The sequence below is a fragment of the Parasphingomonas zepuensis genome (assembly GCF_036663735.1).
Classification (GTDB): Bacteria; Pseudomonadota; Alphaproteobacteria; order Sphingomonadales; family Sphingomonadaceae; genus Sphingomonas.
Map to the genome: position 1 here is coordinate 230,686 of NZ_JAXOJO010000006.1, position 57,662 is coordinate 288,347.

41 protein-coding genes and 1 tRNA gene (1 of these 42 running past the window's edge) are annotated in these 57,662 nt (G+C 65.4%); 14 read left to right on the top strand and 28 right to left on the bottom strand.

The window, feature by feature from the left end; translation table 11 throughout:
- The 3 genes from U1769_RS21530 to U1769_RS21540 all read right to left on the bottom strand — a co-directional run.
- Nucleotides 1-2,110, bottom strand: the 5' portion of a protein-coding gene (locus tag U1769_RS21530; RefSeq protein WP_332720094.1) for a TonB-dependent receptor. 482 nt of this gene lie to the left of the window's left edge; only the first 2,110 of its 2,592 coding nucleotides appear in the window; its start codon is at nucleotides 2,108-2,110; the stop codon falls past the left edge of the window.
- Between the two features lie 119 nt (nucleotides 2,111-2,229).
- On the bottom strand, nucleotides 2,230-3,375 hold the full coding sequence (locus tag U1769_RS21535; protein WP_332720095.1) for a sialidase family protein: 1,146 nt from the start codon (nucleotides 3,373-3,375) through the stop codon (nucleotides 2,230-2,232).
- On the bottom strand, nucleotides 3,372-4,523 hold the full coding sequence (locus U1769_RS21540; RefSeq protein ID WP_332720097.1) for a sialidase family protein: 1,152 nt from the start codon (nucleotides 4,521-4,523) through the stop codon (nucleotides 3,372-3,374). Before U1769_RS21540 ends, U1769_RS21535 begins: the two co-directional genes overlap by 4 nt.
- Before the next feature lie 268 nt (nucleotides 4,524-4,791).
- On the opposite strand from U1769_RS21540, the gene U1769_RS21545 reads away from it, so the two are divergent.
- The gene (locus tag U1769_RS21545; RefSeq protein ID WP_332720099.1) at nucleotides 4,792-6,117 is read left to right on the top strand and encodes an MFS transporter; all 1,326 of its coding nucleotides are present in this window, start codon (nucleotides 4,792-4,794) and stop codon (nucleotides 6,115-6,117) included.
- A gap of 52 nt (nucleotides 6,118-6,169) precedes the next feature.
- Complete coding sequence (locus U1769_RS21550; protein WP_332720100.1) at nucleotides 6,170-6,919, top strand: SDR family oxidoreductase; 750 nt, start codon at nucleotides 6,170-6,172, stop codon at nucleotides 6,917-6,919.
- 39 nt (nucleotides 6,920-6,958) lie between these two features.
- On the opposite strand, the gene U1769_RS21555 is transcribed toward U1769_RS21550, so the two are convergent.
- Entirely contained in the window at nucleotides 6,959-8,857 is a 1,899-nt protein-coding gene (locus U1769_RS21555; RefSeq protein ID WP_332720101.1) for an NPCBM/NEW2 domain-containing protein, read from the bottom strand.
- A gap of 158 nt (nucleotides 8,858-9,015) precedes the next feature.
- Between U1769_RS21555 and U1769_RS21560 the strand changes: the two genes are divergently transcribed.
- The 3 genes from U1769_RS21560 to fucP are packed head-to-tail and all read left to right on the top strand — an operon-like array spanning nucleotide 9,016 to nucleotide 12,372.
- Nucleotides 9,016-10,026 carry a zinc-binding alcohol dehydrogenase family protein gene (locus U1769_RS21560; protein WP_332720102.1) on the top strand — a complete coding sequence of 337 codons (1,011 nt, stop codon included), beginning with the start codon at nucleotides 9,016-9,018 and terminating at the stop codon, nucleotides 10,024-10,026.
- On the top strand, nucleotides 10,013-11,035 hold the full coding sequence (locus tag U1769_RS21565; RefSeq protein ID WP_332720103.1) for an aldo/keto reductase: 1,023 nt from the start codon (nucleotides 10,013-10,015) through the stop codon (nucleotides 11,033-11,035). Before U1769_RS21560 ends, U1769_RS21565 begins: the two co-directional genes overlap by 14 nt.
- 38 nt (nucleotides 11,036-11,073) lie before the next feature.
- Nucleotides 11,074-12,372: an L-fucose:H+ symporter permease gene (gene fucP, locus U1769_RS21570; RefSeq protein ID WP_332720104.1), complete on the top strand. Its 1,299-nt coding sequence runs from the start codon at nucleotides 11,074-11,076 to the stop codon at nucleotides 12,370-12,372.
- Here the strand turns inward: fucP and U1769_RS21575 are convergent.
- The gene (locus tag U1769_RS21575; protein WP_332720105.1) at nucleotides 12,369-13,172 is read right to left on the bottom strand and encodes an IclR family transcriptional regulator; all 804 of its coding nucleotides are present in this window, start codon (nucleotides 13,170-13,172) and stop codon (nucleotides 12,369-12,371) included. The two genes, fucP and U1769_RS21575, sit on opposite strands and share 4 nt — an antisense overlap.
- 74 nt (nucleotides 13,173-13,246) lie before the next feature.
- On the opposite strand from U1769_RS21575, the gene U1769_RS21580 reads away from it, so the two are divergent.
- Complete coding sequence (locus U1769_RS21580) at nucleotides 13,247-14,074, top strand: amidohydrolase family protein (protein WP_332720106.1); 828 nt, start codon at nucleotides 13,247-13,249, stop codon at nucleotides 14,072-14,074.
- A 22-nt stretch (nucleotides 14,075-14,096) separates the two neighbouring features.
- Nucleotides 14,097-16,766 (top strand): glycoside hydrolase family 3 C-terminal domain-containing protein, encoded by a 2,670-nt coding sequence (locus U1769_RS21585; RefSeq protein ID WP_332720107.1) that lies wholly within the window; start codon nucleotides 14,097-14,099, stop codon nucleotides 16,764-16,766.
- A 185-nt stretch (nucleotides 16,767-16,951) separates the two neighbouring features.
- Here the strand turns inward: U1769_RS21585 and U1769_RS21590 are convergent, their stop codons facing one another.
- The 6 genes from U1769_RS21590 to U1769_RS21615 all read right to left on the bottom strand — a co-directional run bounded on the left by U1769_RS21590 (nucleotide 16,952) and on the right by U1769_RS21615 (nucleotide 27,027).
- Nucleotides 16,952-19,315, bottom strand: coding sequence for a glycoside hydrolase family 95 protein (locus tag U1769_RS21590; protein WP_332720108.1), 2,364 nt, complete (start codon nucleotides 19,313-19,315; stop codon nucleotides 16,952-16,954).
- A 329-nt stretch (nucleotides 19,316-19,644) separates the two neighbouring features.
- On the bottom strand, nucleotides 19,645-20,910 hold the full coding sequence (locus tag U1769_RS21595; RefSeq protein ID WP_332720109.1) for a multidrug effflux MFS transporter: 1,266 nt from the start codon (nucleotides 20,908-20,910) through the stop codon (nucleotides 19,645-19,647).
- A 5-nt stretch (nucleotides 20,911-20,915) separates the two neighbouring features.
- Nucleotides 20,916-21,680: an OmpA family protein gene (locus U1769_RS21600; protein ID WP_332720110.1), complete on the bottom strand. Its 765-nt coding sequence runs from the start codon at nucleotides 21,678-21,680 to the stop codon at nucleotides 20,916-20,918.
- The gene (locus U1769_RS21605) at nucleotides 21,677-23,143 is read right to left on the bottom strand and encodes a hypothetical protein (RefSeq protein ID WP_332720111.1); all 1,467 of its coding nucleotides are present in this window, start codon (nucleotides 23,141-23,143) and stop codon (nucleotides 21,677-21,679) included. Before U1769_RS21605 ends, U1769_RS21600 begins: the two co-directional genes overlap by 4 nt.
- A gap of 166 nt (nucleotides 23,144-23,309) precedes the next feature.
- Nucleotides 23,310-25,538, bottom strand: a complete 2,229-nt coding sequence (locus U1769_RS21610; protein ID WP_332720112.1) for a TonB-dependent receptor — start codon at nucleotides 25,536-25,538, stop codon at nucleotides 23,310-23,312.
- 91 nt (nucleotides 25,539-25,629) lie between these two features.
- The gene (locus tag U1769_RS21615; RefSeq protein WP_332720113.1) at nucleotides 25,630-27,027 is read right to left on the bottom strand and encodes an MmgE/PrpD family protein; all 1,398 of its coding nucleotides are present in this window, start codon (nucleotides 27,025-27,027) and stop codon (nucleotides 25,630-25,632) included.
- Between the two features lie 98 nt (nucleotides 27,028-27,125).
- Between U1769_RS21615 and U1769_RS21620 the strand changes: the two genes are divergently transcribed.
- Nucleotides 27,126-28,397, top strand: a complete 1,272-nt coding sequence (locus tag U1769_RS21620) for an MFS transporter (RefSeq protein WP_332720114.1) — start codon at nucleotides 27,126-27,128, stop codon at nucleotides 28,395-28,397.
- Nucleotides 28,397-29,524 (top strand): CapA family protein, encoded by a 1,128-nt coding sequence (locus U1769_RS21625; RefSeq protein WP_332720115.1) that lies wholly within the window; start codon nucleotides 28,397-28,399, stop codon nucleotides 29,522-29,524. Before U1769_RS21620 ends, U1769_RS21625 begins: the two co-directional genes overlap by 1 nt.
- A gap of 138 nt (nucleotides 29,525-29,662) precedes the next feature.
- On the opposite strand, the gene U1769_RS21630 is transcribed toward U1769_RS21625, so the two are convergent.
- A complete protein-coding gene (locus tag U1769_RS21630) occupies nucleotides 29,663-30,829 on the bottom strand; it encodes a cytochrome P450 (RefSeq protein WP_332720116.1) in 1,167 nt (388 codons plus the stop codon).
- 74 nt (nucleotides 30,830-30,903) lie between these two features.
- On the opposite strand from U1769_RS21630, the gene U1769_RS21635 reads away from it, so the two are divergent.
- A complete protein-coding gene (locus U1769_RS21635; RefSeq protein ID WP_332720117.1) occupies nucleotides 30,904-31,905 on the top strand; it encodes a LacI family DNA-binding transcriptional regulator in 1,002 nt (333 codons plus the stop codon).
- A 37-nt stretch (nucleotides 31,906-31,942) separates the two neighbouring features.
- Here the strand turns inward: U1769_RS21635 and U1769_RS21640 are convergent, their stop codons facing one another.
- Both U1769_RS21640 and U1769_RS21645 read right to left on the bottom strand, forming a co-directional pair.
- On the bottom strand, nucleotides 31,943-32,962 hold the full coding sequence (locus tag U1769_RS21640) for a hypothetical protein (RefSeq protein WP_332720118.1): 1,020 nt from the start codon (nucleotides 32,960-32,962) through the stop codon (nucleotides 31,943-31,945).
- Nucleotides 32,959-34,080, bottom strand: coding sequence for a CapA family protein (locus tag U1769_RS21645; RefSeq protein WP_332720119.1), 1,122 nt, complete (start codon nucleotides 34,078-34,080; stop codon nucleotides 32,959-32,961). The genes U1769_RS21640 and U1769_RS21645 overlap by 4 nt, the downstream gene beginning before the upstream one ends.
- A gap of 185 nt (nucleotides 34,081-34,265) precedes the next feature.
- Between U1769_RS21645 and U1769_RS21650 the strand changes: the two genes are divergently transcribed.
- Nucleotides 34,266-36,038 carry a CocE/NonD family hydrolase gene (locus U1769_RS21650; protein ID WP_332720120.1) on the top strand — a complete coding sequence of 591 codons (1,773 nt, stop codon included), beginning with the start codon at nucleotides 34,266-34,268 and terminating at the stop codon, nucleotides 36,036-36,038.
- Between the two features lie 32 nt (nucleotides 36,039-36,070).
- A complete protein-coding gene (locus U1769_RS21655) occupies nucleotides 36,071-38,776 on the top strand; it encodes a TonB-dependent receptor domain-containing protein (RefSeq protein ID WP_332720121.1) in 2,706 nt (901 codons plus the stop codon).
- A gap of 68 nt (nucleotides 38,777-38,844) precedes the next feature.
- Here U1769_RS21655 and U1769_RS21660 read toward each other — a convergent pair whose 3' ends face one another.
- Genes U1769_RS21660 through U1769_RS21695 form a run of 8 tightly spaced genes read right to left on the bottom strand, consistent with a single transcriptional unit; the run spans nucleotide 38,845 to nucleotide 48,679 of the window.
- Entirely contained in the window at nucleotides 38,845-41,256 is a 2,412-nt protein-coding gene (locus tag U1769_RS21660; protein WP_332720122.1) for a 2-hydroxyacyl-CoA dehydratase, read from the bottom strand.
- A complete protein-coding gene (locus tag U1769_RS21665; protein WP_332720123.1) occupies nucleotides 41,253-42,503 on the bottom strand; it encodes a CaiB/BaiF CoA transferase family protein in 1,251 nt (416 codons plus the stop codon). The genes U1769_RS21660 and U1769_RS21665 overlap by 4 nt, the downstream gene beginning before the upstream one ends.
- The gene (locus U1769_RS21670; protein ID WP_332720125.1) at nucleotides 42,500-43,651 is read right to left on the bottom strand and encodes a CaiB/BaiF CoA transferase family protein; all 1,152 of its coding nucleotides are present in this window, start codon (nucleotides 43,649-43,651) and stop codon (nucleotides 42,500-42,502) included. The genes U1769_RS21665 and U1769_RS21670 overlap by 4 nt, the downstream gene beginning before the upstream one ends.
- Entirely contained in the window at nucleotides 43,648-44,661 is a 1,014-nt protein-coding gene (locus tag U1769_RS21675) for a CoA transferase (RefSeq protein WP_332720144.1), read from the bottom strand. The genes U1769_RS21670 and U1769_RS21675 overlap by 4 nt, the downstream gene beginning before the upstream one ends.
- Nucleotides 44,662-44,663: 2 nt before the next feature.
- Nucleotides 44,664-45,848, bottom strand: a complete 1,185-nt coding sequence (locus U1769_RS21680) for a CaiB/BaiF CoA transferase family protein (RefSeq protein ID WP_332720126.1) — start codon at nucleotides 45,846-45,848, stop codon at nucleotides 44,664-44,666.
- On the bottom strand, nucleotides 45,845-46,894 hold the full coding sequence (gene dctP / locus U1769_RS21685; RefSeq protein WP_332720127.1) for a TRAP transporter substrate-binding protein DctP: 1,050 nt from the start codon (nucleotides 46,892-46,894) through the stop codon (nucleotides 45,845-45,847). Before dctP ends, U1769_RS21680 begins: the two co-directional genes overlap by 4 nt.
- A 1-nt stretch (nucleotide 46,895) precedes the next feature.
- Nucleotides 46,896-48,200: a TRAP transporter large permease gene (locus tag U1769_RS21690; RefSeq protein WP_332720128.1), complete on the bottom strand. Its 1,305-nt coding sequence runs from the start codon at nucleotides 48,198-48,200 to the stop codon at nucleotides 46,896-46,898.
- Entirely contained in the window at nucleotides 48,197-48,679 is a 483-nt protein-coding gene (locus U1769_RS21695; protein ID WP_332720129.1) for a TRAP transporter small permease subunit, read from the bottom strand. Before U1769_RS21695 ends, U1769_RS21690 begins: the two co-directional genes overlap by 4 nt.
- A 207-nt stretch (nucleotides 48,680-48,886) precedes the next feature.
- Between U1769_RS21695 and U1769_RS21700 the strand changes: the two genes are divergently transcribed.
- A complete protein-coding gene (locus U1769_RS21700; protein WP_332720131.1) occupies nucleotides 48,887-49,330 on the top strand; it encodes a MarR family winged helix-turn-helix transcriptional regulator in 444 nt (147 codons plus the stop codon).
- A gap of 126 nt (nucleotides 49,331-49,456) precedes the next feature.
- On the opposite strand, the gene U1769_RS21705 is transcribed toward U1769_RS21700, so the two are convergent.
- Genes U1769_RS21705 through U1769_RS21720 form a run of 4 tightly spaced genes read right to left on the bottom strand, consistent with a single transcriptional unit; the run spans nucleotide 49,457 to nucleotide 54,760 of the window.
- Entirely contained in the window at nucleotides 49,457-50,293 is an 837-nt protein-coding gene (locus tag U1769_RS21705) for a p-hydroxycinnamoyl CoA hydratase/lyase (RefSeq protein ID WP_332720133.1), read from the bottom strand.
- A gap of 28 nt (nucleotides 50,294-50,321) precedes the next feature.
- Complete coding sequence (locus tag U1769_RS21710) at nucleotides 50,322-50,474, bottom strand: hypothetical protein (protein WP_332720134.1); 153 nt, start codon at nucleotides 50,472-50,474, stop codon at nucleotides 50,322-50,324.
- Nucleotides 50,475-50,534: 60 nt separating this feature from the next.
- Nucleotides 50,535-52,115 (bottom strand): tannase/feruloyl esterase family alpha/beta hydrolase, encoded by a 1,581-nt coding sequence (locus tag U1769_RS21715; RefSeq protein WP_332720135.1) that lies wholly within the window; start codon nucleotides 52,113-52,115, stop codon nucleotides 50,535-50,537.
- A gap of 5 nt (nucleotides 52,116-52,120) precedes the next feature.
- Complete coding sequence (locus U1769_RS21720; protein ID WP_332720136.1) at nucleotides 52,121-54,760, bottom strand: TonB-dependent receptor; 2,640 nt, start codon at nucleotides 54,758-54,760, stop codon at nucleotides 52,121-52,123.
- Between the two features lie 232 nt (nucleotides 54,761-54,992).
- On the opposite strand from U1769_RS21720, the gene U1769_RS21725 reads away from it, so the two are divergent.
- Entirely contained in the window at nucleotides 54,993-55,979 is a 987-nt protein-coding gene (locus U1769_RS21725) for an alpha/beta hydrolase (protein ID WP_332720138.1), read from the top strand.
- Nucleotides 55,980-56,049: 70 nt separating this feature from the next.
- Here U1769_RS21725 and U1769_RS21730 read toward each other — a convergent pair whose 3' ends face one another.
- Both U1769_RS21730 and U1769_RS21735 read right to left on the bottom strand, forming a co-directional pair.
- Nucleotides 56,050-57,324: an alpha/beta hydrolase gene (locus U1769_RS21730; protein WP_332720140.1), complete on the bottom strand. Its 1,275-nt coding sequence runs from the start codon at nucleotides 57,322-57,324 to the stop codon at nucleotides 56,050-56,052.
- Between the two features lie 226 nt (nucleotides 57,325-57,550).
- Nucleotides 57,551-57,627 (bottom strand) — tRNA-Met (locus U1769_RS21735).
- Between the last annotated feature and the right edge of the window lie 35 nt (nucleotides 57,628-57,662).

A 57,662-nucleotide genomic window follows, 5' to 3' on the forward strand; every position in this document is an offset into this window, starting at 1 on the left:
GCGAGTTCAGGAAAAAGGTCCGGCCGATGCAGGTTACCCCAATGCCGGCGGCAGGATTCCGCGCACCGTCCGTTGCAGTATAGGCGCGGCAAGTGGTCGCGCCGTCCTGCGCGAACGGGATCACGGTCGAGTTGCCTGCCACCGGCGCACCCGTATCCGTCAGCCGGGTTTCCTGCCCGGTGACGCTCAGAACACGCTTCTTATAGTCGATGTAGAATGCCGCGACGTTCAGCCGGACCAGTCGGCCGAACAGATCCATCTTCCCGCCGATCTCGTAGCTGACGAGTTCCTCGCCCGGCGTCGGGCCGGCCTGACTGGGCTGCGAGGGGCGCACGTTGAAGCCCGGCAGACGATAGCCGGTCGCGGCAGACGCATAGGCCATGATGTCGTTGCCGAAATCATAGTTGACGCCCAGCTTCCAGTCGAAGCGGCTCTCGCCCGGCGTGGTCTTGAACCGCGTGCTGCCGGCCTCGTTCGGCACGAATACGGTCGAGCCGGGAGGCGTGCCGTCCAGGACGTTGTTGAAGTCCACTGCCTTCTTGTCGTCGGAATAGCGACCGCCGAGCACCAGCGACAGGCCATCGAAGGGACGGACGTTGACGTTGACGTAACCGGCCTTTGAATCGGGACGATAGACCGTGTTCTGGTAACGCTGCGTGCCGTTCTGCGTGCCCTGCGGCTGCGCCCCGTTAAAGGCATAGCCGTTGTAGTAGAAAAAGCCCGCGACCCAATCGAGCCAGTCCATCCGTCCCGTCAGGCGTGCTTCGCCGGTGAAATGGTGCTCGTTGATCGTGTGATAGATCAGCGTTTCGGAAAGCGGCGCCCCGTCATTGTCGAACGAGAAGCTGAGGTTCATTTTGCGATAGCCGCCAACCAGCGTCAGATCGACATTGTCGCTGACGCCGTAGACGATCTTGCCCGAAACGCCCCAGGTCTTGACCGGCGAATTGCGGCCATGGTCCAGCCCTCCGCGGAACGGCGAACCGTTGTAATAGGTGTTGCCTGGGATCAGCGTGCCGGCCGGGATCGGATCCCGGAACGTCGTATACGTCGTGAAGGGATTGCCCGTCAGGAAGCGCTGATCGTAGACGAATGGAGCCTGGCCCGGAACCGAGTAGCGGGCATACATCGAATCGATGTTCGCCAGGCCGGCCGCCGTGACCTTCGAACGATCGAGCGCATAGGCCGAGTCCGCAGCCAGATCGTCATTGCTGTCGATATAGTCGCCGATGATCGACACTGACAGGTTGCTGGTCGGTTTCCAGTACAGGTTCCCGCGCACAGCCTGCTGGTCCTGGCCTCCCAGATGGTCGATCGTGCAATTGTCGACCGCGCCGTTCGCGGCGACCGTGGTTTTCGCGCTGGCGAACGGGAAGCTGCCCGCCAGTTCCGGCGTGCCGCGGCGGAACATCTCGCACCGGAAGTCGAGGACGCGCTGATAGCCCGTGCGCTTCTTCGACATCGCGGTCAGCCCGACCGCCAGATTGCTCGTCAGCGGCACCGAAAAGCTGGTACGGAAATCGCGCCGGTTATAGCTGCCGACGGTAACCTCGGCGCGCGCACTGGTCTCGGTCAGGCTCGGAGTCTTGCTGACCATGTTGACGGCGCCGGCCAGCGCGTTGCGGCCGAACAGCGTGCCCTGCGGACCGCGCAGCACCTCGACATGGTCGAGATCGAGCAGATCGAAGGACGAGCCAAACAGGAGCGGATAATAGACGTCGTCGATGTAGAAGGCGACGGCCGGTTCGCTCGCCAGCGCCGAGTCATGCTGGCCGATCCCGCGCAGGAAAGCGGTAACCGCCGGACCATAGGCGCCCTGAGCCTGCCGGAACGATGCGTTGGGAACGATTGCCCCGAGATCAGCAGTATTGGTCAGGCCGCGCGTCTCGAGCGTATCTGCCGTGACCGCAGTGATCGCGATCGGTGTGTCCTGAACGAAAGTTGCCCGTCGCGTTGCGGTTACGACGATGTCGCCTGCCTCCCTCGCGGCCGCGCCATCGTTCGCTTCTTGCGACGAGGCCTCCGCCGGTGGCGCCTGCTGAGCCCAGGCATTTTGTGCAACGAGCAGGCCAACCGTCGATACGGTGGCCAGCATGAATGGCTTCAACATCCCTCTCCCCTTTTTCAACTATCTGTGGGTTCTTGGGAGCCACCATGGTTCGCGGCCGGTGGCGGCGCTTGACTGGCGCGGCTCAGGCTATTTGCTGATCGAACGCAGGCAGGGTCGCATCAGGGCTCGAATATTGTCCTGGCGATGTGGCGCACGCCGCCGTTCATCCGGACGGCATCCTCGGCCAGATTGATGTAATAAGTGGCCAGCAGGCGGTTGGGCGCGATCTCGACCACGCGAGGATAACCGACATCCCAGCTGCCGCCATCGTCGCGCAGGATCCACTCGCTGCTCCAGGTCCGCCCGCCGTCTTCGCTGACGCGGTAGCGCACGCCCGACGGCGCAATGCGATAACCGTAGACGCAAACAATCCGCCCGTCCGTCATCTCGACCAGATCGCCCGGCGCCCCCCAGTCATTGACGCGCGACAGGAAGTTCCACGTCCGCCCGCCGTCCAGGCTCTGGTGCACATCGGTCCAGATGACGCTGCGGGCATCCCGCTGGTAGCGCAGCGTCGCAAGCACCCGCCCGTCGCGCAGTACCAGAATGCGGGGATAGAAATGCGGCAACGGGGAGAACGGCGTTTCCAGCACGTAATAGGGTGAAGGCGCCCGCTCCGGCGTGATGAACGAAAGGAAGTACCACTGGCGCCCATCGGTAGTGGCGTAGACCAGTGGCCGCGGTGACAGTGCATCCGGCGTGTTGGCCTGAAGGCCCAGCAGGTGCGTGCGGTCGCTGCGTGTCGCACGGTGCGAGGACCCGAAATGGGTCAGCGAAGTCAGGTCGAATTGCGGCAGCAGGATCGGCGCACGCCAGCTGACGCCACCGTCAGTCGAGATCCGCGTCCACGCCTGCGCGTCGCGCGCGAAAAGCGTCGGGATGCCCCCGCCCATCACAAGCGTGTCGGGGCTGGCAAAGTCGATTGGCGCCTGGTCGGCACCATCCAGCCCACCGGGCATCTGCGCAGGCGTGGTGACAGCCATGTCCCACACCTCGTCGATACTGTCCTTGTCCCAGCTCAAGCCACCGTCCCGGGAGCGGATCGTCACCAGATGAGCCGTCTTTCGGCTCATCTGTCCGTGGTCCACCGCGGCATATTCCGAATAGTCGGTCTGCACCCGCTTGAACGCAGCGACGACGCTGCCGTCCCCGGTGATCCACAGGCCGCAATAAAAGGGCCAGGCGCAGAATTCGCGGTCGTTGCGATAGACGATGCCGTGCTCGGCATGGGCGGCCCGTCGCGGCGGAGAGAACGCGCTGCTCATGGGCGGAAGCGGGTACAGGCGATGTGCCGCACCCCGCCATTGACCTGCACCGGATCGTCGATCGTGTTCATGTAATAGGTAGCGAACAGGAAACCCGGCTCGATCTCGATCACGCGCGGATAGCCCAGATCCCAGCTGCCGCCGTCCGACCGCAGGATGATCTCCCCGCCCCAGTTGCGGCCGCCGTCCTCGCTGATCCGATAGCGGATGCCCGTCGGCGCAATACGATAGCCATAGACGCAGGCGATCCGCCCATCGCTCATTTCGACGATGTCGCCCGGCGCCCCCCAGTCATTCACTCGCGACAGGAAACGCCATGTGCGGCCGCCGTCGAGGCTTTCATGGATGTCAGTCCAGATAACGTTCCGCGGATCGCGCTGATAGCGCATCGAACAGATCACCCGCCCATCGCGCAGCACGATCACGCGCGGATAGAAATGCGGCGCCGGCGCGAAGGGGGACCCCCCCGGATAATAAGGCGAACGGGGCGCTTCGGGTGTCACGAAGGACAGGAAGAACCAGTTGTTGCCGTCCGCCGATGCATAGATCAGCGGACGCGGCGATCGGCCGTCCGGCGTCACGGTGTTCATGCCCAGCAGATGAAGGCCATCCGCTCGGGTCGAGTACATCGACGATCCAAAGCCGGACAGGCCCGGCAGGCCAAAACGCGGCAACACGGTCGGCTGCCGCCAGGTCCGCCCGCCATCCGTCGATGCCCGCATCCACGCATCGCCTTCCGGTGCGAACAGTCGGGGCATTCCGCCCGACATGATCAGCGTATCACGGCTGAACAGGTCCAGCGGCGGCAGGCCTGACCAGTCGGCCGGCGCGCCGCCGGGCATGCCCGCCTTGTCCTTCGTCGCCATGTCGAAGATCGGGACGAAGCTGTCCGGATCCCAGGTGCGGCCGCCATCGATGGAGCGGATCACATAGAGCTGCCCCATGTTCCTGGTCAGTCGATTATGATCGACGTCGGCGGCGCCGCCATAATCGCAGGGAATGCGTTTGAAGCCCGCAACGATGCTGCCATCCGCGGTCAACCACAGCCCGCAATAGAATGGCCACGCACAAAATTCGTCCTCGGCCCGATACACGATCCCGTGTTCGGTCCCGGCATCGCACCACGATGGCAGGCCTTGCTCTGTCATCACCCTCTCTCGCCAGTTTGTCGCTCATAGCGCCCTGACCGCATTCCTAGGCGACGCCCCGCCCCGCGACTTTATCGACCGGGCCGGAATCCTTGCCCCAAATGCAAATCCATGTCGGCACGGTCAAAAGCGAGAGCCGCCTTGCAATCGCTCGACATCGGCTGCGCGGCTAAGGGTCGACGCCATAACAAGATCGGGATGGCGAGGACTCATGCACGTCAGCAGCGACGATAAATCCACCTCCGAAACTGCATTTCAGCCCCCGCCGATGACCTGGCGCACCTGGTACGCGGTGGTCATGCTCGGCCTGATCCTCATGCTGTCGCACATCGATCGGGGCGTGATCGCGCTGCTGGTGCAACCGATCAAGGCGGACCTGAAGCTGACCGATACCGAGATGAGCGTCATCATCGGCATCGCCTTTTCCTCGGCCTATGTCATCGCCGGACTGCCGCTGTCGCGACTGGCGGATCGCACCAGTCGCAAGCTGATCCTGGTCGGCGGCCTCGCATTCTGGAGCCTGGCGACGGCGACCGCGGCCCTGGCCAACAGTTTCGCAGCCCTGTTCGCCGCCCGCGCTGCCATCGGTGCCGGAGAATCGGTGCAGGCGCCGGCATCGCTGTCGATGATCTCCAACATGGTCCCGCGCAAGCGCCTGCCCCGCGCCTTCTCGATCTACTCAACCGGCGGATTTGCCGGCATGGCTGCATCGATGATCATCGGGGGCGTGCTGATCGGGCATCTCGCCAAGACGCCGGATATCACCTTGCCGGTGATCGGCACGCTGCGCGACTGGCAGATGGTTTTCCTGATCTGCGGCATTCCGGGTTTGCTGATCGCCCTCCTGTTCCTGCTGACCGTGCCGGAGCCTAAGCGCCCGCCCGAGACGGTGGCAGCACCCAAGCACCAGGTGCCCGGCCGCGACGTGATCGACTTTCTCTGGGCCGAACGCCGGCTCTATTTCCCGATGTTTGCCGGTGCTGCGCTCTGGTCGATCGAGGCGCTGGGCATGACTGCGTGGCGCGTCGCCTTTTTCGAACGCACCTATGGCTGGGGCCCGGAACAGGCTGGCCCGCTGCTGGGCATCATCAGCCTGATAACGATTCCGGTCGGCCTCGCTGCGGGCGCGGTGCTCAGCGAGAAGCTGGACAAGAAAGGCTATTCCGATGCGATGCTGCGGGCCTATTGCTGGGCCCATGCGATCATGTTGCCATTGTCGATCGCGGCATTGTTGGTCGGCAGCCCCTGGGTCGCGGCAATCCTCTGGGCAATGTCCAATTTCTTCACGGGCATGGGCCATCCCGGTATGAACAGCGCGATCCAGATTGCCACGCCCAACCATTTGCGCGGCCAGATCAGCTGGCTGTATCTGTTCTTCGTGAGCATCATAGGATCCGGTCTCGGCCCAATGCTCGTTGCGCTCACGACCGACTATGTCCTTCAGAACGAAGCGCAGTTGCGCTGGGCAATGGTGATCGTGGCCGGTACGCTTGGGCCGCTCGGCCTCTTCCTCAGCTTTCGCGCGCTCAAGCCCTATGGCGATCGGGTCGACCGGGTCCTGCAGGCAGAGCGCGCCGCAGAGCTGAGCCGGTAGGACGTCACTCGATGCTCGCACCCCGGCGCCGGCATCAGCAGGAGAGAAATACGTGATCGACGCACTGTTCACTATCGAAGGCAAAGTTGCGCTCGTCACGGGCGGGACCACAGGCATCGGCCGGATGATCGCCGCCGGCTTCGCACGTCGCGGCGCCAAGACCTACATTACCGGCCGTGACGCGGCGCGCACTGCCGAGGCCGCAGCTGAAATCGACTGCATCGGCCTTGCCGCCGACCTGGAGACAGAAGACGGCGCACACGCACTGGCCAGGGCGTTCGCCGCGGTGGAACCCCGGCTCGATATCCTGGTCAACAATGCCGGCGTCGGCGAGGTGCCGTCCATCGCGGACGCCACCATCGCTGGCTGGGACCGCGTCATGGATGTCAACCTGCGCTCGGCCTTTTTCCTGGTGCAACAGCTTCTGCCCCAGCTTCGTGCCAGCGATGGCGCGCGGATCATCAATATCGGCTCGATCGGCGGCCTGCACATTCCCAATTGGGAGGCCTATTCCTACGGCGTGTCCAAGGCCGCGCTGCATCACCTGACCCGCGCGCTGGCCAAGCGCCTGGGCAAGGAAGGCATCGGCGTCAACGCGATCGCCCCCGGCCCCTTCCCGTCCAAAATGCACGACACGAGTTCTGAGGCGACCCAAAGGAGCATCGCCACTTATATCCCGTTGGGCCGCGCCGGAACGGCTGAGGACATGGAGGGTCTGGCCGTTTTTCTCGCTTCGCGCGCCGGCGCCTATGTCAACGGCACCACCATCCCGCTCGACGGTGGTTACATCGCGGCGCTGTAAAGGCCGGCAACGGCCGCGGACCTCCCATATCCTGTTGCTTCAGCGCTCCATCAGCGCTGCGTCGCCCCAGGTAACGGGCAAATTTGCGTTGTCGGTGCCGCCACTGCGCGCGACCAGTTCGATCAGCTTCACGCCGGCGACCGGAACCGAGAGCGGCTTCGCGGCCATGCCCCATTTGAGAGTCGGGCTGGTGCCGAGAAGCTTGCCGTCCCCATAGACGAAGAACGTCACGGTGCGTGCCTTGTCCGTGGCACTGTCATCCACGCCCACCATGGCGGTGAAGCGCCGCGCCCGGCTGTTTCGTACCTCCAGGCGCGAGTTTGCGAGGATTCCGATGCCCGCCGCGAACGGCTTGCCCGCGACGTGGAGCACCTGTCCATAGGGGGCGCTGTCGGCTCGCGCGCCGCCCCAACCGGCATAGGTCGGCCTGTCGCCCGCCCCGCTGGTTCCCGCCCAGCCTGCCGCGGTGCGAAAGATGGTCGGATCGACGGTCGGGCGGACGACGCCGTCGACCGCCGGGTTCACGCTTCCAGGCTGTTCCGACAGATAATAACCGCCCTGCAGCGTTCGGGTCCCTTGTGCTCGGAAAATCAATGTCTCGCGTGGCTCGACGTGCAGTTTTACCTGCCTGGTAAAGCTGGTCCGCCGCTTGCTCCACAAATCCGTCAGCTCGATCGGCGCGGCATCGCTGAACTTCAGATGGGCCGCACGCAGATCGACATCGTAGCCGCCCGAGCCTCGGTTGAAGATCGCCAGCGCCTTTTCGCCCGACGCCAATGTCTTCACCAGGATCTGCAGGTCGCTGGAATCATAGGCAAGCGTTGCCTGATTGCCGGCGGGATCCTGATCGAGCGCGATGATGTCGGCATTGCCGAAGATGTCGAGCAATGCCTTGGGGGTCTTGCGCAGATCCGTCCCGATCATCAGCGGCGCGTTGAGCATCGCCCAAAGCGCGAAATGGGATCGCGCTTCGGTCAGGTGATCGGCATCGAAATCTCCCGCGCCGATATGCAGCATGTCCGGATCGTTCCACGATCCGGGATGCGCGTAGAGCGACCGGGTAACGGTGGTGTCGTAATTGACCAGCAGGCGTCCCCAGGCCGGCGAAATGTCGTCGCTGGTGCGGGAGATACCGCCATAATCCTTGCCCCATGTCCGCACGTTCGCGGCGCCCCAGACACAAAGAGAGAGCAGATAATCGCCATCCGGATTCTCGCGCGCAAGGGCCAGATTGATCTGCCGGAAGAATGCCTGGATTGCTGGAATATCGGTCCGCGTAACCGCGCCTGAATCAAGGATCGGCCCAAGCGCCCTGAACTTGCCTGACTGGACCCGCGCGCTTTGCGGCCCATAATCGCGCAAGCCGCAGCTATCCACCTTGATGAAGTCGAAACCCCATTTCGCGAAGTAGAGCGCGATGTCCTGGTCGATGCGCCCGTACAACCCGACTTCGCGTTCCAGGACGTTTCCCTTGGGCAAATCGTCTTCAGTCGGCGAATAGGCTTCCGAGCAGGTGTTCCGGCCCAGGTCCGAATAGATGCCTGCCTTCAATCCCATCGCGTGAAGCCGATCGGTGAATGGCTTGAAGGTGGGAGTGTCGCCTCCCGCGCGCGCCGAGGGAAACTTGTCGGCGCGGATAATCATGTGCCCATCGGGCATCCGGCGCTTCAGAGCCCAGCCATCGTCGATATTGATGTACCTATAGCCCTTGGCCGCTAGGCCGCTGTCGACGATCTGCTGCGCCGACCCGATGATCTTGTCCTCATCGATGTCGGTCGCGAAGGCGTTCCAGGTGCTCCATCCCATCGGCGGCGTGGCTGCGCGGCCGGCGGTATAGGCGGACCAGCGCCCGGTCGGCGCCAGTGGATCGGCCAGGGCCGCGGAAAGGGAGGATCCCGAGAGCGCGGCAACCAGCCCCGCGGTCAGCAGCTTCTTCATCGCTCTCCTCTCCCCCTCGGTCCCGGCATCGACATTTTCCGTGCGCGGCGTGTGGTAACGCTACCAACTTCGCCAAACCGCATCAATGCGGAAACGCGAAATTATCTCATATGCGCTATCTGGCTTGCATATATGCAATCCACTGATACGCTCATGCGATGAGGGTTTTGATATGTCAGGCACCATTCGACGTGGCGATTGCCGAACGCCCTGAGCCGCAGCCGGGCGAGGGCGAAGTAGTGGTGCGCATTCGACGGGTGGGGCTCTGCGGTACGGATTATCACATCTTTGCGGGGCGCCATCCGTTCCTGGCATATCCACGCGTGATGGGTCACGAACTGGCTGGAGAGGTCGAAAGCGTCCCCGACGGCTCGGCTTTCCATGTCGGTCAGGTGGTGGCGATCAATCCGTATCTCGATTGCGGGAAATGCGTTGCCTGCCGCCGCGGCAAGCCGAATGCCTGTGCCAACATCAGAGTTTTGGGTGTCCATATCGACGGCGGCATGTGCGAGGTGCTTGCGGTGCCGGAGCGTGCGGTGATCGACGCGAGCGGACTGACGCTCGACGAGGCCGCGATGCTCGAATTCCTGGCGATCGGCGCTCACGCGGTGGCGCGGGCCCGATTGACTGGCGGCGACGAAGTGCTCGTGGTCGGGGCCGGGCCGATCGGCATTGCCACCGCGATTTTCGCCGGATTGGACGGCGCTTCGGTCACCTTGGTCGATACGCGCCAGCCGCGGCTCGATTATGCGCGCACGCATCTCGGCCTGGATCGGACCGTCGCGGCAGGCCCGCAACTTGCGGCGACGCTGGACCGACAGACTGACGGTGAGATGTTCGACACCGTGTTCGACGCGACCGGCACCCTCTCTGCGATGACCCAGAGCCTGGCCTTTGTCTCCAACGGCGGCACGCTGGTCCTCGTCGGGGTGGCGCCGGGCGATCTCGTCTTTGCCGATCCCGAATTCCATAAACGCGAGACGACGTTGCTCGCCAGCCGCAATGCCTTGGCAGAGGATTTCAAACGCGTCATCGCTGCGATGCGCGCAGGAAAGATTCCGACCCAGGCGCTCCAGACCCATAGCGTTCGGGCGGAAGACCTTCCGGAGCGGATCCCGATGCTGATTGCCGAGGCTGACAATGTCCTTAAGGCTATTGCCCACTTCTGAAGCCCGAGCAGGCCGCGCTGCGCTGCTCGCGCGGCTGGCGGCATGCGGCCCCTTCGGGTTCGGGGCATCGGCGCTGGGGAATTTGTACCGCGAGGTCGGCGATGCCGAAGCCCGTGCGGCCGTCGATTCGGCCTGGTACGCCGGAATACGTCATTTCGACACAGCACCTTTTTACGGTGCCGGGCTGAGCGAGCGGCGGCTCGGTGATTCACTGCGCGAACGGGATCCGAACGACTATCTGTTGTCGACCAAGGCCGGCCGGCTGCTTTTCCCCGCCGAGCCTGGCGATCGGGACGGATTCCGTTCTCCGATGCCGTTCAGCCCGGTCTTCGATTACAGCTATGACGGCGTGATGCGATCGTTCGAGGCAAGCCTGAACCGGTTGGGGCTGGCGCGGATCGACATCCTCTATCTGCACGATCTCGGCAGTGCCACTCACGGCGCCAATCATCGATATATGTTGCAGCAAGCAGTGGATGGCGGCTTTCGCGCGCTGACCGCGTTGCGGGAACAGGGCGCCGTCTCGGCGATCGGCCTCGGCGTCAACGAGATCGAGATCTGCGCCGAGAGCATGGCATATACCGATTTCGACCTGTTCCTGATCGCCGGCCGCTTCACGCTGCTCGACCAGAGCGCTGCTCCCTTTTTCGAGACCTGTCACCAGCGGGGTATCGGTGTGGTCGCGGCGGGCGTGTTCAGCTCAGGCATCCTCGCCGCGGGTGCGGGAGGCCCGGACGCGTTCCACGACTATGGACCGGCATCCGAGGCTATACGGACACGAGTCGCGGCACTCGATCGGCTATGTCGCGAGTTCGAGGTACCGCTGCCTGCGGCTGCGCTTCGCTTCGCGGCCAGTCACCCCGCGGTCACCCTGCCCATCGTCGGTGTCCGCGATGCAACCCAGGTCGAGGCGGCCATCGGCTTCAGCCGGGTTCCCATACCGGCGGAGCTTTGGGAGGCCCTGCGGCGGGAGGGGCTTATCGCGCCGGGCGACAGCACGAATAGCTAACCGGAACGACGAACGACAAAACAAGAAATTGGAGCGGGATGTTGGGTACGATCGCGAACGCCACACTGCCGGACACTGCCGCCGAAGACCGGCGCGCATTTGTCACGCCGGGCTATCGCTGGGGCTTCATCCTGGTGGTCAGCCTGTTTTTCCTGTGGGCGCTCGCCAATAATTTCAACGACATCCTCATCCGCCAGTTTCAGAAGTCGCTTGGTCTCCACCGGACGGAAGCCGGCTTCATCCAGTTCGTCTTCTATATCGGCTATTTCGTGGTGGCGTTGCCGGCCGGGCTGCTGATGCGGCGCCTGGGATATCGGGCAGGTATTCTGGTCGGGCTCAGCCTTTACGCGATCGGCGCGCTGCTCTTCTATCCCGCCTCCCTGATGCTGAACTTCGGTATGTTCCTGTTTGCCTTGTTCGTCATCGCGGCAGGCGCCGCTTGTCTCGAAACCACGGCAAATGCCTATATCGGCGCGTTCGGAGATCCGGGTACGGCCGTGCAGCGGCTCAATCTGGCTCAGGCGTTCAATGGATTGGGCGGCTTCATCGCGCCGATCATCGGTGGGCTGTTGATCTTTTCGGGCATCGAGCATTCCGGCGCAACCATCGCCGCCATGACGCCAGCCGAACTCGCCGCGTACCGCGCGAGCGAGGCGACCACCGTACAACTTCCCTATTCCCTGCTCGCGGGCGCCGCCTTGATCGTCGCCGCCGCTGTCGCGCTGGCACAACTGCCGGAGGGGCGATCGGGTGGCGACGCGCCGCTGCGCCACCAGTTCGCCGACTTGCTCCGCGACCGCGCGCTGATCGGCGCAGTCATCGCGCAATTTTTCTATGTTGGCGCCCAGGTCGGCATCTGGAGCTTCTTCATCGATTTCGTGAAGGACGTGATGCCCGAGATCAGCGAACGCAACGCCGCCTACCTGCTTTCGATCAGTCTCGTCCTGTTCATGATCGGCCGCTTCAGCGGCGCCGCGTTGATGTGGCGGGTGCGCCCGGCGACGCTGCTTGGGGCATATGCGGCCGTCAACGTGCTGCTTTGCGCCCTGGCAATGACGGGGATCGGCTGGGCCGCCCTTGGCGCGCTCATGCTGACCAGCTTCTTCATGTCGATCATGTTCCCGACGATCTTCGCTCTGGGCGTCGCTGATCTCGACACGGCGCGACCGCTCGGCTCCTCGTTCATCATCATGGCCATCATCGGCGGTGCGATCTTCCCGCCGCTGATGGGGGTCGTCGCCGAACATATGGGCGGTGTGCCGGTGGCACTGGCGCTGCCGCTGACCTGTTTCGTCGTGATCGCGGCCTACGCCCGGCGCGTCCCCAGGCAACGCTAGGCTGCAGGGGGAACCGCGTGCTCCGAATTATGCCCGAGCGTATCCGAAATCCTCGCGGCGGCGCGGCGCAGCATCTCGCGTGCCGCGTCGACGTCGACCTTTTGGGAGCCATCGATCAGTTCGAGAAACGGGATGGTGAGCGCGCCCACGACGCCGCCGTCGAAGCCGAACACCGGGCAGCTGATGTCGGTAACGCCGTGCGTGATCGGACTCTGCCGCGCGTCGAATCCACGCTCGCGGATCGCGGCGAGATGCGCTGCGAGATCGTCCGGATCGAACGCGATATCCTGTTCGTCCCTGGCGGTCGCGATGATCGCATCGGCACGCTGGGGCGTGGAAAAGGCGAGAATCACCTGTCCGGAACAACTGCGAACGATGTTGACGCTGCTTCCGACCTTAATGGCGAATCCGCGCATGCCCGGTTGCTCCTCGCGGGCAATGACCAGGCCGTGGCCGGCACTGGGCACGACGAAGTGGCACGATTGACCCGCCTCCAGCGCGAGGCTCTGCATTTCCGGCAAAGCCGCACGCACCAGGTCCTGCGCCGGGGTCGCGCGAAAGGCCGTGTCGAGCAGCTTGTAGGCGACGGTGTAACGATCCGACCGAGCCGATTTGCGGAGATAGCCGAGCCGCTCGAGCACGATAACAATGCGGAAGAGCTCGCCGATCGATCGCCCCAGCTCGCTTGCCATCTCGCTTACGAGCGCACCCTCGGGCCGGTCGGCCAGCAGCTCGATGATCTCGAACGTCTTCTCGATGGCCGGCGCCGAATAGGTGCCTTTGGGTGTGGTGCGGACCATGAACCTCTTTCGCGCTTTTGTGTCGCCAGATGCATCGCTCGGGCCTCTGCTGTAAAGCATGCGGTGCGCCGGCGATGATCGACGCGCATCAGCATTTCTGGAGCCTCGCCACTCCGGGGCACGAATGGCCGACATTGACCGAGGCTGCGATCCACCGCGATTTCGGTCCCGCGGATCTCATACCACAGGCCCATGATCTGGACCTGAAGGCCACCGTGCTGGTGCAGTCCCAGCCCAGCGATACGGATACCGACTGGATCCTGGCTCTCGCCCGGCGAACGCCGCTGGTCGCGGCGGTGGTCGGCTGGGCGGACCTCGCGGCACCCAGTGCGCCGAAGCGCATTGCGGCTCTCGCGCAAGCCCCGAAAATGCGAGGGCTTCGCCCGATGCTTCAGTCGATCGAGGATACGGACTGGCTGCTGCGGAGTGAGGTGGCCCCGGCCATCGCGGCGATGCAACTGCATGGATTGAGGTTCGACGCACTGGTTCAGCCGCGCCATCTGCCGATGCTCGCGCGGTTCGCCGATCGCTGGCCTCATCTGCCGATCGTCATCGACCACGGTGCCAAACCGCTTGTCGCTCGCGAAATGCTTGATCCCTGGCGAGCGGAGATCGCCGCGCTGGCGGCGCGCGGCGCATGGTGCAAGCTTTCCGGTCTGCGCACCGAGCAGGCCGATATGCAGCCGGTCTCGGCACTGACGCCCTATATCGATCATCTCGTCGAGACGTTCGGCCAACGATTGATGTGGGGCAGCGACTGGCCGGTGCTGCAGCTATCCGGCGACAGCTATCGGGAGTGGGCCACGACCGCCGCCCGGCTCGCGGGGCTCGACGGCGCGGCTCGGGAGCGCTTGTTCGCCGGCGCCGCTGCGGAATTCTACGGCCTCTCGCAGGCCGAATAATCAGGTGAATGGGAGAGAGATTATGGCGATGAAGCGGCTTGGAAAATTACGGCTGGCACTGTTCGCGGGCATCGCATTCGTCGCTGCGCCCGCCGCGTCGCAATCCGGCGATGACACGCGCACCACGGCGGATCGGATGGCCGCGCAGATCGTCGGCAAGCTCAGCCTGGACGAAAAGCTCGATCAGCTCGTCAACGTGGCACCCGCCATCTCGCGGCTCGATATCCCGGAGTATAATTGGTGGACTGAATCGCTCCATGGTGCGCTTGGCTCCGTACCAACCACCAATTTCCCCGAGCCCATCGGGCTCGCCGCGACTTTCGATGCGCCCCTCATCCAGGATGTCGCGGGCGTGATCAGCACCGAAGTGCGCGGACTGCACACGCTGGCGCGGCAAACCGGCAAGACCGGACGGATCGGGACTGGCCTCGATACCTGGTCACCCAACATCAACATCTTCCGCGACCCGCGCTGGGGACGCGGCCAGGAAACCTACGGCGAAGATCCGTATCTCGCCGCGCGGCTTGGCGTGGCCTTTGTCAGGGGCATGCAAGGACCGAACCCGGACCTTCCGAACGTGATCGCCACGCCGAAGCACTTCGCCGTTCATAGCGGTCCGGAATCCACCCGGCACGGTGCCAACGTGTTCGTCTCGCCTCATGATCTGGAGGATACCTACCTGCCCGCTTTTCGCGCCGCGATCGTGGAGGGGAAAGCGGGATCGGTCATGTGCGCCTATAACCGGATCGACGGCCAACCTGCCTGTGCGAGCGATCTGCTGCTGAAGGATCATCTGCGCGGCGCCTGGGGTTTCAACGGCTTCGTCGTTTCGGACTGCGATGCGGTCAAGGATATCAGCGACAACCATAAATATGCGCCGGATGCCGCCGCCGCCGTGGCCGCGGCTATACGGACCGGGGTAGACAGCGAATGCAACGGCGCGACCCTGGGTGACGCCGCCGGCTTGGGCGAACGTTATCGCGAGGCGCTCGACCGTGGCCTGATCTCGGTCGGCGACATCGATCGCGCGCTGACGCGGCTGTTCTCGGCACGCATCCGCAACGGAGACCTGCCGGGCCTTCGCACTAATAACATTCCGTCATCCGCGGTGGGCGCGCCCGAACATGACCGGGTGGCCCTGGACGCCGCCGAGAAGAGCCTCGTGCTGCTCAAGAACGACGGCGTGTTGCCGCTGCGACCCGGCCTTCGCGTCGCCGTGATCGGCCCGCTCGGCGACGCCACCCGCGTGCTGCGCGGTAATTATTCGGCGCCCATGTCGGGGGTCCCCATCTCGGTGCTCGATGGCCTGCGCCAGGCGATGCCGGGCGCCAACATCACCTACGCCCCTGCCGCGCCCACCTTCACGGATGGCGATCGGATACCGACCACGGCGCTCCGCACGCCAGACGGCGCACCGGGGCTTCTGGCGCGCTATTATAACGCGACCACCACCCCGCCCCGCTTTTTCCAGCCCGGCGCGGCGCGCAAGATCCTCGCGGACCTGAAATACGCTCCCACGCCGTCGCTCACGCGGCGCGAGGCCGATGTGGGCGGCCGCGGCCTCTCGCTGAAGGACGTCAGCGAGTATCACCGCGTCGTCTGGACCGGCTTCATCGTGCCGCCGGAAACCGGCGCATACCGGCTCGGCTTGAACGGGACCGACGGCGAGATGAAGCTCGACGGCAAGCCCTTCGTCGATCTGAGCAAATCGCAATGGAACAGCCTGCCAACGATGAAGATCGTCGAGTTGGTTAAGGGCAAGCGCTACCCGATCGAGATCGCAGCGACCGGCCATGGATCGGCCGGCGCCGGGCTGGTGTGGAAGCGGGTGTCGAACACGCCCGACGCCGCGTTGACCGCGGCTGCCGCAAAGGCGGATGTTCTCGTCGCCGTTGTCGGGCTTACCTCGGACCTCGAGGCAGAGGAGTCACCCGTCGAAGTTCCAGGGTTCAAGGGTGGCGACAAGACCACGCTCGATCTGCCTGCGGACCAGATTGCCCTGCTCCAGAAGGCGAAGGCCACCGGCAAGCCGCTGGTGGTGGTGGCGATGAACGGCAGCCCGATCAACCTTTCCTGGGCGAAGGACAATGCCGCCGCTTTGGTCGAGGCCTGGTATCCGGGGCAGTCCGGAGGCCTCGCCATCGCAAATATCCTGTCGGGCCGCACCAACCCGAGCGGCCGCCTTCCGCTAACCTTCTACCGCAGCATCGACGAACTGCCGCCCTTTGGCGACTATGACATGAAAGGGCGCACCTATCGCTATTTCGCGGGCAAGCCCGTCTATCCGTTCGGCTACGGCCTCAGTTATACAAGTTTTGCCTATGCGCCGGTGAAGATCGACGAAACGCGCGGTTCGGCCGAGAAGGGCATTCGCGTCAGCACGGAAGTCCGCAATACCGGCAATCGCCCCGGCGATGAAGTCGCTCAGCTTTATCTGAACTTTCCGAATGAGCCGGGTACGCCGCGCGTGGCCCTGCGCGGCTTCCAGCGCGTCTCCCTCAAGCCCGGAGAAGCCCGCAAGATCAGCTTCGATCTGAATCCGCGCGATCTGAGCGCCGTTACGCTCGACGGCACGCGGCGCGTGCTGAGGGGGCAGTATCGTGTGACGGTCGGTTCGGGCCAGCCCGACACCGGTGTGGCAGGGCAATCGGCGAATTTCCGCGTCGACGCCTCGGTCGATTTACCAAAATGACCCAGCATCCCGGGAACGGCCGCCGATTCAGGACAATCAATTGATAAATAAAGATATTATTTTAACATCTCGCTGAAAAGGAAGCAGGAGATATGGGACAAGTCAGTGTCCCATATCTCCTGCCGCCTCCCCCGCAGCCCGAGCATGCTCGAAGGCATGATGCACCCTGACATAGCGTCCGATGCTCATGCCTGGCGCGAAAGGTCGGGCCCCTGCAGACGTATCGGGCGGCCCGGTTTCAACACGACGGTGATCCGGCGATCACACAGGCGGACGGTGCGCGTCGCGGCGAGGCCGCCGGTCAGCGTCACGTCCGCAAGTTCGCCGTCCTGCCAGGACAGATCCACTCGGCAGCGTCCCCGCGCACGCAGGCCGGTCACCGAACCCGTCGGCCACGCCGGGGGCAATGCCGGCAGCAGCAGGATGTCGTCGCCCCGGCTTTGCATCAGCATCTCGGCCATCGCGGCCGCACCGCCGAAATTGCCGTCGATCTGGAACGGCGGGTGCGCGTCGAACATGTTGGGATAGGTGCGCTCCGGGCCTAGCAGGAACCGCAGGATTCGATGTGCATGCTCGCCATCGCGCAGCCGCGCCCAGAGGTTGGCGCGCCACGCGGTGGCCCACCCGGTCGACTCGTCGCCGCGCAGTTCGAGCGAGCGGCGCGCGGCGCGGGCGAGTTCCGGCGTATCGTCCGGATTGATCTGATGGCTCGGGTACAGCCCGTACAGATGCGAGACGTGCCGGTGATGCGGTTCGGGCGCCATCGCATCCCAATCGGCATGCCATTCCTGCAACTGGCCCTGCGCGCCGATCCGGTCCGGCGCCAGGCGCGCCCGCGCCTCCCGCAGTTGCACGGCGAATGCCGCATCCACCTTCAGGATCGTCGCGGCGGCGGCGACCTGATCGAACAGGTCGCGCAGGATCTGCATGTCCATCGCCGGTCCGGCGCAGATCGATGCGCCCTTTGGATGGATGTTCTCGGGCGACAGCGAAGGATTGGTGACGAGCTCGCCGGACACGGGATCGGGCTGCAGCACGTCGAGGAAGAACAAGGCGGCGTCATGCAGGAGCGGATAGACGGAGCGCAGATAGGGCAGATCGCGACCATAGTCGTAGCGATCCCACAAATGGATGCAGAGCCATGCCCCGCCGAGCGGCCACAAGCCCCATTGCGCCCCGTCGATCGGGGCGGTCGCACGCCACAGGTCGCTGTTGTGGTGCGCCACCCAACCGCGGGCTCCGTACATCTCGCGCGCGGTGCGCGCGCCACTCTCCGCCAGGTTGCGGACCATCGCGATCAGCGGCGCGGTGCATTCGGAGAGGCCCGTCTGCTCCGCCGGCCAGTAGTTCATCTCGGTATTGATGTTGATCGTGTATTTGGAACCCCAGGGCGGGGAGATACTTTCGTTCCAGATGCCCTGCAGGTTCGCGGGCTGGCTGCCGGGTCGCGAGGAACAGATCAGCAGGTAGCGGCCATATTGGAAATATAATGCCGCGAGTGCGGGGTCATTCGAACTTTCGCTGGTCCGGATGCGTTCGTCGGTCGGGCGATCCGCCGCAGGCGTCGAGCCGAGATCAAGCGAGGCGCTGCGGAACAGGTGCCTGTGCTCAACGGCCGTTTCGGCCGCGATCTTCGCGAAGGTCAGCTTGCCTGCCTGAGCGATCTGGCCGGCCGTCACGATCGACGGATCGCCCGAGACGTCCGCGAACCCGCGAAAGCTGGTGGCGATCGCGATCAGCAGTGTCACGGAGCTGGCGCCGCGCACGGCGATGCCCGCCTTGCCCGTGTCGAGCTTTCCGCCCGTCCGAAGCACGCGAACGCGCGCCTCGAACCGGAGTGCGGCGCCGACGCCCTTCTCCGCACGATTGCGGCCGGCCAGCAGCAAGTTTTCGCCCGATACCGTCACCGTCGCGTCCTGCGGCGAGTTCAACCCGATATCCAGATCGACGGAGCCAGGCCGGTCTGCCTCGATTAGGACTGCGATGACCTGTCGGGTCGGAGACACGACGACCGACCGGCGAAAGCCGACACCATTGGAGGTAAAACGAGTCGTCGCGACCGCCGCATCGATATCCAGTTCGCGCTCGTAGTCCGTGACCGATTCCGCCGCGACGCCAGGCATATCGATCAGCAGATCGCCGACCGTCTGGTACGGCATCTGGCTCAGGGGCTTGGCCATGAGCTTGGCATTCGCGAGAGCTTGCGCCTCGGCATATCGGCCGGCAAAGATCAGGCGTCGTACCTCCGGCAAGGCGGCAAGGGCTTCCGGATTAACCGGGTTATAGGGGCCGCCAGCCCAAAGCGTATCCTCGTTCAGCTGCAATCGCTCGTGCGCCGTGCCGCCAAAGACCATCGCGCCGAGCCGTCCGTTGCCGACCGGCAGCGCCTCGGTCCACACGCGCGCCGGCTGGCGGTACCAGAGACGATCGCGATGTTGCGCTGCTGTTTCGCCGATGGACGGGCCGGGCAGGATCAAGCCGGCGGCCGTGGCGGCGGAGCCACCCAACACCGTACGCCTGGTATAGCCGCGATCTTTCGCTATCCGCATCTTCCCACTCCCAACAGAGGCCGGCGGCGCGGTGCCATAAATCCAGCCGTGCAATCTCCTCTGGAACGGGCCTCCGCCACCAGATCATCGTTTTATCGCCGTTCGTCGAGCTGCGCCGATGCCACTTGGCTCTGCCCGAGACACAAAGCGAGCCGCCGACCAGAGGTCAGCGGCCCGGAGGAGGGACCGATCTCAGCGCACAGACACTTTCACATGCCCGCTGCTGGAATTCAGCGTCGCGAGGACGCGGTGGCTCTTGTCGTCGCAGGGAACCTCCGCGCTCTCCTTTTCATGAAGTGCCGCGGCACGATGAATTTCATTTATGAAAGCTAACTCCCATATCCGATCGCCGCAAGCCTTTTAATCGCCGCCCAGACTGTCGTTCCAACCAGCCGCGTCAGTCGCGCGCTAGTTCGAGCAAGGCGCACCGCCGATGGCGCGACCGTCAGGATCATGGTCAGTAGCGACAAGCCAGCGATCGCAACGGCTACCGGCAAGGGACTGTGCGGCGCGAGCGCCGCGACCAGCGAACTTACCGCGGCATTACCCAGCATCTGCAATGCTCCGAACGCGCTGACCGCGGTGCCGACATGATCTGGGCTGCCAGTCAGCCCGGCGACAAAGGCGTTGGGGACGACCAGACCGCCGCCGAAGGAAAAGATCGCCATCGGTATGATCATCGCCAGGACCTCATGCCGGCCCAACGCCGCAGCGGCGAGAAAACCGGTCGCTCCTATCATCGCGATGGACGCGCCGACACGCATCATGTTTGGTCCGCCGAGCCGTCCGCCGAAGCGGCTCACCGACAGCGCGCCAGCCCCGGCGCCAAGCGCGACAGCCCCGTAATATACGCCGAGCCCATGGGCATCGGCACCGTAGAAATCGACCAGCAGGAAGGGCGACGCTCCGAGAAAGACGTAGAGCCCGGCAGTGAAGGAGGTGCCGAGCAGCAGATTGCGCAAGAAGATCCGGTTTGCCAGCACCTTGGCCCAGTTCGTCAGCAGGCTCGAGTCAGAAGCGCGCGGGACGAACGTTTCGGGCAACCAGCGTAGCGCAGCGCCGCCACAGGCCAGGCCGAGCAGGGTCAGCACGGCAAAGATCGCACGCCATCCGCCCATCTCGACCAGGAAGCTGCCAAGCAACGGTGCGACCATCGGGGACAGCATGACGATCGCGGTAAGCAGCGCCATGTCCCGCGCACCGCGTCCCTCGGCACCGTCGCCGATCATGGCGCGCCCAACCACGAGTCCGGCCGACGCGCCGAGCGCCTGGACCAGTCGCCCGCCAAGCAAGACGGGGACCGATCCGGCCAGCCAGCACAGTACCGAGCCAAGCGCGAAAACCGCGATCCCGCCCAGCAGCACCGGCCGCCGCCCGACATGATCGGCCAGCGGCCCGCTGATGATCTGGCCGGTGCCGACGCCGATCAGGTACAGGGTCAGCGTCAGTTGCATGAGCGATGGCGAACCGCCCAGCGCGAGTGCGGCGATCGGCATGGCCGGCACGAACATATGGATCGCCAGCGAACCCAGCGCTGTGATCGCGCCAAGCAACAGCACCCGCCGATGCGGCGACGGCGCGGGCGGTGGCGGCAAGCCGGTCAGGGCCGGACGAGAATGTCGGTGCGCCGCCGCGACGGCTCGGCCAGCCCGTCGGCCGTATCGACGTCGACGGGCGCCGCCTTGCCGACGGCGCGCACCGTGATGATACGGCGGTCGATCCCGAGCCTCACCAGGGCCTCGGCGACCCGGTCCGCCCGCGTCCGCGCAATCGTCGCATTTTCCGCGAGCCGGCGACCGGAGATGATCGCAGGCTCCGTCGCGGCATACCCCGTCACGATGATCGCTCGCGGCTTTGCGGCGCGGATCCAGGTGATCGCCTGATCGAGCAGATAATCGTCATATTGATAGATCAGGAACGCCTGATCGAAATCGTAGAACAGGTGGAAGGTCGTCGGCGCATACGGCCCGGGCGGCACGGCCCGCACGGCCGACATCGGCGCGACATTGCGCTTGGGCAGCACGAACGGCCGGCCCTTATAGCCCTCGGCCGGCAGCATGTGCCGCACGCAGGCGCCAGGCAGGATCGAGGTACGGACAGGATCAAGCACCACCCCGCCGCACGGATCGCCCGGCGCAGCACTCACCCTGCCCTCGACCAGCACCTCGTGATTCCAGTCCGGCTTGGACGGCGCCTGGCTGACATCGAAGCGTCGGCCGCTCGCCGGGTCATCGGCCAGCCAGCAGCCGGATTTCTTGCCCGAATCCGCATCGCGATAGATCGGGCAGGTGATGAAGCGGACCGTCTCGGGCGCGCTGCCCCCCGCAAGGCCCGCCATCGCGACCAGCGCCGCCAGGGTCTTCACAGCGCGCTCATCAGATTGACCAGGTCCTGCTTCTCCTGCTCGGTATAGCCGATATTGTAGCGCCGTTCGTAGAAGTCGACGATGCCGCGAATATCCCTGGCCAGCCCGTTGGAGAAATAAGGCGCCCGCGCCGACAGGCCGCGCAGCGATTGCAGGGTGATCTTGCCGACATCGGCACAACGTCCGGTGGTCAGCGCATAGCCCGGATCGCTGGTCAGGATCACGCGCCCATAATGCGGATGCGCCGGCCCCTTGCACGTCACCCGGAACAGCGGCAGCCACGGCATCGGGTCGGCGAAGGGCTGGTTGGTCGTGCCGAGATCCACCTGCCCCGGCGCTACGTCGTTCCCCATCTGCGACATGTTATGGCAGAACGCGCAGCCGTTGCGCACCGGGTTGCCGAAGCCGATCGGCGAGTTGATCCCGGCGCTGTCCGTGATCAGGAATGTCTTGTCGCGGAAGATCTTCGCGCCGCGCGCGACCGAGGCGCGGAACGCCGCCTGGGCCGGGCTCAGGCCCGGCTTCGGTTTTTCCCACGCCTCGAACTCGCTCCACACCGGCTTCCCGATGCTGCCGAGTTGCCCCGGCTTTGACACGGCGAGCTTCTCCGCCCCGCCCTCGGCGCCGTCTGCATCGAGCTGACCGCCGGTGCGGTCTCCCTGTTGCGCGGTGTAGATGCGGTTCTCGAAATCGACGATCCGCGCCATGTCGGCCGCGTCCATATGCTTGAGCAGTTCGAGATGAGTCGCTGACGCGTCGGTCATCTGCGCGTTGAGCGTGCTTGTCCGGCCGTCCGCCATGAGGTTGCCCGACAAGGGCTTGCCGGTCTCCGGATCGAGCGGCAGCGGCATGCCCTGTTTGGGATCGTGATAGAAACCGACCGCGAGCAGATATTTGAGGTTCGCGACCGGGCGCGGCCGGCGATAGACCGAGATGCTGCCTTTGGCCGAATTGCAGGTAGTCGGATCGCGCACGACCTCGATCGTGAAATCAGGCGCCATCGCCTTGCCTGCCGCGTCCCTTGGCGGCCAGGGCCGCTGGATACGGATCAGCCCGTAATCGAGCAGCAGCGAATGCGACGCCCGCTCGGCCTGCGGCAGGGTCGGGCAATTCGATCCGTCATAGGCGGCGAACAGCGGATCCTTGCCCGCCGTCGCATCCCAGCGCGCCCGTGCGGTGGCTGCGGACAGGCTCATCGCATCGGCGGGCTGGTGGCAGGTGACGCAGGCACGCCCGCTGGGGCCGGTGGCGGTGAAAAAGGGATGACCCTTCGTCTCCATCGGCCCGCCGGTCAGCAGTACGCGCAGCGTTCCGGTGCTGTCGGCATAATCGGCTTGGGCCGGGAAGCTGCGGCCGCTATCGGGCGCCCACCAGGCATCCTCGTAATCGACCTGCGCCGCAACACTCGACGCAAACGCGGCAATGGCGAGGCCCAGAGCGACGGGGGCGGCGCGGAGCTTCATGCGACGGGATGCCCGCCTTCACCCCTAATTACTTCCCCGGCGAAGGCCGGGGCCCAGTCGGGACGGCTGGAATAATTGCCCGAGACGTCCGTTTTCTTCTGTCCCCCAACTGGACCCCGGCCTTCGCCGGGGAAGCAAGGAAGGATAAGATAGCTGCCTACCATCGTCAGAACTTCGCTACCGCCCGGATCCCGTAAGTCCGCGGCGCGCCATAGATGCTGCCGCCATCCGCGCTGGACGAGTTCTGGATCTGCGAGGCGATGTAGCGCTCGTCGGTGAAGTTCGCGACATAGCCTTCGAGCTTGTAGTTCTGGCTGATCTGGAAGGTCAGCCGCGCGTCGAACACGTCGCGGCTCGGCACGATCGTGTTGAAGCTGGGGAACGGCGTAGCGACCTGCTCCGACAGATGCGACCATTGCACGCGCGGCGTCAGCGACGTGTCGTCGCCGTTCAGCGGTATCTCATATTGCACGCCGGCGTTGATCGTCCATTCGGGCGAGAAAGGCATCACACGGCCATCCGGCACGAGCCGCAAATTGGTCGGGCAGCCCGGATCGGTGCCGGCCAGATTGGTGTCGGTGATGCAGGTGTTGCCGTCGAACCGGGCGTGGAGATAGCCCCCGCCGGCGTTGAAGCTCAGGCCGCCGAACTGACCGGTGATCTCGATCTCGGCGCCGTAGGATTTGCCCTTCGCGGCATTCTGCGTGACCGGCAGGCCATTCAGCAGGCTCGACAGCTGGATGTCGCTATACTTCGAATAGAAGACGTCGCCGTTCACGCGCAGGTGATTGTCGAGGAACTGGGTCTTGAAGCCGGCCTCATACACCCGATTGGTTTCAGGCCCGAAATTGGGCGTGCCGATGGTCAGATTGACCCCGCCCGCCTTGTAGCCCTGCGACGCGGTCAGATAGAGCAGGTTCTCGCCGAGATGGTAGTTGATGCCGACCTTGCCGGTAAACTTGGTCGAATGCTGAGTCGCGACCAGGCTTGCCCCGGCCGGTACGGCGCCCGCCGGGATCAGGCGGTTGTAGATCTGCGTGTCATCGGAATAGCGCAGGCCCGCAATCAGCTCGAGCGGCTTCGCCACGAACAGATTGACCTGGCCGAACACCGATTTGGTGATGTTGTTGGCGCTCGTCTTGAAGGTCGAGGTGGACGAGATGAAATCCGTCGTGTGGTTGTTGTCGCGCTGCGAGAAGGTGTCGACCGTCTCGTCGAGATAGAAACCGCCGAGCACCCAGTTGAAGCTGCCCTTGCCGGTCGACACCAGGTTCACTTCGCCGATGAACGTGTTGATATCGGTCGAAACCAGGCTGACGCGGCCCACGGCGTTCGCCGGCGGACGCGGCAGCGCGGTTGCGGTACGATCGCCGTCGGTCTGGTCGATCGTGTGGAGATCCTGGTACGAAACCATGGTGCGAAGGTCGACGCCGTCGAGGATCGCGATCTTCACTTCGCCCGACAGCTTGCCGCCATGCTGGTTCTGGAAGGAGCGGGCGTCCTCCTCGATCACGAATGGATCGGTCGAAACCGTATCGTTCCTGCGCTTCACTGCATTGTTGTCGGATTTGGAATCGAAATAATCAACGCGCAGATTGGCGCGCAGCACTTCGTCGGGCGAGCGCACCGCGAGATTGAAGCGCCCCGCATACAGGCTGCTATTGCCCGGCGTGCTCGGGCTCGGCCCGATATTGTCAGTGAAGCTGCCGCGCTCGTCATGAGTCGCCGCCACACGGAAGGCGACTTCGTCGCTGATCGGCACGTTGATCGCGCCGACCACCTTGAACGTGTCGAAATTGCCGTAGGTCGCATCGACGAAGCCGGAGAAGCTGTCGAACTCGGGCGCCGGCGTGCGAACATAGATCGCGCCGCCGGTGGAATTCTGCCCCGTCAGCGTGCCCTGCGGGCCACGCAGCACTTCGATCGAAGCGATGTCGAAGAAGCTCTGGCCGATGAACTGCTCATGCGGGATCAGCTGGCCGTCGATGTAGAAGGCAACGCCCGGGTTGGACGTCGGTGCCGACTGAGCGATGCCGACGCCGCGGATGTTGATGAAGGTCGAGCGGTTGAAGGTGTTGATCGCGATCGACGGCGCGACCTGCTGGATGTCGGCGAGGTTGTTGATCCCCTTGCGCGAAATGTCAGCCGCGTTGAGCACGGTGGCGGAGATCGGCACATCCTGCAGCCGCTGCGTGCGGCGCTCGGCGGTGACGACGATGTCCTCGAGGCCGCCATTGGCGTCGGCCTGAGGGGCCAGATCGGCTGCGGGTGCGGAAGGGCTGGGAACCTGATCCTGCGCGGCGGCGCTTTGCGCCAGCGCCGGTGTGGCGATGACGGCGGCCATACCGGCGACACTGACCAGCAGGCCAGCCTTGATCGTGGAAAACTGCGTCACGGATATCCTCCCAAGCGAGATTGCCGGCGCCCTGCGTCGCCTTGTCATGCCCGCTTCCTAGCATTCCGCAAAAAACCTGCAAGCGTTTTCATTATGTCGTATAACAAATGGCTGAAAGCGCGAGAGCGGCGTCCGGTGCTTCATCGAGCGACCAGATCGCCGTCGCAAGCGCCGCGGCGCCTTCCCCGGACAAGGGCTGTTGGGCCCGACCAGCGCAGTCGATGAACTTGGCCTGCAGCCCGGCGTCGTCGATCGGCCGCGATACATGGCCGGCGGCGACATCGACCCATTGTTCGAGCCGCGTACCGTCGCGCAGAACGATCCTTAGCCCGCCCGACGCCGCCCGCTCGCGGCCCCAGTCGGGGTGACGCTCGAAGCGCACCTTGGCCGCCTGCGCCAGCTTGCGCGGATCGGCGAGCGATGCACCATCATAGCTGTCCAGCGTAACCTCGCCGTCGATCAGAGCAGCCGCGACGGTGAAGGGGATGGAGAATTTGGCGTCGATCGCGGTTGCCGGCGCACGCTTGCTGGCGGGGGGCTCGACCAGCATGACCTGCACCTCCCCGCCGGTGGCGACGATCTCCGCGACATCATCAGGGCTGAAACCATGAGCAGCGCGCAGCGCTTGCACGGCCTCGATATAGGCATGCGTACCGCGACAGGCGGGCCATCGCTTGAAGCTCAATTGCTCGATCCAGAAGCGCTCGCCCAGGCCGTCGAGCAGGGCCGCCGGATCATAGCGACCGTCGGCGTACAGCCGGAAGAAGCCGCCCTTGCCCTCAAAGGGTTCGTCGAAACCGCGCACGCCAAGCGCCGCCAGCGCCGTGGCACGCACCGCCGACTCGGCCGGCAGGGCCTCACGCACTGCGCGGATGACAGTGTCGCGGCTATACTTGATCTCACCCGGGCAGCTCGCCTGACAAAGAGCCAGCGACAGCGCGTCGAGTGTCTCGCGCTGTGACAGGCCGCGCAGCCGGGCCACCGCCGCGGTCGCGCCGAATACGCCAAGGATCGGGGGCGGATACCAGCCGCCCGCCTCCATCTCCCGGCGCAGGCTCAGCCCGAGCCGGCACACCAGATCGCAGCCGACCGCGATCGCGGCGAGCAGATCGCGGCCCGATACCGGCGGGCCGTCCTGCAGCACGGCCAGCACCGCCGGCAGCAACGACGCATTAGGATGGCTCGGCGCGGCATCGAACGCATCCTCGAAATCCAGCGCATGCGCCATCGCGCCATTGGCCAGCGCGGCGAGCGACGCGGTCGCGGTCGTTCCGCGGCCGAGGATGCTCGCTCGTCCCGCTCCGCCCGCTTGCGCATAAGTGACGAACGCTTCGATCTCCGGGCTCGTCCCGCTCGCCGCGAGCATCACGCCGAGCCCGTCGAGCAAGGCGCGTTTGGCCGCGTGGATCGTCGTTGCTGGAAGCCGCTCGGCTTCGCAGCCGACGATGTGCCCAGCGATCCGTTCGCTCAATCGGCTCGTCTGATCCACGGTAATCTCCCGATGAAAGCGCTTTCGCTTGCGCTGCCATGCCGCATCGGCAATGAGCCTGTCGAGCCTATAATGGCGAATCTGGCTGGAGCGGGACGATGGAGACTGGGCTCGAAGCGATGGCGGGGAAGATCCGGTGGCGGCTGATCGTGCCCGCGATCCTGTTCATGCTGCTCAGTTCGATCGATCGGGTGAATGTCAGCTTCGCCGCGCTGCAGATGAACGCCGATCTCGGTTTCACCCCAAGCCAATATGGCTTCGGCGCGGGCATCTTGTTCGTCGGTTTCCTGGCCGGGCAATATCCCAGCGTGCTGCTGCAGCAACGCATCGGCATGCGGCGCTGGATGGCGATCTGCGCGTTGCTGTGGGGCATTTGCGCGGGCGGCATGGCGTTCATCGAGACGCATTGGCAATTCTACACCCTGCGCGTGCTGCTTGGCCTGGCCGAGGGCGGCCTGGCGCCAGGCATCGTGCTCTATCTCAGCCAGTTCGCGACCGAGCGCGAACGCGCCACCACCTTCGCCATGCCGATGATCGCGATCCCGCTGTCGATCGTCATCGGCGGGCCGCTGTCGGGCTGGCTGATGAGCATGGATCCGCCCTTCGGCATGGCCGGCTGGCGCTGGATGTTCCTGGGCGAGGCGCTGCCGACCTTGGTGTTCGGCGTCGCCGCCTATTTCTATTTCCCGGACCGTCCGGGCGACGCCAAATGGCTCGACGCGAAGGAAAAGGACTGGCTGTCGCGCAACGCGGCCAATCGCCGCGACACCGCGCAGGCCAATGACTGGAGCGTGCTGCGCCGCCCGCTCGTCTGGGCCTCCGCGTTGCTGTGGTTCTGCCTGCTTTCGGGCTCTTACGGCGTCATCTTCTGGCTGCCGCAGATCGTGAAGCAGATGACCAGCCTGTCGCCGGTCGAGATCGGGCTGGTCAACGCCCTGCCCTGGATCGGCAATATCTTCGGCATCTATTTCAACTCGAAGCATTCGGATCGCACCGGCGAGCGGTTCTGGCACATCGCGATCCCGGCCACCGTCGCCGCACTGGCGATCCTGAGCGCTGCCGCCGCTGGCGCGACGCCACTCGGCCTGCTTGCGCTGCTGGTGGCCGGTACCGCGCTGGGCGCCGCGCAGGGGGCATTCTGGGCATTGCCGACCCGCATGTTCACGCCCGCGACCTTCGCGGTGGGTGCTGTGGCGATCAACATTGCGGGCAGCTCTGGCGGGCTGATCGTACCGCATCTGGTCGGCTTGGTGCGCGAGAAGACCGGCGCCTTCACTGCGCCTATCTGGCTGATCGCCGGTATCCTGCTGCTCGCGGCGGTCATCGTCCTCATCCTGCGCCGTAACGACTCGACCAAGGCACCCGCCTGATGCCCGATTTCGCGATCCTCGCGGTCGGCGATGTCGGCGCCAGGCGCGATGATCTCGCTTCGATGTTTGCTCCGGTGACGGGCGCGCTCACGGCAGCGCCAGTGGTGTTCGGCCAGCTGGAGACGACCGTCTCCGATCGCGGGGCGATCGTGCCCAATGCGCGGCTGGCGATGCGCGCACCGTCCGCCCTCGCGCCCGCCCTGGCCAGGGCGGGGTTCACCATGATGTCGTTCGCCGGCAATCATTGCCTCGACTGGGGCTATGACGCGTTCGAGGATAGCCAGCGCCACATGGCAGATGCAGGTGTGCTGCTGGCCGGTGCCGGCGCCGATCTGGCGCACGCACGCCATGCCGTGATCCAGGAGCAGGATGGCGTCCGCGTTGCGATGATCGCCGCGAATTCGATCCTGCCGGAAGGGTATGCCGCGCGCGTCGACAAGCCGGGTTGCGCGCCGCTACGGGCCCATACCTTCTACGAGCAGATCGAGCATGACCAGCCCGGCACCCCGGCGCGCATCCGCAGCCATGCCGACCGCGCCGACATCGATGCCCTGCTCGCCTCGATCCGCGCCGCCCGAGCGGCGGCCGATATCGTGTTGGTGTCGCTGCACTGGGGCATCCATATGGTGCGCGGCACGCTTGCCGAATATCAGATCGAGGTGGCGCATGCCGCGATCGACGCCGGGGCCGACGCCATCCTCGGCCATCATCCGCACCTGGTGAAGGGCGTTGGCTTCCACCGCGGCAAGCCGATCTTCTACAGCCTCGGCAATTTCGCGATCGAGCAACCGCATGTGTGGGACCCGGCGATCGTCGAGACTGAGTCCTTCAGGCACCTGGTCAGCCTCAACCCGAGTTGGACCATGGACGCGACCTATATGCTGCCCGAGGAGACGCGGATCACCGGCATCGCTCGGCTGATGGTGCGGGATGGGAGCGTGACTGAAGTCCGATTTCGGCCGTGCTGGATCGGGGACGACAGCGCGCCTCGGCCGCTTGTCGCAATCGATCCTTTGTTCGGGCGGGTGCGGGACTATCTGGTCGAAGTGACGGCGGCTGAGGGCTTGGCCACAAGCATTGCGACTGATGGCGACGAGTTAATACTTACATCTCAGGAATTCGAGTAGATGCGGGAAAAGCAACCCCACCCCGTTCGCCCTGAGCTTGTCGAAGGGCTGTTCTTCCTTCTGCGGAAGAGAAGAGCAGGGCTTCGACAAGCTCAGCCCGAACGGGAAGGAATGATCCCCTCTAATGGAGATCAATCCCTACGCAAACCGCAACGGCACGCTCAGTGCCCCGATCTCCGGAAACCGCGTCGGCACTACCTCCCCCGCCAGGTCGAATTGCGGCAGCCGCGCCATCATCTCTTCCAGCGCCACCACCAGTTCGAGCCGCGCCAGCGCCGCGCCGACGCACATATGCGTGCCCCGCCCGAAATGGAGCGAATCCTTCATGTTGGGCCGGTCGAGCCGGAAGCTCTCGGCGTCTTCGAAAACATCCTCGTCGCGATTGGCGGAGGCATAAACCAGGGCGATGGGCTCGCCCGCCGGGATGGTACGGCCGTGCAGTTCGATGTCGCGTGTCGCGGTGCGCGCGAAGCCGCGATACGGCGTGTAGAGGCGCAGGAACTCATCGATCGCCGCCGGGATCAGCGCCGGCTCTGCGCGCAGCTTCGCCTGCAGCGCCTGGTCGCGCGCCAGATGCACCGCGACCGAGCCGATCAGCACCGTCGGCGCGATGATGCCGACCACCAGCACCTGGCGGATCGTGCCGACGATCATCTCGTCGGGCAGCGGCTGGCCATCTACCCGGGTCGCTAGCAAGGCGCTGGTCGCGTCCTCGGCCGGATCGAGCGGCGATGCCTTGCGATCGGCCACCAGCGCGCGCGCCATTTCGTAGAGCAGCAGGCTGGTTTCCTTGGTCGCGAGCATGTCGTTCGACTGGACCGCGATATTGTAGCGCCGGCCGACCTCGGCGAGGGAATCGATCTGCTCCTGCGGCAGGTTCATCCAGTTGGCGAACACCCGGATCGGCATGCGCGCCGAGAATTCCTCGCAGATGTCCCCGCCGCCCTTCGCGGCCATCGCATCGAGCAGGCCGATGCAGATCTCGCGGATCACCGGCTCCAGCGGCGCGACCTTGCGCTCGGTCAGCAATGGGCTCAGCGCTCGGCGATATGGTGTGTGCTCGGGCGGATCGAGATGCAGTGGTGGACGCCGCCCGGTAAAGGCAACCGCCGGCACGACATTCTGCTTTGAAGTAATGAAGGTCGCGCTGTCTGCCGCTGCCGCCGCGACGTCCGCATGCTTCATCATCGCCCAGAAACCGCCCCAGGCGTCGCTATGCGCGACGGGGCAGCGCGCGCGCAGCTCGCGATACTCGGCTTGGGCGCTATCGAAGGTCTCTGGCAGAAGCGGGTCAAAGTCTTGCATGGCCCTCGCTTAGGGAAGTATGAAAGCGCTTGCAACGGCTTTTAGTGTCCGCCGATCCCCGGTAGCGTGGTGCGATGAGCGACAACGGCAAGATTCCGAAACTCGAGGATGTTGCGCTGATCGCTGGCGTATCGTCGGCGACGGTGTCGCGCTTCTTCAACTACCCTGGAATGGTCGCGACCGCGACGGCGGATCGCATCCGCGAAGCCGTCGCCGCCACCCATTATGTGCCAAATCTGATGGCTGGCGGCTTGGCGTCGAGCCGCAGCCGCCTGGTCGCGCTGCTCGTGCCGGATGTCGCCCAATCGATCTTCAACGCCACGGTCGAGGCGATGGTCGACGAGCTCTCCGCCAGCGGCGACATCGTCATGCTTGGGCTGACCGGCGTCGACAATGCGCGCATGCAGCCCCTCATCTCGGCCGCGCTTTCGCGGCGGGCCGATGCGATCATCCTCACCGGCATCGTCAGCGATCCCGCCACGCGCGAACTCATGCGCCGGCGCGCGACCACGGTGATCGAGACCTGGGGCCTGCCCGAGGATCCGATCGACGTCGCGGTCGGTTTCTCGCACCGCGCGGTCGGGCAGGATATCGCCCGCTTCGTCCATAGCCGCGGCTATCGCCGGCCGCATCTGCTCACTGCCTCGGGCACCCGCGCGATGGAACGCCGCCAGGGTTTTATCGACGATTGGGCCGGGCTCGGCGGCGAGGCGCCAAGCGAGCAGATATTCGCCAGCCAGACCCGCTTCGGCCACGGCCGCGCCGCTTTCCGCGCGCTGCGCGAACTCGACACGCGGCCCGATGTCGTCGTGTGCAGCTCGGACTGGCTGGCCCAGGGGTTGCTGGTCGAAGCGATGGCGGCCGGCGTGCGGGTGCCCGACGAACTCGCCGTGGTCGGCTTCGGCAATCTCGCGGTCGCCGCGGAAATGCGCCCGACGATCACCACGATCGACATCGACGGCGCGCGTATCGGACGTGAGGCGGTCAACCTGCTCCGCCGCCGCACCGCCGGGGAGAAGATCGAGCCACGGCTGATCGATGTCGGCTTCCGCCTGATCGTGCGTGAAAGCGCGTAGCGCATCCCGCCACCTTATCCGCTCTTCGCGAATGCGCCTACGTCTCCGCCCGGGCCTCGACCTTTGCCCGCGCGAAGCGCGGCGCGACCGACAGCAGCACGATCGCCCCGACCAGGATCGTCGCCCCGATCGTCTCCGCCGCAGTTGGCGGCCTGAGCCCCCAGAACCACGCGAGCAGATAGGCCGCGCCGATGCCGGCGAGCAGGCTCGATGCGCGCTCCAGCGGCACGCAATAGCTGTTCTCGCGCGCGTCGAGCAGGATCACCGCAGCGAAGATCGAAATGATCGTCAGCGTGGTGCCGATACCGATCAGCCACCACACCACGGGATCGCCCCACACTGCGACAAAGCCCCAGCCGAGTTGCCCGGACTGAGCGCCGATGCCGCTCCACGACAGCAACGCGAGCGCTGCGACAGACAGCGGCAAGGCGACCAGTTTCTCTTCGACGAAATAGCGCCTGACCAAAGCCGGATCGCCGCTCTTGGCCGTGCTTGTCATCACCGCCAGCCGGATGAAGTAGCCGAGCGTGTACAGCAGGACGGTCAGGATCGCGAGCGGCGGCAGGTGGAACCCGCCGCGCTGCTGCACCACGAAAGCAAGCGAGATCGCCACCAGCACGAGCGCCGCCCAGCTCCACCAGCGTACCCGCCGGCCGAAGATGAGATCGACCAGCGGCGCGATGATCAGGATATCGCCGCGCATCAGCAGCTGGATGAAGGGAATGCTCACCCCTTCGAACGTGAAGGACAAGGGTACGGTGAACAGCACCAGCGCGGTGCCGATGCCCGACAGGAAGGTCGATCGCGTGAAGATCGGCAGGCGGAGGCCGGCCAGGCGGGTCTGGTGCGCGTCGCGATGCCAGCCCGAGACGAAGATGAAGGCATAGGTTAGGACAAGGCTGACGATCAGGGAGGCCGGCAAGGTCTCGAGCCCGGTCGGTGGTCGACCTAGGCCTGCATTGGGCGCTGTGGTGACCAGTTTGGTCATGATGATGTTGGGCAGATAACTCAGGAAATAGAAGAGCGTGATCAGTTCGATCGGCAGGCGCCGGCTCATTGCGCAGGCCCGGAGATCGCAACATGATCGCCCGCCGCCGCATAGCGCGCATTGAGCCCGGCCTCGGCGGTGATCTCCGTCATATAGTCGATCACCTCGCCGAAGCGCGGGTCCTCGGGCGACACGATACGCGGCACCGCGTCGCGGTCGATCCACAAGGGCAGGAATCCGGTCCCGACGACCTTGCCGTCGGCAACCTCGATCCGCGCGATCATCGACATCCGTGCGGCCGGCGGGAAATTGTACAGGCTGTCGAAATCCGGCACCCAATCCTCGGCCAGCGCCTGGATTTCCTTGAAGCTCTTGCTCGCGGCATGCGCCGGATCCATGCGCAGGTCGCAGGCGAAGTTGCACAGGCTGTAATAGACCGGCTTGCCCTGGATGAACTCGATGCCCTTCAGGATATGGGCATGCCCGCCCAGGATCACATCGGCGCCGGCGGCGATCGCCGCGCGCGCCACGTCGCGCTGATAGTCAGCGATCGACGCCCGCACGAAATGAATGCCCCAATGCTGCGAGACGATAACCACATCGGCCTCCAGCTTCGCCGCACGGATATCGGCCTCCATCGCCGCGAGATCGTCGCGATGCGGATAGCTGTGGACGCGCGGCGGGGTGCCTGGCTGGTCATGCTCGATCTGTTCGTAGATCGTATGCGCACGCATTGGAGCGCAGCCCGGGCGTCGCTCGTCGGCCCAATAGGCCATGGGCAGGATCGAGCAATAAGCGAGCGTAGCGACCCGTGTGCCGTCGCTGAGCGTCGAAAGGACCGGCTTGCGCGCTTCCGCGATATTGGCGCCGGCACCCACTACGGCGATGCCCGCCGCCGCGAGATTACCCATCGTCTCGAACAGCGCCTCATTGCCCCAGTCGAGCACGTGATTGCCCGCCATCGAGATAATATTGAAGCCCGCCCGACCGACCGATGCCGCGGCCTCCGGCTTGGTCAGCACGGCATGCCGCGCTTGGGGTAGCCGCGTGCCGCGTTCGGCAAAGCTGGTCTCCAGCTGCCCGAACACCAGGTCAGCCGCGCGCAGCGTGTCTCGCGTCGCGGCGAAGCATTCGTCCGCATCGTCCCGGTCGGGGGCAATGTCACCGGTCGCCAATATTAGGGGCATGGAACATCCTCTCGACTGTCTCGCTAGTAGATCATGCAAGCGCTTGCAATACTTCCTCGGCGGGGCGATAATTTCGTTTCGTAATATAACCGTTGAACATATCCACTAAATATGGTCTTTGACGATCAGGCAGCGGTGAGTCTCCCGACAGAGGAGACGCGGTGCCGCGATGGAGGGAGATGCGGGTGACCAAGAAAAGGCCTGTTCCGGGAGTCAGCCGCCTCGCGATGGGGCTGGCCTGCCTCTCGCTTCTTGCCGCCCCGGCAACCGTGATCGCCGGACAGGCTAAGCCGCCCGCGACGGCTTATACGGAGGTCGCGCGCACCTCGTTTCACCTGCCCGTCCGCGACGGCACCCGCCTCGCGATCAACCTTTATCGACCGATGGTGGCTGGCAAGGCCATCGAGACGCCCCTGCCCGTTGTCTTCGCCTTCACCCCCTATCGTGCGCGCTATTTCGACAAGGATCGCAAGATCGTCGAACTGGTCGATTCGCCGATCTTCGGGCTGCGTGCCCTGGTCAGATCGGGCTATGTCGTCGCGACGGCCGATGTCCGCGGCAAGGGCGCGTCGTTCGGCGCGCGGCGCGGTTTCCTCGATCAGACCGAAGCGCATGACGGCTATGATCTGATCCAGTGGCTCGCCGCCCAGCCATGGTCCACCGGTAAGGTCGGCATCACTGGCTGCTCCTATCTTGGCGGCAGCGCGATGCTGGTCGCCGGCGCATCGCCACCCGCGTTGCGCGCCGTATTCGCCGCCGCAACCGACATCGACAAGTACAGCTTCGTGCGCAACGGGGGCATCACCGGCCAGTTCAATACCCGTCCGGACGAGCCGCCCGAAGTCGATCTCGCCAGCGTACCGGTCGATGCCGATGGCGATGGCGCGCTGCTGAAGGCCGCGGTCGCCGAACACGCCCGTAATACGCCGATGGCGAAATTGTGGGAGACCATGCCCTACCGCGACAGTGTCTCGCCGCTGACCGGCAATCGTTTCTGGGAGGAGGTCGGGCCCTACACCCATCTCAAGGCCCTGAAGGACCCGAAGCTCGCCTGGCTGCTGTGGAGCAACTGGGAGGACGAGCCGACCGAACAGATGATCCTGAACGCCGTCAACATTCCGTCGCGGATGCTGATCGGCCCGGGCAGCCACTGCGTCGGCCCGCAGCAATTCGATATCGCCGGGGAGCAGCGCCGCTTCTTCGACCATTATCTCAAAGGGATCGATAACGGCTTCGAACAGGGTCCGCGGTACAACTGGTATCATGAGGGGCCGAACGGGACCGGTACGATGGTCGCGTCGGCCACTGCGCCCGGTGTCGGCATCGTCCGCGCCCCACTATACCTCTCGACCAGACCGGATGGCAGCCTCTCGCCGGTGAAGCCGGATGCGGGCGTCCGCAGCTTCACGGTGGATTACGACGTCGCCAAGGGCGAATATTTCGCCTTCTGGCCGCCCTCCCCTTTCGGCAAGGGCCCGAGCTTCACCAGCGCGCCGCTTGCCGCCGACGCAGCGATGACCGGCTATCCGATCGCCAATATCACGACCGCGCTCGATCGCCTGGACGCCAATCTGTTCGCCTATCTCGAGGACGTCGACCCCACCGGCAAGGCCTATATGGTCTCGTTCGGCCGGCTCGCCGCCGCGCACCGCAAGCTGTCCAGGGCGCCTTACGACCGGCTCGACCTCCCCTATCATTCGGGGCTGAAGGCGGACGCGCTCCCGATGGTCCCCGGCAAGCCAGCCGCCCTCGCCTTCTCGATGGTCCCGCGGGCCTACACCTTCGCCGCCGGCCACCGCGTGCGCGTCACGCTGACGGGCGCCGATCCACGCCAGCGCAACCTGGCCCAGATCCGCCAGGATCCACCACCCGTCTTCACCATCGTCACCGGCGGGTCCGGCGGGTCCGGCGGCTCACGCATCGACATTCCGTTCACGACGAAACCGACGTTCCGCTGATCACGAGCGGACGCGACCTGGGGAGGACCATCATGAAAGCTTACACGGCCAAGATCATATCCCGTTCGGGCGTCGCCCTGTTCGCCCTTGCCTGGGCGACGGGCGTACAGGCTCAGGCAACGCCCGCGCCGGAAGCAGGCCCCGTTACCACCACTGCGGACGATCCGGTCGCCAGCGAAATCATCGTCACCGGCAGCCGGCTGCGTGGCGCTGCACCAGTCGGGTCCTCCGTCATATCGCTCGGGCGTGAGGATGTGATTGCGTCCGGTGCCGTCACCACTGACCGGCTGATCAAGCAGATCCCGCAAGTCTTCGATCTCGGCGTCAGCGAGAATTCGCGCGGCCAATCGGGCGGCAACGGCAACATCGCTTATGGCAACAGCGTCAATCTGCGCGGCATCGGGCCCTATGCCACGCTGATCCTGGTCGATGGCCACCGAGCGGTGAACAACAGCCGTGCCTTCGATCCTTCGGTCATTCCCACGCTCGGGCTCGAACGGGTCGAGGTTGTCGCCGACGGCGCGTCCGCCATCTACGGCTCGGATGCGGTCGCCGGCGTGGTCAACCTCATCCCGCGCCGCACGCTCAACGGCGTCGAAGCGACGGCGCGCTACGGCGTCGCCGATCGCGGCGATTTCTCGGAGTATCAACTGGGCATCGCCGCTGGAAAAGTCTGGGATTCGGGCCAGATCATGCTGGCCTATGAACATGTCTATCGCTCCAACCTCAACGGGGACGATCGCGATTTCTTCCGCTCGGATCAGCGCGCGTCCGGCGGCAATGATTACAGCGTCACGCGCTGCGCGCCCGGTACGATCACCGCCGGCGGCGTGAATTATGCGATCCCGCGCAACGGCGTGACTCAGGCAAGCGCCGGCAGTCTCGTCGGCGGCACCACCAACCGTTGCGACGACCTGATCGGTCAGGATCTTTTCCCGGAACAGCAATATGATTCCGTCAACGGCACCTTCACCCAGGAACTCACCCCCTGGCTGACCGTGTTCGCCGACGGCTTCTATTCGAAACGCGAATTCCTGCGCTATCCGGCCTATTCGAGCGCGACCCTCACCGTCCCGCAGACCAACGCCTTCTTCGTGCGGCCGGCCGGTTTCGCCGGCACCAGCTACACGATCGGCTATAATTTCCTCAACGATCTGCCGCGCAACGCCAATCCCGGCTCGGCCAAGAATTGGGAGATCACCCCGGGCGTCCGCATCAAGTTGCCCGGCGACTGGCAGGTGGAAGGCATCTTCACCTATGGCCGGGGCAACGACCAGGCGGACCAAACCCGCGGCCTGAACAACGCAGCGCTCAACGCGGCGCTCGCCAGCAGCAACCCCGCCACCGCCTTCGATCCCTATGGCCTCGGCCGCACGAGCGCGGCGACGTTGCTGGCGATCAGCAATTTCGTGTCCTTTTCGCCCACGCTCAACAAGTTCAACGGCTATGAGGCACGGGTGAATGGCACGCTGTTCCGCCTGCCAGGCGGCGCGGTAAAGGTCGCGGCGGGCTATGAGGGGCAGGAGATCACGGTCGATCTTGGGTCTGCGCGCGGTGTGCCGACCACTCCGATCGTCTTCCGGCATTTTACCCGCCGCGTGGACTCGGGCTATGCCGAGCTGCTCGTCCCCCTGTTCGGCACGGACAATGCAATTCCCTTCTTCGAGAAGCTCGAGATCGATGCTGCGATCCGCTACGACAAATATAGCGACGTGGGATCGACGACCAATCCGAAGTTCGGCGTCAACTGGTCGCCGGTATCCGGGCTTACCCTGCGCGGCAGCTACGGCACCTCGTTCCGCGCGCCGCTGATCTCGCAGATCTACGGCAACAGCAACGCGCTGTTCATTCAGAACTACCAGAACCCGGCGGGCGGCGCGCCGCTGGTCGGCGTGGCCTATTCGGGTCCCAACACCGCGCTGAAACCGGAAGAGGCGACCACCTGGTCGGTCGGCGGCGATTGGGATGTCATGCCCGGCCTCAGGCTCAGCGCGACCTATTTCAACGTCGAATATATCAACCAGGTCGATACCTATCTGTCCGATCTGGCGATCCTGACGCGTGAGGCGCAATTCGCCGGTACCGGCATCATCCTTCGCGGGAACGAGGCACGAGACCGCGTGCTGGGCCTCCTCGGGCAGGGCGTCGGCATCGGCGGTGGCGTCTTCCCCGGTGGCGATCCCAACAACGTCACCCTGTTCGTCGATGGCCGGAACAACAATCTCGGCCGCTCGAACACGGAAGGAATCGATGTCACCGCCAATTGGCGTCTCGCCACGGACAGCGCCGGCACCTTCAACTTCAATGCCAGCGGCACCTATCTGACTCGCTTCGAGGCAGCGATCTCCCCCAACGGCACGCCGATCGACCGGCGCAACACGATCTTCTTCCCGCTGAAGTTCAAGGCGCGCGGCAGCGTCGCCTGGGATTTCGATCCGGTCCGCCTCCAGGTCACCGCAACTCATGTCGGCGGCTACACCAACAATGCCGTTACCCCGAACCAGAAGGTGGCAAGCTATACGCCGGTCGACCTGAGCCTGGCCTGGACGGTCGGCGGGCCCGGCCAGGGGCCATTTGGCGGGAAGCTCACGGTGGGCTTCGAAGTCCGCAACCTGTTCGATGCCGATCCGCCTTATGTGAACCTTACGCCATCGGGGAATGGCAGCGGCGGATATGACGCCTCTGCATCCAACCCGATCGGCCGAATGTTTGCGGCATCGGCACGCGTCAAGTTCTAGCACTTAAGGGGGCGAGGCGCGTTCCTCCGCAAGGAGGGACGCGCCTTTGCATTAATACCGCGAATTTTTCAGGCTGCTCCGGCTCGCCGCGCGGCACTGGCAGCACCGGCCGCCCCCTCAAGGAAGGCAGCGACGCGCGCGTCGACATCAGTCTCGGTCGCCTCGTCTCGCGAGAAATTGTCCATTCCCAGCTCCAGCACCGCGATCCCGGCGTCACGCAGGGCGCGCAACACCAACGGGTCGGCATCCGATAGCGCCACGGCTCCGTCGCACTGGTGCAGCCGCGCTTCCTTGACGTGCCATGCCCCGGCCCAGGTCGGCATCCGGAGTTCGTCGCCCATCGTCACGAAGCGTGCAGCCAGCGCGCGCAGCGGATCGCGGCCACGGTCGTGGCGACGGATGTACCCGTCGGCCGCAAGGCTCAGATACATCGAGCAAACGAACACCGCGCCGTGGCTCTCCTCCCAGCGCTGGTAGAATTGCATGTCGCTCCACAGGCCGCGACCCACGAACATCAGCCGGATCAGCTCGTTCGGGCAGGCCGCCTCGCCGGCCCGCACCCGCTCGGCTACCTCGTCATGGAAATCGCGCGCGGCATCGCGTGCCCATGGGGTGCCGCGATGCCATTGCGGCACCATCGTCGCGGGCATGGTATCGACGATGCCCACTGGCACCGGCACGGTCCGCGCGATCAGGTCGCGCGTCTCGCGATAATGGTCTTCCTGTTCATTGACGAGCGTCATCACCTCTTCGAGCCGGGCAGGATCGAAGCGCTGCCCGGAGACTTCCTCGAGCTCGGCAATCGCCAGCCGCAGTTCCGCCTCAAACAGGTCGAGCCGCTCGGACTCGATGAAGTCGTCCCAGCGGTCTGCCAAACCGTCCCACCAGTCGATCGGGATGTCCCAGCGACATTCGACGCTACGCTGAAACTGCTGCAGCCGAGCGCCCGTCGCAGCCTGCCACGCCTCGAACAGATGTGTGGTCGCATCGGTGCTCGCCACCATGCCCAGCACGTCAGGCCGCGGTAGCCCGCCCCAGGGCGCCAGCGCCGGATCATCGTCGAACGCCGCCGCCACGCCTTGTGCGCTATAGGCTTCCACCGCCGCCGGCAGGTCGTTGGCCGCCAATAGGCCCGCATAACGCGCTGATTGCTGCTTGGCCGCTACGATCGAGGCCCACCATTGATTGACCACGAAGGGAATGCCGATCGCACGCAGCATCTCTTGCGGCGCGTTGGCGTTCACCGCCGCGAACGTCTTGCCGGAGAGCGCGGCAGCGCGGACCTCGGCGAACCATTCGCGCTGATAGGCACCGAACCGCGCCACCGCCGCGAGCGACTTCCGGCTGCGCGGCGCGCGCGGACGGGGCGGTGGAGCAGCCTCTTCCACGTCGGCAGGCATGACGCTTTCCGCCAGCGCGTGGCTATCGGCAATAAAGCCCGCAATCGCTTCACTGTCCGGCGCTGCGTCGAGCATCGGCACGCCGCTCGCCTCGATCGCACGGCGCAAAGCAGCGACTTCCCAGGGACCGCTGTCGTCGCGGCTGAGATGCAGCACCCGCTCGGGCCGAAGCTGCGCCACCGCCGCGATGAGCGCCGCGGCCCGATCCGCCGTGCCGGAAGACACACCCCATACCGGCGTCAGTGATGACCGCGCCAGCGCCGTCAGCGGATCGCCGCCCTGCGCCATCGCCCGGCGCGCCCGCGCCTCGCCCCAGCCATGATCCTCACCGATCACCAGCGCCCCCAGCGCCTCGATCCGCGCGATCACGGCGATGTCCTCGATATCGCCCCCACTCAGCAGCGTGCGCGTCCCCGAACGCACCGGCAGCTCGGCCTTCCCAGCCTCGATCGCCGACAGCAGATCGTCATATTCGTCCAACGGCAGGATCGACGCCGCCGCGACAAGGGTGTGCGCTTCCACCCCGGTCAGCCGCCCCCCGGCCCGAAGCCCAAGCACCGACGTCAGCGCCTCCCGCTGCGCCTCGCGCCGGTCGATCGCCGCAGTAAGCTCGCCCGCGCCGCCAAGCCAGACAACCGCCTGCTCGACCCGGAGCCGATTATAGCGCTCGGTCGAGGGCCGATCGATCGTCAGCAGATCGAGGAAATGCACCTCGGGCTTCGCGATCGCGCCCGTCCGCGCCAGTTCGCGCAACGTCGCGAAGATCTGCGGCTGCTCGGTGTCGGCATGCGAGATCAGCAGCGCATCCTCGGCCGGCAGCGCGATGATTTCCGCCAGCAGCGATCGTCCGCGCTCGCCCAGGGTCTCGGCGCTTACCATCGCATCGATCGCGCTGCGGTCGACCCGTGCATCGGGCACCAGCCGGATCGGATGGAAGCCTGCGGCATCGACCAGCGCATAGGGCAGGTCGCTGCCCAGCATCCACACCACCCGCCGCCCTGCCGCGCGCATCTCCGCCGCCACTGCGCGCGGATCGGCACAGGCCTCGGCCATCCGGGCAAGCGCGGCGGTTGCGGTCATGCGACCACGCCGTCCCTGGTCAGCTCAGCGATGGTCGCCGCGTCATACCCGAGCAGCTCGCCATAGACGCCGTCATTATGCTCGCCGATCATAACCGGCAAAACCGGATCGAAGCCCGATCGCGACGCGGAGAACTGGATCGGGATACCCGCAGTGCGCAACTCGACGATCGAGGCATAATCCGGATGTGACACCGCATTGGTCTCCTCGCGCGCGACGACGCGGGGATCGGTCAGCGCCTCTTCCGGGTGGCGCACCGGCGCGACAGGCACACCCTCGGCTTCGAGCGCCGCGACGGCCTGCTCCACCGTCAGCGTCCTGGACCAGGCAGTGATCGTCGATTCGAGCACCGGCGCGTTGGCGACGCGCCCGTCGCGCGTCGCGAAGCGCGGATCCTCCAGCAATTCGGGCTGGCCCATCGCCGCGAACAGGCCGGCGGCGAGCTTGTGATGCACCGCGACCAGCGCGATATAACCGTCGGCGCATTCGAACACACCGAACGGCGACAGCCGCTGCACGGTCAGCCCGGTCCGCGCCGGCATATCGACTGCACGCATTGCCGCCCAATTCTCGATCGCGACGAACGAGGTGAGCGCGCCGAGCATCGAGATATCGACATGCTGCCCCTCCCCGGTCCGCTCGCGCTGGTGGATCGCGGACAGGATGCCGATCACCGCGAAAACGGGCGCGAGCATGTCGGCGATCGGCACGCCCATGCGCACCGGCGGCTGATCGGTATCGCCGCTGGTGTACATCGCGCCGGACAGTGCCTGGATGATCACGTCCATCGCCTTGCCGCCCTCGGGCGCGTCCGCACCGAAGCCGCTGAGCGAGCAATAGACGATGCGCGGATTGGCCTCGCGCGCCGCGGCATACCCCACCCCCAGCCGGTCGGCGGTGCCGGCGGTGAAATTCTCCACCACGATGTCGGCGGTCTTCACCAGGTCCATGAACACGTCGCGGGCACGGGGATGCTTCAGGTTCAACGCGACACCGCGCTTCCCACGGGCGCGCGTAAGATGGGAGATCGAGATATCGTCCTCGTGCCGCCGCTCGATCGCCACCCCGTCGCGCCCGACATAGGGACTGTTCTCGCGCGCCAGGTCGCCGCCCTTGGGATCCTCTACCTTGATCACCTCGGCACCGAGGCCGGCAAGCAACAGGGTAGCGTATGGCCCGGCCAGAGCGCGGGTGAGGTCGATCACGCGCAGCCCTTCGAGCGGGCGCGGCAGATCAGTGTCGGTCATTTCGGGAACCCCAGTTCAGTCAGGATAGCATCGGTATCGGCGCCAGCGATACGGGCCGGGCTCGGTGGAATGGCGGGCGTGTCGGAGAGGTTGATCGGCGATCCGATATGGCGGATCGTGCCGCCCGCGCTCTCGATCCGGAGCGACATGCCGCGCGCGATATTGTGCGGATCGGCGAGCGCTTCCTCGACCGAATTCACCGCGGCGAACTGCGTGTCGGCTTCAGCCAGCAGCCCCAGCCAGTGATCGAGCGGCCGCGTCAGGAAGGCAGCGTTGAGCCAGTCGATGATCTCGGCCCGCCGCGCCCTGTCGTTCTGCGCCGCGATGAAGTCCGGGCAACCCATCGCCGTGCAGAACCGCTCCCAGTAACGCGGCTCCATATCCGTCACGACGATGAAGCGCCCGTCCCCAGTCTCATAGACCCCACAGTCGGCGCGGTGCCGTCCCCGCCCCGGCGCGCGGGACAGGTCCGGATTGCGCGAAATCACCGGTGCGATCAGCGCCATCGCGCTATCCGACATGGCGATATCGACCCGCTGGCCCCGTTCGGTAGTATGGCGGGCCTGCAACGCCGCGAGAATGCCAATAACGGCGTTCGATCCGCTTAGCAGATCCGCGACCGGCACCCCCGCCGATCCCGGCTTGCCCGGATCCTCGCCGATCCGTGACAGCGCACCCGAAACGGCGAGCGCGACCGGGTCATGGCCGGGCTTGTCGCGATACGGCCCGGTCTGGCCGCACAGGGTGACCGAGCAATAGATCAGCCTGGGGTTGAGCGCCGCGACGGCTTCGTAGCTGCAGCCCATCGAATCCAGCACGCCGGGCCGGTAATCCTCGACCAGCACATCGGCACTGCGCAGCAGCGCCTCGATCGGGTCGCGTGACTCCGCCGCGCCCGGGTCGATCAGCAGGCTGCGCTTGTTGCGGGCGAAGATGTCCTGGCCCCGGATGCGCGCGCGCTCGGCATCCGGGAGCTTGTCCCAGCCGAACACTTTCGCCTGCTTGGCCAGCTCGCGCGGATGCTCGATCCGCACCACGTCCGCACCGAGATCGGCCAGCATCCAGGTGCAATAGGGCCCGGGCAGGAACTTCGAGAAGTCGACCACCCTTATGCCTTGCAACGGGCCGGCCATGGCAATGTCGGTCATTCCACGCTCCATTGGTAGAGCGGCCCCGGCACCCGCACTGCATGCCCGTCGACAGTGTTGTCACACCACAGGCCCCGCGCGGCGAGATGTGGGCTCGCGATCACATCGGCGGCCTCGTCGATCGCCGACAGGCCCATGCCATGCTTGTTGGACAGCGCGCTCAGCTCGGCGCGCTGCTTGGTCGCCAGCCACGCGCCGATCTGCTTTTCCCAATCCTGCAGAGTCTCCTGCGGCATGTCCGCCACCAAAATCGCATCCCAGTCGATCTCGCCGAGCACCCCTGCCATGCCGTCCTCGGCCATGCGCGCGACGGTCGCGCGCATCATCGGCGGATTGTCGACCAGCGCCCAGGTGACGAAGCCGTCGGCGCACGCCCAGATCTGTTTCACGCCCGATTTGCCGCGCACCAGCAAATTGCCCGTGCGCTGCCCGACCTTGCCGGCCCATTGCCAGCTGACCGGCTCGCGGTAATTGGCCAGCACGGCGGAGCGATAGGCCGACACGATCACGCGCTCGCCCAACCCGCTCGCCGCCCGGGCGTTAAGCGCGGTCAGCGCGGCGATCGCGCCGTGGATACCCGCCAGTGCCCAGGCCTGACGGCCGGGCAAGGCCATGGGCGGCCGATCGGGATCGCCAACGATGGTCAGCAGGCCCGAGCGCGCCAGGAGCGTCAAGTCGGTCGCCGGGCGCCCGGCATTCCGTCCGTCCGGATCGAAGGCCAGGATCGCCACATCGATCAGCCGCTCGTTGCTTTCGCCCAGCCCTTCCGGCATCGCCTCGGGCCCGCGCAGCAGGATGTCGGCTCCATCGACCAGCGTTCGCAGCGCCGCGTCGTCCAACGCCAGGCGCTCGACCCTTTTTCCCCGCCGCGCCATCGCGATCTCGGCTGCATCGCCGATCGGATCGGCCCATTCGACCTGCACCACATCCGCGCCTAGTTCCGCTAGCATCACGCCTGCATAGCCGCCCAGATCGCGGGTCAGGTCGACCACTTTCAGATGACCGAGCATCGTCACGCCAGCACCCCCTCTCCGGCCAGCACCGCGATCTGTTCCGCATCCATGCCGAGCATCTCGACGAACACCCGAGCATTGTCCCCGCCGAGCATCGGCGGCGGCCCGATCTTCACTTCAGATCGGGAGAAATCCGCCGGCGGCCCCGGCATGTCGCACGTGCCGAGCACGGGATGCTCGATCGCGACGTAGTGGCTGCTCTCGATCAGCTCCGGGTCAGTGAAAACCTCTCGCCCATCCTGTACTGCCTCGGCCGGAATGCCCGCCGCGGCGAGTGTCTCGGCGATCAGATGCTTGTCCCGCCCGCGCGTCCAGTCGGCCAGCGCGGCGGCGATCTCCGGCGCGCTGCGCTCTGCCAGATCGAGCGCGGGATCCGCCCCGACGATTCCGGCCAGCGCCCGCCAGTTGCCATCGTTCCGAACGGCGATCGCGCACCATTGGTCGAAACCGCGCGCGGGGAAAATGCCGTGCGGCGCCATGCCCGGTGCCGCGTTGACGGGTTTCTCGAATGCGTCGCCCTCGATCTGCTGCCGGATCAGCACGTCGCTCAGCACATGCACCAGAGGTTCGACCTGCGAGACGTCGATATGCTGGCCTTTGCCTGTCACGCGGCGATGCTCCAGGGCGGCAAGCACTGCCATCGTGCCGAACATCGGCGCCACCACATCGCCATAGGCGAAGGGCGGCATGTGCGGTCCGCGATCCGGCCAGCCCGAAAGCGCCGCCAGCCCCGACAGGGCCGCGGCCGAATTGCCATAGCCGCGCAGGTCCGACATCGGCCCGGTCCGTCCCGCGACGCTCACCGACAGCATGATCAGGTCCGGCCTGATCGCGCGCAGCACATCGGCACCCAGCCCGATCCGCTCCATATAGCCCTTGCCGAAATTCTCGACGACCACATCAGCCCAGGCGACCAGTTTCTTCGCCACCTCCACCCCGCGTGGATCGCCGAGGTTGATCGTCACGCCGAGCTTGCTGGTGTTCGTGATCGCAAAGAAGGACGATCCGTCCGGGTTGCGCTTTCCGTCCTTGAACGGTGGGCTCATCCGGCCGAGATCGAGCCGCTTGCGGCTCTCGATCTTGACCACGGTCGCACCATGATCGGCCAGGTCCTTGGTCGCCCGCGGCCCCGCCCCGACCCAGCTGAAATCGGCGATCTTCACGCCTGCGAGTGCCTGAGTCATTGCGTCTTTCCACAATCGAGCAGTTGGCCCGCGGTGCGCGCTGCCACCAGCGCAGTTGCATGTTCGGCGATCTGACGCCCCGGAATGCCCAGCTTGCCCAGCGTCGCGCCCAGCCGCGTCGCATTGGCGCGGTACAGGGCGTCGAACTCCTCCTGTGCGCCGGGCGCCGGCGCGATGAAGCTCAGTCCCGCGCCCTTGGCGTACTCCATCGACACGGCCACCGATTGGTCGAGCCCGCTGATCATCGCGGCCTCCCACACGGCTTCGGCACGCGTGAACAGCGCCTGGTCGGCGGCGCTGAGCCGCTGCCACACCTTCTCGCCCATCGCGCGCGCCGGGTAAGCGCCGCGGGGAATGCGAAGCGTCGTGTAATAAGTGGCGACATCGGCCAGGTGCATCGACTTCAGCGCATCGACCGGCGTGATGACCCCGTCGATCACCCCCTTGGCCATCGAGGGATAGACTTCCGCCATCGACATGTTGACCGGATCGGCGCCGAGCGCGCGCAACACGTTCGCCGTGTCCTCCTGTGCTCGCAGCCTTAGCCCCTTGAGGTCGGCCAGCGAGCGCACCGGCCGGTTGCGCGTGAGGATGCCGGGGAAGTTGCCGCCCTGCACGGCCAGCACATGCAGCCCGCGCACCTCGGCATTGAAGGCCGGATAAGTCTCGGCCAGGCAGCGATAGACCGCGATCTGGTCTGCCATCGTCCCGACCCCGCTATAGAAGCTCGGCTGGATGCGCTGGAGATGCGCGCTGCGCGCGTACATCGGGGTGATCATGCCGATATCGGCGACGCCGTGGCGGATCTCGAGCATGTTCTCGTTCGAAGAAAGCAGCGCCCCGCCCCAATAGGGCTTGATGTGGATCCGCCCTTTCGACTCCCGCGCTATGAAATCCATCCAGGCCTGGTCGGCCCGGCTGAAGGTATGAGTCGCCGGATAGGGGCTGGCATAGGTCAGCACCAACGTTCCGTCAGGCGCTGGCGCACGGCCGCACCCGCTCAGCAAGCCGAGCAGCATGGCGAAGAGAAGCGTCAGCCGGGCCATCTCAATGCGCCAATATCGTCGGCAACCACATCACGGTCGCGGGGATGAAGATCAGCATCGCCAGATGGACGAAGTCGCTCGCCAGGAACGGGATGATGCCGCGGAAGATCGTGCCGAGCGAGATGTCGCGTGCCAGCGAATGGATGACGTAGACGTTGAACCCCAGCGGCGGGTGGACGAAGCCGATCTCCATCGTGCGCACCAGGAAGATGCCGAACCAGATCGGGCTCAGCCCCAGGCTCTCGATCACCGGCAGGAACAGCGGCGCCGTCAACAGCATCAGCGCAAGCCCGTCGAGGAAGGAACCGAGCAACAACAGCACCAGCGCCATCGCGATCACCGCGAGCATCGGGCTGGCGCCGAGGCTTTCGACCAGGCTCGTCATATGCTCCGGAATGCCCGTCACGCTGACGAAGGTGGAGAAGATGATCGCACCGATGATGATCGTGTAGATCATGCCGGTGGTCCGCAGGGTCGAGCCGAGCGCTTCCGCTACCGCCGCCCGGGTCAGCTTGCCGCGCAGCGCACACACGCCGAGCGCGCCGACACAGCCGATCGACGCTGCCTCGGTCGGCGTGAACCAGCCGATGATGAGGCCGCCCACCACGAAGATCACCAAAGCCGCGATGTCGATCACCCGCACCAGCGACGCACGCCGCTCGGCCCAGGAAGCCCGCGGCCCCGCCGGCCCGAGTGTCGGATCGAGCCGGCAAAGCAACAGGATCACGGCAACATAGAACAGCGCCTGAGTCGCCACCGGCACGATCGCCGCGGCGAACAGCTTGCCGATCGATTGCTCGGCGATGATGCCATAGACGATCAGCGCTCCGCTCGGCGGCGTCAGCGATCCGAGCGTCCCGCCCGCCGCCAGCGCGCCCGTCGCGAAGCCCGGCTTGTAGCCCTGCGCCCGCATCTCGGGCAACGCGACCGCACTGATCGTCGCGACGGTTGCCAGGCTCGACCCGCTGATCGCCCCGAATCCAGCGCACCCGCCGATCGAGGCGATCGCCAGCCCGCCGCGGCGATGCCCGAAAAAGCTCGAGGCCATGCCGAAGAAATCCCGGCTCGCCCCGGCGGCGAAACAGAGCTGCGCCATCAGCATGAACAGCGGCAGCACGCCCAGCTCGTAGCGCGACAGCGTATCGAACGAGGCTACCCCCGCCTTGATCAGCCCCGCCTCCGGCGAAATGATCACCGCCAGCCCGACCATGCCGACCAAAGCCAGCGCAGCGCCGATCGGGATGCCGACCAGCAGGATCGCGAGCAGCGCGACGAACCCGATCAGGCCGACCAGTTCGGGCGTCATCGCCGAAAGCTCCGCGCCAGGCTGCGCAGGAACAGGCAGGTCACCGTGCCGGCCGAAACGATCCACACCAGCCGAAACCAGCGCAGCGGGATGCCGAGCAGCTCGGTCATCTCCTGCGTGCCCCACAGATCGCCCGCGACCCACACCGATCCTGCGCAGAGCAGGGCAAAGGACAAGGCGCCCGCCGCCAGCCCGGCCCGGTCGAGCCACAGCCTGGTCTCTGGCGAGACATATTCGGTCAGGATGTGCACCGCGGCATGGCGCTGCGACAGGGTCGCCAGCACGATCGCCACACTGGTCGCGACCACCGCAAAAACCTGGAACAGTTCGATCGCGCCGAGAAAGGAGAAGCCGGCATGCCGCCCGATCACCGCGACCGCGTCAGTCGCCATCGCCAGCAGCAGCGCGCCGGCGCCCAACGCCTGCAGCGCCCGGTGCACTCGCCCGATGGGCGCGCTATCTTCCGGCGAAGCGTCCACGCATCCTCCCTCGGTCCGGGCGGTTATGACATCCGCCGCTCAAAACAAGTTTGCAGATATAACCGTAGATGTCATCAACTATTTTGCCATGATGCGGTTTCTCTTTTAACGGCTCTTGCGATCTGTATAGCCTCGCGGTCGCAACGGCAGGGAGTTGAGGCCATCGGCGAGCGCAGGAAATCCGGCGACGACGTATCGCTCGGGCGGTTGAGCCGCTTTCTGGGCTTCCGGCTGCGCCGCGTCCAGAACCAGCTCTCGCGCGATTTCACCGCAAGGACACGGGAATGGGGCCTGCGCCAGGGCATGTTCAGCGCGCTAGAAGTGATCGCCGCCAATCCCGACATTTCCCAGACCGGTCTCAGCCGCGAGGTAGGCCTCGACAAGTCAGTGATGGTGGCGATGGTCGATGAACTGGAGGCACGCGGCTGGGTCAAGCGCACCCGATCGACCAACGACCGCAGGCGATACAAGCTGGCGATCACGCAGAAGGGCAAGGATACGCTCAACGCCCTCTTCGCCGAGCTCGAGACGACCGAAGAGTTGGGTCTGGCCGCAATGACCGAAGAGGAACGCCGCATCGTCAATACGGCGCTCGACAAGGTCTATCGTGCCTATGTGCGTCCCCAGAAACCTGCGCGGTCAGAGGAATAATCCAGGCTCGGCGGCCGGGCGGACCCATGAAGCAGCATCCGCCCACGGCCTGTCAAATACGGCTTGCACCTGAAGAGCCGTCTAGAAGCGGTCCGGGCACCACGCGCAGGAAACGGACCCAGCCGGTCAGGCCCTCTGTTTGGACGTGTCGTACGCGCCCAGCCCCGGCTTGAACGTCTTGTCGTCGATGAACTGCTTGATGCCTTCCTTGCGCCCCTCATTATCGTAGCTATTGGCCGCTTCCTGCGCACGGATCAGATAATCTTCGGCATCGTCGTAGCTCAGCACGCCGACGCGGCGGACCGCATCCTTCGTCGCTTTCAGCGCGACCGGGTTCTTCTTGAGCAGCACCCCGGCAACCTCGGTCACCCGGCCCTTGAGCTGCGCGAGCGGCAGCGCCTCGTTCACCAGGCCCCACTCGGCGGCGGTCTTGCCGTCGACATTCTCGCCCATCATCGCGTGGTACATGGCCTTGCGGAACGGCAGCAACTCGGTCGCGACCTTGGTCGCGCCGCCGCCGGGCAGGATGCCCCAGTTGATCTCGCTAAGGCCGAACTGCGCTTCGTCCGCCGCAAAGGCCAGGTCGCAGGCAAATAACGGGCCATAGCCGCCGCCGAAGCACCAGCCGTTCACCATCGCGATCGTCGGCTTCTGATACCAGCGCAGGCGCCGCCACCAGCCATAGCTCTCGCGCTGAGCCTGGCGGCTCGCGCCGAGCCCCTTGGCCTCGGTCTCGCGAAAATATTCCTTCAAATCCATGCCCGCCGACCAGGCCGTGCCTTCACCCGACAGCACCAGCACACCGACATCGTCGCGGAACTCGAGCAGGTCGAGCACCTCCATCATGTCGCGGTTGAGCGTCGGCGACATGCAATTGCGCTTGTCGGGGCGGTTGAAGCGCACCCAGGCGATGCGGTCGACGACGTCGTAGGCAACGGTGCCGTTTGAGCTGGTCTCGGTCATTGGGTTTCCGTTCATGCAGGGACTTGAATCAGATCGGGTAGTGGCCAGGCTGGGTCTCGATCGTAATCCAGCGCAGCGCGGTGAAGCTGTCGACCCGGCCTTGCCGCCGGAGCCCGCCAGCGGCATCGCCCGTCACCGGATCCAGCCGCTCGACCGCGACCATCGTGTCGGACTCGGTCATCACTCTCTTTAATTGTTATGCGACATAGCATAGTGACTCGGTACCTGCAAGACCACGGCATTATCGCCGCCGGATAGGGCGGGTCACCGTCGGTCTTAGCTGGGCGAGATAGTCGGGCTCGGTCACGCACACGAACGAGGCCGCCGACTTTGGATCGCCCTTGCCGTCATATCGGGCGCGCCTGGGGAAGGCACAGAGCGGACGTGTGAACGACAGCTTGTCGTCTGCAACCCTGGCCGCTTCGATTCGTGCCGGTGCCCGGCCCTTCTCGACCCAGTCGATCAACGACCAGAGCATGTCGCGCGCCGGATCGCCCGGGGCAGTAGCCTGGCCCGATCCGCCGAACTGGTCGGCGCCCGGGCCGCGCATGCAGTGATACATACCTGGAACCATGAACAACCGCACGGAATCGGCGAGCTTTGCATGCCCGCCATTGGCTCGGGCAAGCGCGCCATAATAATCCACCGTCGGACCCGCGATCACCGAAGGATCCTGCCAGCCCTGATAGATGATGGCCTTGCCGCCGCGCGCCAGGAACGGCGCAATGCGGGTGCTGTCCGCGCGAAGCTGCGGCATAGCCTTGTCGACCAACGCCAGGTCGCGGCCGCGCTGGAAGCTGTCCTCGTTCCAGTCCGGATTGCGGTACACCGCATCACCCCACATCGCTCGCAGCAACGGAGAGGGCGGCCCTGGCCGCGTACGCACCCCCGGCAACAATCCCTTGTCCATTGCGCGGCCCCGCTCGTCCGGCATCGGCGCGATAATCCGTTGCAGCATGGCGAGACGGGGCGCGGAGAGGCATGGGCCTTTCGTGCCCGGCCTGCACAGCAGGGCCGACGGGTCGAAACGGCAGGCGAGCGGATTCTCGACCACTCCGTCGCGCAAACCGTCCTGCGCATCGCACGCCTTGTTGGAGGCGGCTTCGTAGAGCGCCCAGTCCTCATCGCCGAGGGCTCCCGCCGGGTCCCGCTTCTGCGCCAATGAGAACCACATCATGCGGACCGAGATCAGCGGCATGTAGGGGCCGGGCGCACCGGCGATCACGCCGTCATAGTCTGCGGGATATCCCTGCATTTCCTTGAGGGCCTGCCGCCCGCCGCCCGAGCAACCGGAGAAATAGCTGCGCCCGGCGGGTTTGCCGTAGAAGCGCTTGACCAGCGCCTTCGCTGCGACCGCGGTCAGGTGGACGGCGCGGTGCTCGTAATCCTCCTTGGCCTTCGCATCCATCATCCAGTGAGCCATGCTGGCCTTGTGCCCGCTATCCGTGGTGACGGTCGCGAAGCCTTCGCCGATGCGGCGGCTCATGTCGCCATAGTTGAAGATGCCGGCATCGCCGCCCACCCCCGCGCCAAGCAGCCGGCCGTTCCAGGCCTGCGCCAGCGGCAGCCACAGCTCGAAGCCGATATTGCCCTCGATCCGACCCTGGATTCGGCAGAGAGACACGTTCACCGGCAATGGCCGATAGGCTCCTCCTGCATCGACCGCCGGCATCCAGCCCGTCTTTCCCGGAACGATCTCGGTCGCGGTAACGACGACCGATCCGGTATGGGTACCCGCCAGATCGCCGCAACCACCGGCCTGGGCCGGCACCGCGAAAACAAGTGCCGGGAGAAGCCCCAGGACGGCGAGCAGGCGTTGCATCGGGATCAGAACTTCACGCCGGCGGTGAAGGAGATGAGCCGCGGGATCGGGTTGGCCGACTGGGGATCGTAACCGCGCGTCGTATCGACGAACGGTGGATCCCGGTCGAACAGGTTACGGGCATCGACCGACAAGGTGATTCGCGGCGTGATATCGTAGCCGATCGACAGGTCGACCGTGTCATAGGCCTTGACCTGCTGGTTCGGCACCACGGTATTGTTCCTGTACCCAGACAGATGGTTGAGGGTTCCCCGGGCGCGCCAGCCGTTCCACGCGACGCCGGCATCCGCCTGCATGCGGAATTTTTGAGAGAAGCCGATCGTGTTGAGCACATCGACCAACCCTGCGCCCGGCACGGCCTCGAATCTGTAGCGCGTATAATAGGTGCCCTGGATGCCGGCATCGAGCTTGAAGCCGCCCCACTGCCAATCGTAGTTCAGGCTGAAATCGATCCCGCTGACCAACGACGTTCCGAGATTCTGCCGCCGCCCGTCGGCGATGAACGACACAGCCGAAGCGTTGATCGCGTTGTTGATCGGCAAGCCGGAATTGATGAGCGCGGTGATCTGCGCCTGGGTCGGGGAAAGGTTGCGGAAAGCCGCGTAGATCGGGTTGGTCAGCAGGCCGGCGGTGCCGCGCAGCGCCTGAATCTGATTTGTGTACTTGATGTCGAAATAGGTCGCACTGGCGACCAATCCCGGCAAGCCGCGCGGGGCGATCTCCGCACCGACGGACCAGGTCGTGGCGGTCTCCGGCTTCAGGTTCGGATTGCCGCCAGCGATGCCGATGCCGGTGAGATTGCCGTTCGGCCCCGGCAGCGTGTCGTAATAAAGACCAGCGCCGCCCGCGATGGTCGAAACCTCGGTGAAGGTCGGCGCGCGGAACGACGTGCCGTAGCTGCCGCGCAGCGTTACACCATCGACCGGCCTGTAGGTCACGCCGATCTTGGGGTTGGTCGTATCGCCGAAGTCGCTGTAATCCTCATATCGTCCCGCGACCGACAGACTTAACTGCTCGATCCCCGGCATGGCGTTGCCGCTTCCGACGATCGGCACGAACAGTTCGGCGAACACGGCCTTGACGTTGCGCGCGCCGTCGTCGGCGACATGCACCTGCGCCGTGCTGTTACCGGTGGCCAGATCGGTGAAGGTATATTCCCGGCGATGTTCGCCGCCGACCGCGAGGCGGACATTGCCGCCGGGCAGCGCGAACAGCGATCCGTCCATCTGCAGATTCACGACGTCGAGCCGCGTCGCGCCGGTGATGATGAAGTAATTGTCGTTGATGCGCGCCAGTGTCGCGGGGTTGTTGGCGCCGCCGAACAGGTTCAGTGCCGTCGCCGGATTGGTGTCGGCCAGCGCCGCATTCAACGCCGGCGTGTTCACGCCCTTGCGGCGGTCGGCAACCTCACTGGAGACTCCATGAGCGTAATAGACCGTGCCTGACCAGTCACCGAACAGCTTGGCCTCCGCCCCTCCCATCAGGTTCCAGGAATAGGCGCGGTATGGGTTGCGATCCGGGCCCAGCTCGGGCAGCAGCGAATAGGTCACCGTCTCCTGCGTCGCGCCAGGCACCGGCGAGACGAAGAACGGGTTGGTGCTGCGGACGGTCGCGGTGAAGGTGTCCCCGGTCCCCAGGATGATGCCGTCGCGGTGCGAATAAAAGCCGTCAGCGAACAGACGCACGGCGCCCAGATCGTGCGAGACGGCGGCCACCACGCTGTAGCGCTCCTGCTCGGGAATCACGCCGTCCAGGCCATTATAGAAGCATTTGTTCGACGTGCCGGCGACCAGACTGCCGACGTTGGCCGCCGTTACCCCATTCGCCGGAATGGCGTAGGTGTTGCCGCCCGCGGTGATCGTGCCCGGCCGGCAATTGATCGTGCGAAGATCGCGGCCGCCGCGATAGCGATTGTCGTCCTGATACCAACTGAGATCATAGCCGCGCAGCGCCGAATTGCGGGTATATTCGCCCGCGATCATCGCCGAGCCTCCGTCCCATTTCTTGCCTGCGATCGCGGAGAACTGGGCCTCGTCATAATTACCGTCGGTGAAGCCGTATCGCGCGCGCGCCTCGACGCCGTCGAGATCCTTGCGCAGGATGAAATTCACGACCCCGGCGATCGCGTCGGACCCGTAGATTGCCGAAGCGCCGTCGGCGACGACTTCCACCCGCCCAAGCGCTATGCTTGGCAGCACCGATGGATCGGTGAACTGGCCCTGGGTACCCTGGGCCGGGAAGCGCTTGCCATTATATAGCAGCAGGGTTGCACCGGTGCCGATACCACGCAGGTTGATGCCCGCGCCGCGCGTCGCGTTGGCGGCGCCATTTTGCGCGCTGCCGCCGGCACGGTTCGCGCCAAGCGACACGACCTGCGGCACGCGCCGCAAAAGATCGTTGACCGAGGTAACGGGCTCCTGCGCGATCTTCGTCTGGTCGATCGCGATCACGTTCGACCCGACCGGCGCCACGCCGCGGATACGGCTGCCGGTGACGACGACTTCAGCGGCGTCGGCGGAGGGGCCGGCTGGTACCGTTTGGCGGACGGGTTCGGCTTCCTGGCCCGCAGCCGACCCGGCACAGGCGACAAGTCCGATCGCCGCGCTCGACGCGAGCAGGGTATTATAACGCGACAGCTTGATCATAGTCCTCTCCCCCTGTCCCGTCCGGCATCTGCGTGCCGTGACTAAGGACCTTGTTCGCGAAGCGAACGTCGCCTCGCCAGAAGTAATAATCTATAACAATCCGTATATACAACTTGCAAGCGCTTGCAAGCTCATCTGCCGGCCGATACGCTGGACGTTGAAATCAAATGGGTTCCTTGGTCGTCGCTGCTCCAGATCGCGTGCGACCTGGACTTCTCAACAGGAGAGAATGATGCATTTTCGGCACTTCGCGCACGGCATCGCCATCGCTACCTTCCTCGCCACAACTGCCGCATCGGCCCAAATCGCTGCGCCGCCTGCTCCAGTTGATGTCCAGAATGCCCAGGCGCAGCGCGCGGCGGCCGCAGCAATGCCGGATTCCATCGGGACCGGCCCCTATCCGGCGGTCAAGGAGATGATCGCGTCATTGCCCGATCACGTCCTGTATCGCCCCGCGGATCTCGCCGCACTGGGATCCCGCAAGCTCGGCGTAATGGTATGGGGAAATGGCGGGTGCAGCGCTGACGGCGCAAGCGCACGCCACCATCTCGCGGAGATCGCCTCGCACGGGTATGTCGCCATCGCGCCGGGCACGAACCGGAGCGGACCAGGCGCTCCGCCCTCCACGACACCAGCGCGCGCGCCCAGCCCGGCAGGGCAATTACCCCCGGTTGCGACAACCTCCGCGAGCCTGATCGCTGCGATCGACTGGGCCTATGCCGAGAACAAGCGGACTGGCAGCCCCTTCTTCGGTCGGCTCGATACCGCGAAACTTGCCGTGGCCGGGCATAGCTGCGGCGGGCTGCAGGCGCTCGAGGTGGCACCCGATCCCCGTGTCCATGCCGTGATCATCCACAACAGCGGCGTGTTCGCCGACGGCAGCAACCCCATCCCCGGCATCATCGTCACCAAGGCGATGCTCAAGCGCCTCCACACCCCCGTGCTCTACATCCTGGGCGGGCCGACCGACATTGCCTACCCCAACGGCATGGACGACTTCAAACAGATCGAGACGGTGCCGGTGATGGTCGCCAATCTTGATGTTGGTCATGGCGGGACCTTCGGCAAGCCCAATGGCGGCGCTGTCGCCACTGTCGCGGTGGACTGGCTCGACTGGCAATTATCCGGCGACAAGCGCGCCGCCGCACGCTTCACTGGCAAGACTTGCGGCTTGTGCTCCGATCCGGCCTGGAAAGTCGAGCGCAAGCGGATCGACTGATCGCGCGATTGGCGAGCCCGTTCCTTCGGTCTAGGGAACGAAGGAACCCGGCCCCGATCGAGATTCCCTTTTAGCGGCAACTCTTCCCGCGCACGCATGGCCTCAGCATCGGTGCCTGCCGATGAGGCACGAAGGTGGCAGGTTTTGCCGGCCAGCGCCGCGTGCGTAGCCGGTCACTGAGATAGGACAGCGAGGCAAGCACCACCGGGGTCGAGAAGTTGCAATGCCCTGCCCCGTCCACCCATAACGGCTTTACCATTGCGCCCTTGCCGCTCGCCTCGACGGCCTCGACATAGGCCCGTTGCAGTGACGGCGAGGTCAAGCCGTCACCGATCATCTGTACCGCCAGCAAGGGTGCCAATGGCTGCGCATCGGGCGTATAATGGCTGGTCATGTACGCGACGGCCGCCGGATCGGCTGAAATACGTTCGCCTTCGTTCAGCGCGGCCAGATCTCTTTCGATATCGATGCCCGCCTCGCGGTACAGCGCGCGCACCATCGGTCCACGCCCTGATCGCTTCAGTTGTACTGCATAGTCGATTCCGGTGTTCCACGAGAACACGCCACCGGCCCTGCGCTCCTGATCGGCACGCGGCAGGAACACACCCATCGCGAAACTCTTCGCCATCTCCGATTGCTGCCCGGCATGATCTCTTTCCATCGGCCGCCGGCTGCCCGGCGTCGTCCACCCCGGCAGGCCGGCGAGAACCGCGGCCAGCGCGACACGCGCGCGGCCAGCGGCGCTGCCCTGCGCTTCGGCCAGTGCCGCCGTTACCCGCGCGGCATTCTCCCGATCGTCCCCGGTGCGCACGAGCCGGATCCCGGCATCGGGGGCCACCAGCGTGCGAAAGGCGTAAGCGCCATCGAGCGCCATGTTCATCATGCCAATCGCTCCGCCGATCGATCCGCACAACGCGAGCCCGCCATCGACCCGACGCGGCGATCGCTCGACGATCGCCGTCGTGACCAGCGCCCCCATCGACATGCCCCAGGCGATTACCCGTTTCGGCTTGCCGAACGTCTTTTCGAACTCGGCCAGCGTGTCGAGTTGGTCCGGCACAGCGGATTCGAGGGCCCAGCCGCCATCGGCATAGGTCGACCCCGCCAGCGCATAGCCGGCGGCCAGAAGCGCCTCGCGATGCACCGCCGGTCCATCCTCGCCAGTACCGCCGCGTACCGGCGCATAACCATGACTCCACAATAGCAAGGTGCCGTTCCAGTTGGCCGGGATCGTCGCCCGCCAGCGCGCACCATCGGACAATTGCCCGTCCGCCTGTCGGGGCAAGGGCATCGGCTCATTCGCCGCCAACGGCATCCCCGTCACCGCGGTGAACGCCGCAGCCATGACTCCTGCAAATCGCACAGTACATCTCTCCTAGCCGACGATGATAAAGACGATGAAAGCGTTTGCAACGCTAGATGCGACTTTGAGGCTCTCCAGCACCGCGTAGCCGAGCGGCGAACTCGACTACGCGGTGGACGCGCCAGGTTGGCGTTTGTGTGTCGGAACACAAAAAGGCCCGCGGACCGTTTGGCCAGCAGGCTGTGTGTGTTGGAGCGTTATGTACCGTTGGTTGCGGGGACAGGATTTGAACCTGTGACCTTCAGGTTATGAGCCTGACGAGCTACCGGGCTGCTCCACCCCGCGCCAAGGTTCTTTCCTCCTGCTTTTGGGCGGGAGGG

Bases quoted from the DNA above. Each gene is read 5' to 3' on its own strand.
- U1769_RS21535 (WP_332720095.1), bottom strand. From the start codon at position 3,375: ATGAGCAGCGCGTTCTCTCCGCCGCGACGGGCCGCCCATGCCGAGCAC.
- U1769_RS21540 (WP_332720097.1), bottom strand. From the start codon at position 4,523: ATGACAGAGCAAGGCCTGCCATCGTGGTGCGATGCCGGGACCGAACAC.
- U1769_RS21545 (WP_332720099.1), top strand. From the start codon at position 4,792: ATGACCTGGCGCACCTGGTACGCGGTGGTCATGCTCGGCCTGATCCTC.
- U1769_RS21555 (WP_332720101.1), bottom strand. From the start codon at position 8,857: ATGAAGAAGCTGCTGACCGCGGGGCTGGTTGCCGCGCTCTCGGGATCC.
- U1769_RS21560 (WP_332720102.1), top strand. From the start codon at position 9,016: ATGAGGGTTTTGATATGTCAGGCACCATTCGACGTGGCGATTGCCGAA.
- fucP (WP_332720104.1), top strand. From the start codon at position 11,074: ATGTTGGGTACGATCGCGAACGCCACACTGCCGGACACTGCCGCCGAA.
- U1769_RS21575 (WP_332720105.1), bottom strand. From the start codon at position 13,172: ATGGTCCGCACCACACCCAAAGGCACCTATTCGGCGCCGGCCATCGAG.
- U1769_RS21580 (WP_332720106.1), top strand. From the start codon at position 13,247: ATGATCGACGCGCATCAGCATTTCTGGAGCCTCGCCACTCCGGGGCAC.
- U1769_RS21585 (WP_332720107.1), top strand. From the start codon at position 14,097: ATGGCGATGAAGCGGCTTGGAAAATTACGGCTGGCACTGTTCGCGGGC.
- U1769_RS21590 (WP_332720108.1), bottom strand. From the start codon at position 19,315: ATGCGGATAGCGAAAGATCGCGGCTATACCAGGCGTACGGTGTTGGGT.
- U1769_RS21605 (WP_332720111.1), bottom strand. From the start codon at position 23,143: ATGAAGCTCCGCGCCGCCCCCGTCGCTCTGGGCCTCGCCATTGCCGCG.
- U1769_RS21620 (WP_332720114.1), top strand. From the start codon at position 27,126: ATGGAGACTGGGCTCGAAGCGATGGCGGGGAAGATCCGGTGGCGGCTG.
- U1769_RS21625 (WP_332720115.1), top strand. From the start codon at position 28,397: ATGCCCGATTTCGCGATCCTCGCGGTCGGCGATGTCGGCGCCAGGCGC.
- U1769_RS21630 (WP_332720116.1), bottom strand. From the start codon at position 30,829: ATGCAAGACTTTGACCCGCTTCTGCCAGAGACCTTCGATAGCGCCCAA.
- U1769_RS21635 (WP_332720117.1), top strand. From the start codon at position 30,904: ATGAGCGACAACGGCAAGATTCCGAAACTCGAGGATGTTGCGCTGATC.
- U1769_RS21640 (WP_332720118.1), bottom strand. From the start codon at position 32,962: ATGAGCCGGCGCCTGCCGATCGAACTGATCACGCTCTTCTATTTCCTG.
- U1769_RS21645 (WP_332720119.1), bottom strand. From the start codon at position 34,080: ATGCCCCTAATATTGGCGACCGGTGACATTGCCCCCGACCGGGACGAT.
- U1769_RS21655 (WP_332720121.1), top strand. From the start codon at position 36,071: ATGAAAGCTTACACGGCCAAGATCATATCCCGTTCGGGCGTCGCCCTG.
- U1769_RS21660 (WP_332720122.1), bottom strand. From the start codon at position 41,256: ATGACCGCAACCGCCGCGCTTGCCCGGATGGCCGAGGCCTGTGCCGAT.
- U1769_RS21665 (WP_332720123.1), bottom strand. From the start codon at position 42,503: ATGACCGACACTGATCTGCCGCGCCCGCTCGAAGGGCTGCGCGTGATC.
- U1769_RS21670 (WP_332720125.1), bottom strand. From the start codon at position 43,651: ATGACCGACATTGCCATGGCCGGCCCGTTGCAAGGCATAAGGGTGGTC.
- U1769_RS21675 (WP_332720144.1), bottom strand. From the start codon at position 44,661: ATGCTCGGTCATCTGAAAGTGGTCGACCTGACCCGCGATCTGGGCGGC.
- U1769_RS21680 (WP_332720126.1), bottom strand. From the start codon at position 45,848: ATGACTCAGGCACTCGCAGGCGTGAAGATCGCCGATTTCAGCTGGGTC.
- dctP (WP_332720127.1), bottom strand. From the start codon at position 46,894: ATGGCCCGGCTGACGCTTCTCTTCGCCATGCTGCTCGGCTTGCTGAGC.
- U1769_RS21690 (WP_332720128.1), bottom strand. From the start codon at position 48,200: ATGACGCCCGAACTGGTCGGCCTGATCGGGTTCGTCGCGCTGCTCGCG.
- U1769_RS21705 (WP_332720133.1), bottom strand. From the start codon at position 50,293: ATGACCGAGACCAGCTCAAACGGCACCGTTGCCTACGACGTCGTCGAC.
- U1769_RS21710 (WP_332720134.1), bottom strand. From the start codon at position 50,474: ATGACCGAGTCCGACACGATGGTCGCGGTCGAGCGGCTGGATCCGGTG.
- U1769_RS21715 (WP_332720135.1), bottom strand. From the start codon at position 52,115: ATGCAACGCCTGCTCGCCGTCCTGGGGCTTCTCCCGGCACTTGTTTTC.
- U1769_RS21720 (WP_332720136.1), bottom strand. From the start codon at position 54,760: ATGATCAAGCTGTCGCGTTATAATACCCTGCTCGCGTCGAGCGCGGCG.
- U1769_RS21725 (WP_332720138.1), top strand. From the start codon at position 54,993: ATGCATTTTCGGCACTTCGCGCACGGCATCGCCATCGCTACCTTCCTC.
- U1769_RS21730 (WP_332720140.1), bottom strand. From the start codon at position 57,324: ATGGCTGCGGCGTTCACCGCGGTGACGGGGATGCCGTTGGCGGCGAAT.